General features: G+C 63.9%; 61 protein-coding genes and 1 pseudogene. 23 read left to right on the top strand and 39 right to left on the bottom strand.

Annotation, left to right across the window (positions count from 1 at the left end):
• Positions 1-110 precede the first annotated feature (110 nt).
• From F3H96_RS23345 to F3H96_RS23320, 6 genes and pseudogenes are all read right to left on the bottom strand, one after another.
• Positions 111-2,390 (bottom strand): PAS domain-containing hybrid sensor histidine kinase/response regulator, encoded by a 2,280-nt coding sequence (locus F3H96_RS23345; RefSeq protein ID WP_149804049.1) that lies wholly within the window; start codon positions 2,388-2,390, stop codon positions 111-113.
• 122 nt (positions 2,391-2,512) lie between these two features.
• Positions 2,513-3,502, bottom strand: a complete 990-nt coding sequence (locus F3H96_RS23340) for an MDR family oxidoreductase (RefSeq protein ID WP_149804048.1) — start codon at positions 3,500-3,502, stop codon at positions 2,513-2,515.
• Positions 3,503-3,614: 112 nt separating this feature from the next.
• Positions 3,615-4,103 (bottom strand): signal peptidase II, encoded by a 489-nt coding sequence (gene lspA / locus F3H96_RS23335; protein ID WP_149804047.1) that lies wholly within the window; start codon positions 4,101-4,103, stop codon positions 3,615-3,617.
• A 22-nt stretch (positions 4,104-4,125) separates the two neighbouring features.
• On the bottom strand, positions 4,126-4,986 hold the full coding sequence (locus tag F3H96_RS23330; RefSeq protein WP_149804046.1) for an RNA methyltransferase: 861 nt from the start codon (positions 4,984-4,986) through the stop codon (positions 4,126-4,128).
• Entirely contained in the window at positions 4,987-6,069 is a 1,083-nt protein-coding gene (locus F3H96_RS23325) for a class I SAM-dependent rRNA methyltransferase (RefSeq protein ID WP_149804045.1), read from the bottom strand.
• 88 nt (positions 6,070-6,157) lie between these two features.
• Positions 6,158-6,643, bottom strand: a pseudogene (locus F3H96_RS23320) (DUF1772 domain-containing protein).
• Between the two features lie 99 nt (positions 6,644-6,742).
• Between F3H96_RS23320 and F3H96_RS23315 the strand changes: the two are divergent.
• The 3 genes from F3H96_RS23315 to F3H96_RS23305 all read left to right on the top strand — a co-directional run bounded on the left by F3H96_RS23315 (position 6,743) and on the right by F3H96_RS23305 (position 8,338).
• Positions 6,743-7,453: a YafY family protein gene (locus tag F3H96_RS23315; RefSeq protein WP_149804044.1), complete on the top strand. Its 711-nt coding sequence runs from the start codon at positions 6,743-6,745 to the stop codon at positions 7,451-7,453.
• A 70-nt stretch (positions 7,454-7,523) separates the two neighbouring features.
• Positions 7,524-7,904 carry a VOC family protein gene (locus F3H96_RS23310; protein ID WP_149804043.1) on the top strand — a complete coding sequence of 127 codons (381 nt, stop codon included), beginning with the start codon at positions 7,524-7,526 and terminating at the stop codon, positions 7,902-7,904.
• The gene (locus F3H96_RS23305; RefSeq protein WP_149804042.1) at positions 7,901-8,338 is read left to right on the top strand and encodes an EVE domain-containing protein; all 438 of its coding nucleotides are present in this window, start codon (positions 7,901-7,903) and stop codon (positions 8,336-8,338) included. The genes F3H96_RS23310 and F3H96_RS23305 overlap by 4 nt, the downstream gene beginning before the upstream one ends.
• Here F3H96_RS23305 and F3H96_RS23300 read toward each other — a convergent pair.
• The 4 genes from F3H96_RS23300 to sppA form a co-directional block, all read right to left on the bottom strand.
• Positions 8,331-9,293 (bottom strand): ornithine cyclodeaminase family protein, encoded by a 963-nt coding sequence (locus F3H96_RS23300; protein WP_149804041.1) that lies wholly within the window; start codon positions 9,291-9,293, stop codon positions 8,331-8,333. The two genes, F3H96_RS23305 and F3H96_RS23300, sit on opposite strands and share 8 nt — an antisense overlap.
• Before the next feature lie 88 nt (positions 9,294-9,381).
• Positions 9,382-9,714 carry a DUF1049 domain-containing protein gene (locus F3H96_RS23295; RefSeq protein WP_149804040.1) on the bottom strand — a complete coding sequence of 111 codons (333 nt, stop codon included), beginning with the start codon at positions 9,712-9,714 and terminating at the stop codon, positions 9,382-9,384.
• A 117-nt stretch (positions 9,715-9,831) separates the two neighbouring features.
• Entirely contained in the window at positions 9,832-10,116 is a 285-nt protein-coding gene (locus F3H96_RS23290; RefSeq protein ID WP_027165368.1) for an integration host factor subunit beta, read from the bottom strand.
• A gap of 76 nt (positions 10,117-10,192) precedes the next feature.
• Positions 10,193-11,149: a signal peptide peptidase SppA gene (sppA, locus tag F3H96_RS23285; protein ID WP_149804039.1), complete on the bottom strand. Its 957-nt coding sequence runs from the start codon at positions 11,147-11,149 to the stop codon at positions 10,193-10,195.
• 293 nt (positions 11,150-11,442) lie between these two features.
• On the opposite strand from sppA, the gene lptC reads away from it, so the two are divergent.
• The 6 genes from lptC (at position 11,443) to ptsN (ending at position 16,715) form a co-directional block, all read left to right on the top strand.
• Positions 11,443-12,156 (top strand): LPS export ABC transporter periplasmic protein LptC, encoded by a 714-nt coding sequence (lptC, locus tag F3H96_RS23280; RefSeq protein ID WP_149804038.1) that lies wholly within the window; start codon positions 11,443-11,445, stop codon positions 12,154-12,156.
• The gene (locus F3H96_RS23275; RefSeq protein ID WP_149804037.1) at positions 12,143-12,736 is read left to right on the top strand and encodes an LptA/OstA family protein; all 594 of its coding nucleotides are present in this window, start codon (positions 12,143-12,145) and stop codon (positions 12,734-12,736) included. The genes lptC and F3H96_RS23275 overlap by 14 nt, the downstream gene beginning before the upstream one ends.
• Entirely contained in the window at positions 12,736-13,554 is an 819-nt protein-coding gene (gene lptB, locus F3H96_RS23270; protein ID WP_149804036.1) for an LPS export ABC transporter ATP-binding protein, read from the top strand. Before F3H96_RS23275 ends, lptB begins: the two co-directional genes overlap by 1 nt.
• A gap of 200 nt (positions 13,555-13,754) precedes the next feature.
• On the top strand, positions 13,755-15,281 hold the full coding sequence (gene rpoN, locus F3H96_RS23265) for an RNA polymerase factor sigma-54 (RefSeq protein WP_149804035.1): 1,527 nt from the start codon (positions 13,755-13,757) through the stop codon (positions 15,279-15,281).
• A gap of 320 nt (positions 15,282-15,601) precedes the next feature.
• On the top strand, positions 15,602-16,189 hold the full coding sequence (raiA, locus tag F3H96_RS23260) for a ribosome-associated translation inhibitor RaiA (protein WP_149804034.1): 588 nt from the start codon (positions 15,602-15,604) through the stop codon (positions 16,187-16,189).
• A gap of 61 nt (positions 16,190-16,250) precedes the next feature.
• The gene (gene ptsN / locus F3H96_RS23255; protein WP_042641064.1) at positions 16,251-16,715 is read left to right on the top strand and encodes a PTS IIA-like nitrogen regulatory protein PtsN; all 465 of its coding nucleotides are present in this window, start codon (positions 16,251-16,253) and stop codon (positions 16,713-16,715) included.
• A gap of 131 nt (positions 16,716-16,846) precedes the next feature.
• Here the strand turns inward: ptsN and F3H96_RS23250 are convergent, their stop codons facing one another.
• The gene (locus F3H96_RS23250) at positions 16,847-17,104 is read right to left on the bottom strand and encodes a DUF1150 family protein (RefSeq protein ID WP_149804033.1); all 258 of its coding nucleotides are present in this window, start codon (positions 17,102-17,104) and stop codon (positions 16,847-16,849) included.
• Between the two features lie 63 nt (positions 17,105-17,167).
• Positions 17,168-17,593 carry an Hsp20 family protein gene (locus F3H96_RS23245; RefSeq protein ID WP_149804032.1) on the bottom strand — a complete coding sequence of 142 codons (426 nt, stop codon included), beginning with the start codon at positions 17,591-17,593 and terminating at the stop codon, positions 17,168-17,170.
• Between the two features lie 140 nt (positions 17,594-17,733).
• Here F3H96_RS23245 and F3H96_RS23240 point away from each other — a divergent pair, with 140 nt between their 5' ends.
• Positions 17,734-18,678, top strand: coding sequence for a nucleoside hydrolase (locus tag F3H96_RS23240; RefSeq protein ID WP_149804031.1), 945 nt, complete (start codon positions 17,734-17,736; stop codon positions 18,676-18,678).
• A 55-nt stretch (positions 18,679-18,733) separates the two neighbouring features.
• Here F3H96_RS23240 and F3H96_RS23235 read toward each other — a convergent pair whose 3' ends face one another.
• From F3H96_RS23235 to F3H96_RS23220, 4 genes are all read right to left on the bottom strand, one after another.
• Positions 18,734-19,054 (bottom strand): hypothetical protein, encoded by a 321-nt coding sequence (locus F3H96_RS23235; protein ID WP_149804030.1) that lies wholly within the window; start codon positions 19,052-19,054, stop codon positions 18,734-18,736.
• 66 nt (positions 19,055-19,120) lie between these two features.
• The gene (locus F3H96_RS23230) at positions 19,121-19,735 is read right to left on the bottom strand and encodes a LysE family translocator (protein WP_149804029.1); all 615 of its coding nucleotides are present in this window, start codon (positions 19,733-19,735) and stop codon (positions 19,121-19,123) included.
• A 109-nt stretch (positions 19,736-19,844) separates the two neighbouring features.
• The gene (locus tag F3H96_RS23225) at positions 19,845-21,296 is read right to left on the bottom strand and encodes an amidase (RefSeq protein WP_149804028.1); all 1,452 of its coding nucleotides are present in this window, start codon (positions 21,294-21,296) and stop codon (positions 19,845-19,847) included.
• Positions 21,297-21,302: 6 nt separating this feature from the next.
• Positions 21,303-22,208: a ribokinase gene (locus F3H96_RS23220; protein WP_149804027.1), complete on the bottom strand. Its 906-nt coding sequence runs from the start codon at positions 22,206-22,208 to the stop codon at positions 21,303-21,305.
• 181 nt (positions 22,209-22,389) lie between these two features.
• Between F3H96_RS23220 and F3H96_RS31275 the strand changes: the two genes are divergently transcribed.
• Positions 22,390-23,718 (top strand): sensor domain-containing diguanylate cyclase, encoded by a 1,329-nt coding sequence (locus F3H96_RS31275; protein ID WP_244620123.1) that lies wholly within the window; start codon positions 22,390-22,392, stop codon positions 23,716-23,718.
• Positions 23,654-24,850: a bifunctional diguanylate cyclase/phosphodiesterase gene (locus tag F3H96_RS31270; protein WP_244620122.1), complete on the top strand. Its 1,197-nt coding sequence runs from the start codon at positions 23,654-23,656 to the stop codon at positions 24,848-24,850. Before F3H96_RS31275 ends, F3H96_RS31270 begins: the two co-directional genes overlap by 65 nt.
• An 18-nt stretch (positions 24,851-24,868) precedes the next feature.
• Here F3H96_RS31270 and F3H96_RS23210 read toward each other — a convergent pair whose 3' ends face one another.
• Positions 24,869-25,774 (bottom strand): methylated-DNA--[protein]-cysteine S-methyltransferase, encoded by a 906-nt coding sequence (locus F3H96_RS23210; protein WP_188131506.1) that lies wholly within the window; start codon positions 25,772-25,774, stop codon positions 24,869-24,871.
• Between the two features lie 115 nt (positions 25,775-25,889).
• On the opposite strand from F3H96_RS23210, the gene F3H96_RS23205 reads away from it, so the two are divergent.
• The gene (locus F3H96_RS23205) at positions 25,890-26,705 is read left to right on the top strand and encodes a class I SAM-dependent methyltransferase (protein WP_149804026.1); all 816 of its coding nucleotides are present in this window, start codon (positions 25,890-25,892) and stop codon (positions 26,703-26,705) included.
• A gap of 105 nt (positions 26,706-26,810) precedes the next feature.
• On the opposite strand, the gene F3H96_RS23200 is transcribed toward F3H96_RS23205, so the two are convergent.
• Positions 26,811-27,305 (bottom strand): DUF2244 domain-containing protein, encoded by a 495-nt coding sequence (locus tag F3H96_RS23200; RefSeq protein ID WP_140644552.1) that lies wholly within the window; start codon positions 27,303-27,305, stop codon positions 26,811-26,813.
• A 22-nt stretch (positions 27,306-27,327) separates the two neighbouring features.
• On the opposite strand from F3H96_RS23200, the gene nth reads away from it, so the two are divergent.
• Entirely contained in the window at positions 27,328-28,134 is an 807-nt protein-coding gene (nth, locus tag F3H96_RS23195; RefSeq protein ID WP_149804025.1) for an endonuclease III, read from the top strand.
• A gap of 56 nt (positions 28,135-28,190) precedes the next feature.
• Here the strand turns inward: nth and F3H96_RS23190 are convergent, their stop codons facing one another.
• Entirely contained in the window at positions 28,191-28,646 is a 456-nt protein-coding gene (locus tag F3H96_RS23190; RefSeq protein WP_149804024.1) for a DUF2214 family protein, read from the bottom strand.
• 212 nt (positions 28,647-28,858) lie between these two features.
• On the opposite strand from F3H96_RS23190, the gene F3H96_RS23185 reads away from it, so the two are divergent.
• Positions 28,859-29,413, top strand: a complete 555-nt coding sequence (locus F3H96_RS23185; RefSeq protein ID WP_149804023.1) for a GNAT family N-acetyltransferase — start codon at positions 28,859-28,861, stop codon at positions 29,411-29,413.
• On the opposite strand, the gene F3H96_RS23180 is transcribed toward F3H96_RS23185, so the two are convergent.
• From F3H96_RS23180 to F3H96_RS23140, 9 genes are all read right to left on the bottom strand, one after another.
• Positions 29,414-29,812 carry a DUF1801 domain-containing protein gene (locus tag F3H96_RS23180; RefSeq protein ID WP_149804022.1) on the bottom strand — a complete coding sequence of 133 codons (399 nt, stop codon included), beginning with the start codon at positions 29,810-29,812 and terminating at the stop codon, positions 29,414-29,416. It lies immediately after the preceding gene.
• A 79-nt stretch (positions 29,813-29,891) separates the two neighbouring features.
• The gene (locus tag F3H96_RS23175) at positions 29,892-30,335 is read right to left on the bottom strand and encodes a DUF1801 domain-containing protein (protein ID WP_244620121.1); all 444 of its coding nucleotides are present in this window, start codon (positions 30,333-30,335) and stop codon (positions 29,892-29,894) included.
• Positions 30,335-30,568: a hypothetical protein gene (locus F3H96_RS31265; RefSeq protein ID WP_244620120.1), complete on the bottom strand. Its 234-nt coding sequence runs from the start codon at positions 30,566-30,568 to the stop codon at positions 30,335-30,337. The genes F3H96_RS23175 and F3H96_RS31265 overlap by 1 nt, the downstream gene beginning before the upstream one ends.
• A gap of 32 nt (positions 30,569-30,600) precedes the next feature.
• Positions 30,601-30,999, bottom strand: a complete 399-nt coding sequence (locus F3H96_RS23170) for a VOC family protein (RefSeq protein WP_149804020.1) — start codon at positions 30,997-30,999, stop codon at positions 30,601-30,603.
• A 78-nt stretch (positions 31,000-31,077) separates the two neighbouring features.
• Positions 31,078-31,488 (bottom strand): SRPBCC domain-containing protein, encoded by a 411-nt coding sequence (locus F3H96_RS23165; RefSeq protein ID WP_149804019.1) that lies wholly within the window; start codon positions 31,486-31,488, stop codon positions 31,078-31,080.
• Positions 31,485-31,808, bottom strand: a complete 324-nt coding sequence (locus F3H96_RS23160; protein ID WP_149804018.1) for a metalloregulator ArsR/SmtB family transcription factor — start codon at positions 31,806-31,808, stop codon at positions 31,485-31,487. The genes F3H96_RS23165 and F3H96_RS23160 overlap by 4 nt, the downstream gene beginning before the upstream one ends.
• 315 nt (positions 31,809-32,123) lie before the next feature.
• Complete coding sequence (locus F3H96_RS23150; RefSeq protein ID WP_149804145.1) at positions 32,124-32,591, bottom strand: NUDIX hydrolase; 468 nt, start codon at positions 32,589-32,591, stop codon at positions 32,124-32,126.
• Positions 32,592-32,739: 148 nt separating this feature from the next.
• Positions 32,740-33,114 carry a hypothetical protein gene (locus F3H96_RS23145; protein WP_244620119.1) on the bottom strand — a complete coding sequence of 125 codons (375 nt, stop codon included), beginning with the start codon at positions 33,112-33,114 and terminating at the stop codon, positions 32,740-32,742.
• Between the two features lie 85 nt (positions 33,115-33,199).
• Positions 33,200-33,478 (bottom strand): hypothetical protein, encoded by a 279-nt coding sequence (locus F3H96_RS23140; protein WP_149804017.1) that lies wholly within the window; start codon positions 33,476-33,478, stop codon positions 33,200-33,202.
• Between F3H96_RS23140 and F3H96_RS23135 the strand changes: the two genes are divergently transcribed.
• Entirely contained in the window at positions 33,477-34,058 is a 582-nt protein-coding gene (locus F3H96_RS23135; RefSeq protein ID WP_149804016.1) for an invasion associated locus B family protein, read from the top strand. The genes F3H96_RS23140 and F3H96_RS23135 overlap by 2 nt on opposite strands.
• Before the next feature lie 285 nt (positions 34,059-34,343).
• On the opposite strand, the gene F3H96_RS23130 is transcribed toward F3H96_RS23135, so the two are convergent.
• The 7 genes from F3H96_RS23130 to F3H96_RS23100 are packed head-to-tail and all read right to left on the bottom strand — an operon-like array spanning position 34,344 to position 42,535.
• Entirely contained in the window at positions 34,344-35,036 is a 693-nt protein-coding gene (locus F3H96_RS23130) for a response regulator transcription factor (RefSeq protein ID WP_149804015.1), read from the bottom strand.
• Positions 35,033-37,756 carry a sensor histidine kinase KdpD gene (locus F3H96_RS23125; protein WP_149804014.1) on the bottom strand — a complete coding sequence of 908 codons (2,724 nt, stop codon included), beginning with the start codon at positions 37,754-37,756 and terminating at the stop codon, positions 35,033-35,035. The genes F3H96_RS23130 and F3H96_RS23125 overlap by 4 nt, the downstream gene beginning before the upstream one ends.
• Positions 37,757-37,812: 56 nt before the next feature.
• Positions 37,813-38,376 (bottom strand): potassium-transporting ATPase subunit KdpC, encoded by a 564-nt coding sequence (kdpC, locus tag F3H96_RS23120; protein WP_149804013.1) that lies wholly within the window; start codon positions 38,374-38,376, stop codon positions 37,813-37,815.
• A gap of 12 nt (positions 38,377-38,388) precedes the next feature.
• Positions 38,389-40,485, bottom strand: a complete 2,097-nt coding sequence (kdpB, locus tag F3H96_RS23115; RefSeq protein WP_149804012.1) for a potassium-transporting ATPase subunit KdpB — start codon at positions 40,483-40,485, stop codon at positions 38,389-38,391.
• The gene (locus F3H96_RS23110) at positions 40,482-40,718 is read right to left on the bottom strand and encodes a hypothetical protein (RefSeq protein ID WP_244620118.1); all 237 of its coding nucleotides are present in this window, start codon (positions 40,716-40,718) and stop codon (positions 40,482-40,484) included. The genes kdpB and F3H96_RS23110 overlap by 4 nt, the downstream gene beginning before the upstream one ends.
• Before the next feature lies 1 nt (position 40,719).
• Entirely contained in the window at positions 40,720-42,423 is a 1,704-nt protein-coding gene (kdpA, locus tag F3H96_RS23105) for a potassium-transporting ATPase subunit KdpA (protein WP_149804011.1), read from the bottom strand.
• A gap of 22 nt (positions 42,424-42,445) precedes the next feature.
• Positions 42,446-42,535 carry a K(+)-transporting ATPase subunit F gene (locus F3H96_RS23100; protein WP_036257910.1) on the bottom strand — a complete coding sequence of 30 codons (90 nt, stop codon included), beginning with the start codon at positions 42,533-42,535 and terminating at the stop codon, positions 42,446-42,448.
• Between the two features lie 495 nt (positions 42,536-43,030).
• On the opposite strand from F3H96_RS23100, the gene F3H96_RS23090 reads away from it, so the two are divergent.
• A complete protein-coding gene (locus tag F3H96_RS23090) occupies positions 43,031-43,366 on the top strand; it encodes a hypothetical protein (RefSeq protein WP_149804009.1) in 336 nt (111 codons plus the stop codon).
• Positions 43,367-43,530: 164 nt separating this feature from the next.
• Complete coding sequence (locus F3H96_RS23085; RefSeq protein ID WP_149804008.1) at positions 43,531-45,321, top strand: NAD(P)/FAD-dependent oxidoreductase; 1,791 nt, start codon at positions 43,531-43,533, stop codon at positions 45,319-45,321.
• A gap of 166 nt (positions 45,322-45,487) precedes the next feature.
• Here F3H96_RS23085 and F3H96_RS23080 read toward each other — a convergent pair whose 3' ends face one another.
• Entirely contained in the window at positions 45,488-46,714 is a 1,227-nt protein-coding gene (locus F3H96_RS23080; protein ID WP_149804007.1) for an amidohydrolase/deacetylase family metallohydrolase, read from the bottom strand.
• 28 nt (positions 46,715-46,742) lie between these two features.
• Entirely contained in the window at positions 46,743-47,108 is a 366-nt protein-coding gene (locus tag F3H96_RS23075) for a RidA family protein (protein ID WP_149804006.1), read from the bottom strand.
• A gap of 191 nt (positions 47,109-47,299) precedes the next feature.
• On the opposite strand from F3H96_RS23075, the gene F3H96_RS23070 reads away from it, so the two are divergent.
• Positions 47,300-47,785, top strand: coding sequence for a hypothetical protein (locus F3H96_RS23070; RefSeq protein ID WP_149804005.1), 486 nt, complete (start codon positions 47,300-47,302; stop codon positions 47,783-47,785).
• Between the two features lie 17 nt (positions 47,786-47,802).
• On the opposite strand, the gene F3H96_RS23065 is transcribed toward F3H96_RS23070, so the two are convergent.
• Together F3H96_RS23065 and F3H96_RS23060 are read right to left on the bottom strand one after the other, a co-directional pair.
• Positions 47,803-48,057, bottom strand: a complete 255-nt coding sequence (locus tag F3H96_RS23065) for a hypothetical protein (RefSeq protein WP_149804004.1) — start codon at positions 48,055-48,057, stop codon at positions 47,803-47,805.
• 227 nt (positions 48,058-48,284) lie between these two features.
• On the bottom strand, positions 48,285-49,178 hold the full coding sequence (locus F3H96_RS23060; RefSeq protein ID WP_149804003.1) for a LysR family transcriptional regulator: 894 nt from the start codon (positions 49,176-49,178) through the stop codon (positions 48,285-48,287).
• Positions 49,179-49,189: 11 nt separating this feature from the next.
• Between F3H96_RS23060 and F3H96_RS31260 the strand changes: the two genes are divergently transcribed.
• The 4 genes from F3H96_RS31260 to F3H96_RS23045 form a co-directional block, all read left to right on the top strand.
• Positions 49,190-50,140 carry a lactonase family protein gene (locus F3H96_RS31260; RefSeq protein ID WP_244620117.1) on the top strand — a complete coding sequence of 317 codons (951 nt, stop codon included), beginning with the start codon at positions 49,190-49,192 and terminating at the stop codon, positions 50,138-50,140.
• A 66-nt stretch (positions 50,141-50,206) separates the two neighbouring features.
• On the top strand, positions 50,207-50,653 hold the full coding sequence (locus tag F3H96_RS31255; protein ID WP_244620116.1) for a hypothetical protein: 447 nt from the start codon (positions 50,207-50,209) through the stop codon (positions 50,651-50,653).
• Positions 50,654-50,781: 128 nt separating this feature from the next.
• Positions 50,782-52,275 (top strand): ATP-binding protein, encoded by a 1,494-nt coding sequence (locus F3H96_RS23050; protein WP_149804002.1) that lies wholly within the window; start codon positions 50,782-50,784, stop codon positions 52,273-52,275.
• A gap of 466 nt (positions 52,276-52,741) precedes the next feature.
• Positions 52,742-54,130: immunoglobulin-like domain-containing protein (locus F3H96_RS23045; protein ID WP_280177788.1), on the top strand; the 1,389-nt coding region annotated here is incomplete at its 3' end.

The following is a 54,130-nucleotide window of genomic DNA, read 5'->3' as shown; positions in this document are numbered from 1 at the left end:
GTGATACGGCGTGGCGGGCAATACTTTGTCGGCTGGGCAATACCCTCAACCGGCTATCTTGTGGCCGCGAAAGCCAAGCGCTCCAAGGCTCGCAAGGGTTAAAAATTTCCTCAGGCGGCAACCTGGCCCTCGACTGCCTGGACGAGCGCATCGGGGTCGAGCGGCTTGGTGACGAAGCCGCTGGCGCCGTGGGCAAGCACGGCATGACGGGTCTTTTCCTGGCTGTCGGCCGAAAGCACCATGATCGGGATCGGCGGCATGGCCAAGGACTCTTCATGGCGACGGATGGCGGCGATCGCATCCAGCCCATCCATGACAGGCATGTGCAGATCCATCAGCACGACGTCGAAGCGGAATTTGAGGCCGGCTTCGGTAACGGCATCGACGGCGGCCTTGCCGTTGCCGACGATCTTGACGCGATGCCCCGCCTTGAGCAGCGTGGCGCGGGCGAGCATGGCGTTGATGTCGTTGTCCTCGGCTATCAGCACCGACAGGCCCTGATCGCGCCTGCGCGCCATGGAGGCGCCGCGTGGCTGCGGCCGCGGCTGGGCGAGCGCGGAGCCATGGCTGGTCAACAGCACCCGCAAGAGGGTCTCGCCGCGCACCGGCCTGGCGAGGAAGGTGGCATAGCCGCTGGCGCGGAATTCGCCGAGCATGCCGCGGTCCGTCGGCGCAATCAGGGTAATTGCTTCGCAATCCGCAAAGCCTGAGTCGCGCAACCGCTTGAGCAGCCTGCCGTCGCCGTTTTCGAGCGCGGCGTCGATCAGGAGCACGTTGCAGCCGGCGGCGAACGGAGCGGCCTGGGCAGGTGTCGCCGCAATCTCTACAGTCCCGCCATGGGCTCTGATCGCGCGGGCGATGGCGTCGGCCTCGATGGCGTTTTTCGACACGATCGTCGCCCGTCGGTCGGCGAGGATGTTGTGGCGGTGCGGCGGCGGTTCGGTTGGCGCGACCGCCGGGATCTCGAGGACGAATTCGGACCCTTCGCCGAGCCGGCTGGAAACCGAGATCGTGCCGCCCATGGCCGCCACCAGCCGCTTCGAGATGGCAAGACCCAGGCCGGCGCCGCCATGCACCCTGGTCGAGGTGCCGTCGGACTGCTCGAACTCCTCGAAGATGCGCTCCATGTCCTCTTCACGCAGTCCCGGGCCGGTGTCGGCGACAGTGAAGCAGATACGGTCGGTGGTTTCGGTGCGGGCGCGCGCCACGGTCAGCAGAACGCCGCCGGTATCGGTGAATTTCACCGCATTGCCGATGAGGTTGAGCAGCACCTGGCGCACGCGGCCTGGATCAGCGGTGATCATCTGCGGCACGTCGGGCTCGACGTGGCAGCCGAGGCCGATGTTCTTGGCGAAGGCCTTTGCAGCGAGAAGCTCGATGATGTTGTCGGCGATTTCACGCAGCGACGTCGGCTGCGGCTCGGGCTCGAAGCGGCCGGCCTCGATCTTGGAATAGTCGAGCAGATCTTCGATGAGCGCGAGGAGTGCGCTGGCCGAGGTGGAAACAGCGCCGACATAGGTGCGCTGTTCGGGTGAGAGGTCGGTATCGGCAAGCAGCTTCGCCATGCCCATGATGCCATTCATCGGCGTGCGGATCTCATGGCTGACGGTGGCGAGGAAGCGCGACTTGGCCTGGCTGGCATATTCGGCGCGCTCGCGCGCGGTGATCAGCGAGGATTCGGCGCGCTTGCGGGCGGTGATGTCGCGGGCGATCGCCCGGTGCGAGACCGCGCCGGTGTCCTTGTCGCGCACCGACAGTTCGATCCAGGAGAACCAGCGCGCTCCGTTCGGCGTGCGGATCGCGACATCGGTGGAGCTCAGGCATTCATGGTCTGAGAAGGCGGCGTCGGGAACGATGCCGACATCGATGCCAAGCTCGGACAAGGTCTTGCCGGCAAGATAGCGCGGGTCGATCTCGACAAGCGAGGCAAAGACGCTGTTGGCATAAACGATATGGCCGTCGCGATCGCGATGGACGACGAGGTCGCCCAGGGCGTCGATCAGGCCGCGGAAGCGCTCCTCGCTCTCCTGCATCTCCCACATGCGGTCGGCGAGAGTCTCGATCTCGGCGCGGCTGCGGGCGGCTGTCTCGTCGAGCAGCACGGCAGTGCGCCGCTCGTCGCGGCGGTTGCGCAGATGCATGGCAAGACCGGCAAAGGCCGCGGCGGCGAGGCCGACGGTGACGATGAGCGGCGCCCCGGTGAGATGCGCCAGTCCGGCCAGAACGGCGATGGCGACGATCGTCAGGAACGGCAGGCCTTCGCGGCTGCGAGTGGGCAATTCCGGCGCCAGCGGCGGCGCGACAAGCACCTGCCGCTTCGGCGCGTCGAGGACGAGCCCGTCAGCGCCAGCGGTCTTGCCGTCCTGCCTGATGTCGGAATCCGCGACCATGCGCAAACCATGCCAGACAGAGATTATGGAAGACTGGGGCGGATCGTTCGAATTTTAGCGATTGCGCCGATTGCGGTTGCCCGCGTTCACGGACAAACCGGTGTTTTCCGACATGCTTCCAGCTACATATCGACGACGACGCGGCCCCTGATCCTGCCTTCGACGATGTCGTGCGCGGCATCGATGATGCCGTCGAAACCGATCGTGCGCGACAGGGTCGACAGTTTCTCGAGATCGAGATCGGCGCTAACACGGCGCCATGCCTCCAGGCGGACTTGCTTCGGCGCCATCACGGAATCGATGCCGAGCAGCGAGACGCCGCGCAAGATGAAAGGCGCGACGCTCGACGGCAGGTCCATGCCGCCGGCCAGGCCGCAAGCGGCGATCGCGCCACCATAGGAGGTCATCGACAGCACATTGGCCAAGGTATGGCTGCCGACCGAGTCGACGCCGCCTGCCCAGCGCTCCTTGGCGAGCGGCTTTGCCGGCTGGCTGAGCTCCTCGCGCGAGATGACTTCGGCCGCGCCGAGGTCGATCAGATAGGGGCTTTCGGCGTTGCGGCCGGTCGAGGCGATGACATGGTAGCCGAGGCTGGAGAGGATCGAGATGGCGACCGAGCCGACGCCGCCGGCGGCGCCCGTCACTACAACCGGGCCGCGGTCGGGCACGATGCCATGCCGCTCCAGCGCCATGACGGAGAGCATTGCCGTATAGCCCGCAGTGCCGACGGCCATGGCATCGTGCGCGCTCATGCCCTCAGGCAACGGCACCAGCCAGTCGCCCTTGACGCGGGCGCGTCCGGCATAGGCGCCATGGTGCGTCTCGCCGACACCCCAGCCGTTGAGGATGACATGATCGCCCTTGCGCCAATCGGGATGCGCGGAGGAGATCACCGTGCCGGCAAAATCGATGCCCGGAACCAGCGGCCAGCGGCGGACGACCGGCGCCTTGCCGGTGATGGCGAGCCCATCCTTGTAGTTCACCGTCGTCGCCTCCACGGCGACGGTGACATCGCCTTCCATCAGGTCGGCCTCGGTCAGGTCGACGACATCGACCGACTGCTTCTTCTCCGCATCGCGCGAAACGAGGATGGCTTTGAAGGTATCGGGCATGGTTTTCTCCTCGCGATGACGATTTGTTTTCACGCAACTCCGGACAGAAAACCGCGGCACACTCTTCCCGGAATTGCTTCACAAAAGAGTTTGCGGCGGTCGCCGGCCGCGGTCAATTGCCTGGATCCTGGGGCTTGGCTTCGCGCCGCCAGCCGATCAGCTCGTCGAAGACGACGAGCGCCGCGCCGACCGAAATGAAGGCGTCGGCGAGATTGAACACCGCGAAGGACCAGACGGGCGTGTGGAACAGGATATAGTCGATGACGTGGCCGTAGACGGCGCGGTCAATGAGGTTGCCCAGCGCGCCGCCGATGATCAGGGCAAAGCCGATGCGCGCGATGACATGGGCGACCGGCGTGCGCGCGGCGAGATAGAGGACAAAGGCGACGACGAGCACGGCAATGATCACTAGGCCGGTGTCGCCGAAGGACTGGAACATCGAAAAGGCGACGCCGGTGTTGTAGGTGCGAAACAGCGCCAGGAACGGCAGGAGATCGACTTTCTCCTGAAAGGCGAGACCGTTCTCGACCAGCTGCTTGATCCACTGGTCGAGCCCGATGGCAACGACGACCAGCACGGCGTAAGGGGACCAGGATTTCACTCAACAGCCCTCATCGGCGTCCTCATCGCGTGTCGTTGGCGGACTCGAGCTTCAACGCGCCGCGCCGGATTTCAAACAGCATCACGCCGGTGGCGACGGCCAGATTGAGCGAGTCGGCACGACCTGCCTGGGGGATTCTCAGCAGCCGGTCGCAGCTGTCGGCGAGGCTGTCGGGCAGGCCCTTCTGTTCGTTGCCCATCAGCAGCAAAACCGGGCCCCTGGAGAAATCGACCGAACGATAGTCGACCGCGCCCTTGAGATGCGTTCCAGCGACAAGACCTGAAAAATCGCGCCGCCAGCCGAGGAAGGCCTGCTCAGTCGCCTTGGCGACCGGCACAGCGAAGATCGAGCCCATCGAGGCGCGGACCGTTTCCAGCGAAAACGGGTCGGTGGTGTCCCCGACCAGGATGACGCCCTTGGCGCCGACGGCGTCGACGGTGCGGATGACGGTACCGAGGTTGCCTGGATCGCGCACCCGGTCGAGCGCGACCCAGACATCGCCATCCCTGGCGCGGATGTCCTTCAACGGCACGGTCTGCTGTGCAAAGACGCCGACCACCATCTGAGGATTTTCACGGCGGGTGATGGCCGCAAGCACTTTTTCGGAGACCTCCAAAACCGTGCCGCCGGTGGCAACAGTCCGCGCCGCGACCTTTTCGACGGCCGCATTGCCGCGTCCCGCCTTGGCGAAGACCAGAGTCCGGATCGACCAGCCGAGGTCGAGGGCATCGATGACCAGCTTCAGGCCTTCGGCCATGAAGGCGTTCTGCTGGTCGCGGAACTTCTTCAAGGCGAGTGCCTTGATGTCCTTGACCAGCGGATTGGCAAGGCTGGTGACCTCCTTGACCTGCCCGACAGGGCGAGCGCCATCATGTACAGTCATTCAAGCCACCCAGCGCGAGAACAGCGAGGTCGACAGCGCGCGGCCGGCGGATTTCTCGCGAATGATCAGTTCGCCCGATTCGACCGTGCCGCCCATGCCGGCGAAGGTATCGCGCATCAGCGCATGGATGGCGAAGAAGGACGCGCGGATCGAATAGGCGGTGAGGACGACGGCCAGCGGTTTCGGCGTCAGGATCGAGCGGCAAAGGTCGGTGAGGCCCGGCAGGTCTTCGAACAATTGCCAGACCTCGCCTTTGGGGCCGCGGCCATAGGCCGGCGGGTCGAACAGCACGATGTCGTAGCGGCTGCCTCGCCGTTCCTCGCGCTCGGCGAACTTCACCGCGTCCTCGACGATCCAGCGAATCGGCTTGTCGGCAAGGCCGGCCATCTCCTGGTTCTCGCGCGCCCAGCCAATCGCCTTCTTCGAGGCATCGACATGGGTGACCTCGGCGCCCGCGCGGGCCGCCACCAGCGAGGCCAACCCAGTATAGCCGAACAGGTTCAGCACTTTCACCGGGCGCTTCGCCGACGCGATCAGCCCCGCCATATGATCCCAATGCGAAGCCTGCTCCGGAAAGACGCCGACATGGCGGAACGAGGTGAAGCGGCCGAGATAGTCGATGCCGTCATGCTTCATCGGCCAGGTTTCGCCAAGCGGCGCCTTCGGAAAGCGCCAGCGGCCGATGCCTTCCTCGTCGGTGTCGCCGGTGAAGATGGCGTCGGCGCGCTCCCATTCCCTTGCCGGCAGCGCCCGCTGCCAGATCGCCTGGCCCTCGGGGCGCACGATCCTGTAGGGGCCGTACTGCTCGAGCTTCTCGCCGGCGCCGCTGTCCAGCAACGTGTAATCGGCATTGGGCGCGACTTCGAGGATGAGCGGCAGGCGCTCGGCGGGCAACGCGCCCTCGCGACGCGCAAGCGCGCGCGGCGCCGGTTTGGCTTCCTGCCGATCCATCGGCTTGGCTTCGCGGCGCTCGGCAGGCGCTGCCTGCTGCCGTCCAGCCGCAAACGCATCACGCGGGCGGGCCTGTTCCGACCTCGTGGGGTGCGGGCGGCCATCGCGGCGTTTGTCGCGAAAAGATTTCAAGAAGGATCATCTCCGGCGGTTCGGCCCGCTTCTGCCACAGCTCGGCCCACCGGCGCAACAAACCGTGGCTCATTCAATGGCGAGGCCATCATCCGGACCGGACCCTGAGCAGGCCAAAACAAAGCGAAATGAAGCCGAGCGCCTTGGCTGCGGTCACCGCCATGTGGCCGGTTTCCCAGCGCAACCGGACGGCCTCGAAAATTATCCGGGATCGGTCCTCGCCCCCAGGTCGCAAGAATGTCGTTGGCCGGTTTGACAAGCCCGAACCAAAGCGCCAGCGAGACAGCATAGAGCAAGGTGGCAGCGAGCACGAACCGGAAGGCAGAGGGTTCCGGCGCAGCATCCGGGCCAACAGCGCTGGACAGAGGATCGCTGCGATGTCGAGCGGTGCTCCGATCACGGCAAAAAGCTGGAATTGGGTGTTGAAGACCGTCGCGTCGCCCCAGAGCGCCTGCGACCATTTCGTCAGCCTGGGCAGCGATTCCAGCACATGGGCAAAGGACGGTCCGAGGGTGAGTGCCGCGATTGTGGTGGTCAGTACCGACCGGAACAGCAGGAATCCGCGCATCTCCATTGCGGAGACAACGAGCCCGGCGAGTGTTCCACATTGTTGAGTTGCTTGCCGTGATGCACACCGCAGTCCTATCGTCCATGGCCTACAAACAGAAAATCGATGTCCCGTTCCGAACGCCTGCTCGACCTGATCCAAATCCTGCGCCGTCATCGCCGGCCGGTGAGCGGCCACACGCTTGCGGACGAGGTCGGCGTCTCGATCCGCACGCTCTACCGCGACATCGCGACGCTGCAGGGACAGGGCGCGCCGATCGAGGGCGAGGCAGGGCTCGGCTACGTGCTGAAGCCCGGCTTCATGCTGCCGCCGCTGATGTTCAGCGACGAGGAAATCGAGGCCATCGTGCTTGGCTCGCGCTGGGTGGCGAAGCAGCCGGACAAGCGGCTGGCGGCGGCCGCGACGGATGCGCTGGCCAAGATCGCGGCGGTGCTGCCGGATGATCTGCGCGAGGATCTCGACGCGACGACGCTGCTCGTCGGGCCGCGCGCGCAAAATGCCGAGGCCATTGACCTTGGCGTCGTGCGGCAGGCGATCCGCGAAGAGCGCAAGCTCGCCTTCCTGTATCGCGACGCCGAAGGAGCGGCATCCGAACGGCTGGTCTGGCCATTCGCGCTCGGCTTCTTCGACAAGGTGCGCGTGATGGCGGCGTGGTGCGAAATGCGCCAGGATTTCCGCCATTTCCGCGCCGACCGGATGTCAAATCTCGCAGCCACGGAAATCCGCTACCCGCGCCGCCGCCAGGCCATGCTGAAAGAGTGGCGAGCGACGCTCGATAAGCCCCGCCGGGATGTCCGGAGGGACCCCGCCGGCTGATTGCTGCTGCCAGAATCTGACAGTGGTATCGCGTACGCTCTTCACGGTTCAAACAGCTTGGAGACCAGACATGGCCACGCCGAATTTCGTTATCCTCTATGTCGACAGCCCCGAGCGGAGCGGTGCGTTCTACGCCTCGCTGCTTGGACACAAGCCGGTCGAATCCTCGCCGACCTTCGTCATGTTCGTGCTCGACAAGGGCTTCAAGCTTGGCCTTTGGTCGCGTCACACGGTGCAGCCGGCGGCCGCGGCGGCAGGCGGTGGCGGCGAGATCGTGCTTGCCGTCGAAAACGCGGCGGCGGTCGACGCCACGCATGTCGATTGGGCGCGTCGCGGCCTGAACATCCTGCAGACGCCGACCGACATGGATTTCGGCCGCACCTTCGTCGCGCTCGATCCCGACAATCATCGCCTGCGCGTCTACTGGCCTTTCGAGGGGGCGCAAGGATGAGCGCCTTCTGGGTCGCCGTCGCATCGGCCGAACATGTGAGGATCGGCCGCAAAAGCGGATTCATGCAGGTCAACCACGGCAAGGCGGCGCCCTTGCGCCGTATCAAGCCGGGCGACGGCATCGTCTACTATTCGCCAAGCACCGTGTTCGGCGAGAAGGACGGACTGCAATCCTTCACGGCCGTCGGCACGGTGCGGCAAGGCGAGGTGTATGAGGGCGTCATGGGCGGCGGTTTCACGCCCGCGCGGCGCGACGTCGACTGGTGCGACGCCAAGGAAGCGCCGATCAAGCCGCTGCTGGACAGGCTCGACTTTGCCGCAAACCGGCCGAACTGGGGCTACCAGCTGCGCTTCGGCCTGTTTGAGATCAGCCAACGCGACTTTCACCTTATTGGCGCGGCAATGGGCGCCACGCTGCCGGAGCTCGCTACCTGAGCGCCTTGTAGACGGCGATGCCGGCGGCGAGATCTTCAAGTGCTGCACCAACCGACTTGAACAGCGTGATCTCGCCGTCGCTCTGGCGGCCTTGCTTCTCGCCGCGCGCCAGTTCGTGCAGGTCGGCAATGATTGCTTCGGGCTTCAATATGCCCGACGCCAGGGGCTGGACGATGTCGCCGGCCTCCTTGGTGGCGCCGGCGCGGGTATCGACAAAGACGCGGGCGCGGGAAATGGCGTCGTCATCGCTTTCGCGCATCGCCGGCGTGAAGCCGCCGACCAGATCGACATGGGCGCCCGGTTTCAGCAGCGCGCCCTTGACCAGCGGCGTGTTCGAGATCGTCGCCGAGGCGACGATGTCGGCCTCGCCAAGTTCTGCGTCGAGATCGCCGGCGACATTCGCCGGCAAGCCTTCGGCGCGCAATGCGGCCGCCACCTTCTCGGCATTGGCTTGCGTGCGGTTCCAGATGCGGATGGACTTGATCGGCCGAACCGCCGAATGCGCCTTGGCAAGGAACGGTGATAGCGCGCCGGCGCCGATCACCAAAAGGCTCGAAGCGTCCTGGCGGGCTAGATAAGAGGCAGCGAGCGCGGAGGCGCAAGCCGTGCGCCACTGCGTCAGCCGCTGGCCGTCGATCAATGCTTCCGGCTCGCCGGTGACGCCGTCGAGCAGAAGATAGAGGCCCATCACCGCCGGCTTGCCGATGGCGTTATTGTCCGGCGACACGGTGACGATCTTGACGCCGATATGGCCTCCCGCAGAAGTCCCCGCCGCGTTGAAGTCGGTCCAGGCCGGCATCAAGAGCAGGGTCGAGGCGGCACCATCCGGCCGCTCCACGCCGTGATGGTGACGAACCGGCTGCACCGCGCCATCGCGGAAGGCGGTGCGCAGCGTTTCGACGAGGCCGGGAAAGGTCAGCGCACTGTCGACCTCGGCGGCCGAAATGGTCAGCATTGCAAGCTCCGTACTATCGAACTGACGCTCGATGATCTTTTACGCAGTTGCGAATCGAAACCGCGACACATTTCTCCCGGAATTGCTTTTAGTTCGTCGGTTTGGGCAGCGCCGGTCCCTTCGGCGCAGCCGGTGCGCGGCCCACCGCCTGGCGCAGGTTTTCCGCCTCGAGACCGCGCTGGCGCGCGAGCTTGCGATAGCGGCCCTGCTTCACCCAGGTCGCCATGCTGCCGACGACCATGCCGATGGCCAAAGCCAGGAAAAGGAAGATGAAAAGCGGCAGGTTCAGCGTCAATGCGGGATTGCCGGGATGGAATGGATCGAGCGTGAAGGCGACGGAGCCGCGGTTGGCGACGGCGAGCGCGATCAGGACGACGGCCAGCGGCACGAAGACCACGACGAGAATGAAGCGATTGAACATCAGATCTCCATGGAGAGGCTTCTCGAAGCGCGCATGTCTTGGCCCGAAACCGGTCTCCATTTTCGGAAGACATGCTTTAAGCGCCAAGATGCCGTTTCAGCCCCGCCGGCGCGGCGGCTATTTGCCGCCGTTCAGCCTTTCGCGCAACTCCTTGCCGGTCTTGAAGAACGGCACCCACTTTTCCTCGACCTCGACGGATTCGCCGGTGCGCGGATTGCGGCCGGTGCGGGCAGGGCGATTCTTCACCGAAAAGGCGCCGAAACCGCGCAACTCGACCCGATTGCCCTCGGCCAGCGCATCGGTAATCTCGTCAAAGATCGCGCCGACGATGTTTTCGACATCGCGCAGGAAAAGGTGCGGGTTGCGTGCAGCAATGATCTGCACAAGTTCGGATTTGATCATAGAACGTTCCCCGTAAAACCACTGCGGTCGATATCAGGATGATTTTATTGCTTTTTTGGCTCGTCCCAACGACATCTTAAGGGTGCCAGACCGAAACGAGACCGTCAAGAAACAAGCGGTCGGCGCCCAATTCATGAATGACGTCGCCGCCGGCATCCGGCAGGCCGAGCGCCTTGGCCGCCACTTTTGCCATCGACTGCGAGAAGAAGAAACGGCCGCGCCCGTCCTTGTCCTTCCACTCGACGACCTTGAGCTTGCCGTCCACGCCCTTGGTCGCCAGCCAGTCGATCGCCTCCTGCTCACCGCCGACGGCATCGACCAGATGATTGGCTAAAGCCTGTCGGCCGGTGAAGATCGAACCGTCGGCCAGCGCCTGCGCCTGGTCATGCGTCATCTTGCGGCGGTCGGCGACGATGCCGACGAACCAGTCATAGCTGTCGAGGATCAGCTTTCGCACCATGGCCCGCTCGTCGTCATTGGTTGGCTTGAAGGGCGAGGGCGAAGCCTTGAGCGGCGATGATTTCACTTCTTCCAGCTTGATTCCCAGCTTGTCCATGAGGCCGCTGACATCAGGATACTGGATCAGCACGCCGATCGAGCCGACGATCGAAGTCTTGCGGGCGACGATATGGTCGGCCGCGCTTGCGATCATATAGCCGGCCGATGCTGCCAGCGTGCCGACTTCCGCCACCACCGGCTTGTCGCCGGCGAGCTTGCGCACCGCCTCGAAGGTGGATTCGCCACCGACCGTGGTGCCTCCGGGCGAATCGATCGACAGGATGACGCCCTTTACCTCCGGCGACTTGCGGATCGCCTCAAGCCTCTTGAGCAGTTCCTCGTCCTCGGTGATGGTGCCTTCAATCTTGACCTTGGCGATGTGGGGGAGCGCGCGGCCGGTAAAATCTTCGTCATAGACCCAGACCGAGAAAGCAATGATGGCTGCCGCCAGAACCAGAAACGCAGCCACGCGCCAGAACGTCAGCTTGCGGCGCAAGCGGCGGCGGTCGATCAGGTCGTCGGCTCTCGTTGCCATTGTCAGCCTCATGGGTCGGTGGGAAAGCACGCTTTTAAAGCAAGCCTCGGCAGACGGCTACCGTTTCCTGAGAAGCGGGGTTCGAGCTTGCACCTTGGCGTAGACCTCACGAAAAATTAACGCAACCAGTCCGTATCTGCTATGAAGTACGGGCTGCGCCGCCGAATTGCCCTCGATTTTGCGGGCGGCAGGCGTCACATTTTTGCAGTTTTCCTCCGCTTGTGCTTGCTTGTAGGTGCCGGCATACCACCTATAGGCGGTGTTTGGGCGGGCAAAGGTCCATTAGAAAAGTCATGTTGGCGCGATCTGACGAAACGAGCGATGCCGCTGCGGCATCGGCTCCCGTGACCCACGGCGGCACGCGTGGCGATGCTTTCAACCGCGCGCAGCGGCATTCGCGGCGCGTGCGCGTGCTGAAATTCGCGGTGCCGCTGCTCGCGGTCGCGATAGCCGTCGCCTTTCCGGTCTATTCCTATCTCAAAGCGCCGGTGTCCATCTCCGTGCAGGCCGACGGCACGGCGTTTTCGAACGGCAAGCTGGTGATGGCCAATCCGAAGCTCAACGGCTTCACCAAGCAGAAGCTGCCATATTCGCTGACGGCGATCAGGGCAACGCAGGATGTCGGCCAGCAGGCCGTCATCGACCTCGAAGGCATCAACGCCAAACTGCCCGTCGCCACCGACAATGTCGTATCGGTCGATGCCGCGCACGGCATCTACAACCGCGACGCCAACACGATGGACCTAACCAGCGACGTCAGCGTGACGACGACAGACGGCCTTGTGGCGACTTTCAAATCGATCTTCCTAGACATGGGCAAAGGCTCTATGAAGACGAGCAATCCGGTCGACGTCAGCCGTGGCGGGTCGCGCATCACCGCGGACTCGATGTCGGTCGAGGACAATGGCAGGCTCGTGGTCTTCGAGAACCGGGTTCGCGTCAACATCGATCCGGCCGGCCTGAAGGCGGCAGGGGTAAACAGTGGAGAACAGAATGCGTCGCAGTAAATCCGCATGGCTTCCGGGCGCTGCTTTCGCACTGCTGTTGCTGGGAACGGCGCATTCGTTGGCGCAATCGAGCGCGACCAGCCAGATCCCGGGGCTGAAACTGTCGGGTGACCAGCCGATCCAGATCGAAAGCGACAAGCTGGAGGTCCGCCAGGCCGACAGCATGGCCGTGTTCAGCGGCAACGTGACCGTCAATCAGGGGCCGACCCTGCTCAAGGCCGGCAAGATGACGGTCTACTATGTCAAGGACGCCAATGCCGGCAAAAGTGCCGCGGCCGGCGCGTCGGCGATGACGGGCGCGGCCAATATCGACCACCTCTTGGTCGAGAACAAAGTCTACATCAAATCGAACGACCAGATCGCCACCGGCGACACCGGCAAGTTCGACATGAAGACGCAGGTGCTGGTGCTCGAGGGCAAGGAAGTGGTGCTGTCGCAGGGCGACAATGTGCTCAAGGGTTGCAAGCTCACAGTGCAGATGAAGAGCGGCCTCGGCAATGTCGAAGGCTGTCCTCGCGTCATCATGTCGTTCACACCGCAGAAACAGGGCACGCAGCAGCAGGGAGCGTCGAGCAACTGATGGCCGGCGTATCCTCGCTGCTTGCCCGTCTTCCCGGACGGGCGGCCGCAGCGCCGGCTGCGCCGGCGATGGTCGGCACCGACAAGGCGAAGTTCAAAGGCACCCTGATCGCCAAGGGCCTGACCAAAAGCTACAAGGGCCGCAAGGTGGTGAGCGGGGTAACGCTCGGCGTGCGCGCCGGCGAGGCCGTCGGCCTGCTTGGCCCCAACGGTGCCGGCAAGACCACCTGTTTTTACATGGTCACCGGCCTCGTGCCCGTCGATGAAGGCTCGATCGAGATCGACGGCTTCGACGTCACCTCGATGCCGATGTACCGGCGTGCCCGCCTCGGTATCGGCTATCTGCCGCAGGAAGCGTCGATCTTCCGCGGCCTGAACGTCGAGCAGAACATTCGCGCGGTCCTGGAGGTGGTGGAAAAGAGCCGCAAGGAACGCGAACGCACGCTCGACGAGCTGCTCGAGGAGTTTCACATCAGCCATCTGCGCAAGGCGCCGTCGATGTCGCTGTCGGGCGGCGAACGGCGGCGCCTCGAAATCGCGCGGGCGCTGGCGACGCGGCCGGCCTATATGCTGCTCGACGAGCCCTTCGCCGGCATCGACCCGATCGCCGTCGCCGACATCCAGCAGCTGGTGCGCCACCTCACGGCGCGCGGCATCGGCGTTTTGATCACCGACCACAATGTGCGCGAGACGCTTGGCCTGATCGACCGCGCCTACATCATCCATGCCGGCCAGGTGCTGACGCACGGCCGGGCCGACGAAATCGTCGCCAACGCCGATGTGCGGCGTCTCTATCTCGGCGAGGGCTTTACGCTCTGACCTCGGGTTTTCGCGGCTCGTGGCGCGGTTTTCGATGGGCGCGTCACGACTTTCGGCCGTTTCACCGCTCGATAACGCTCCGGTAAGCCGCAACTGCTAGCGTTTTCCTTGACAAGCAAAAGCCGGGCCAGTTTCTATGCCTGGCCGGAAAATTTGCTTCGGCACAGTCCGACGCGTAGACGAGGCGTTTGAATCACACCATGGCGCTGGCAGCCAAACTGCAGCTCAGACAATCCCAGTCGCTGGTGATGACGCCGCAGCTGATGCAGTCGATCCGGCTGCTGCAGCTGACCCATATCGAGCTCGAGCGTTTCATCGACGACGAGATCGAGCGCAACCCGCTGTTGGAGCGGGCCGAACCGCAAGACGACGCTGCCGGCGATCAATCCCAGAAAAGCGAGGCGGCGCCAGAGCGGGATGGCGAGGGCGACTGGTTCGAGGGCGAGACCGAATGGAGCGCGGAAGCGATTTCGCAAAAGCTCGATTCATCCCTGGAGAACCTGTTTCCCGACGATCCCGGCACCAGCGAGAGGCTTGGGCCGGATCTCACGGCGCAATGGAAGTCGGCTGCCGGCGGCGCCGGCGGAGCGTCATCCGAAGGGTTCGATGTGGGCGACATGGCCGCGGCCATGATCACGCTGCGCGAACATGTCGGCGAGCAGATCGCGCTTGCTTTCCTGAGCCCGGGCGAACGCCTGATCGCGCGGGAGCTCGCCGATGGGCTCGACGAAGCCGGCTATTTGCGCACCGACCTCGGTGAGATCGCGACCCGGCTCGGCACGGATCGTGCGGCGGTGGCGCGTGTGCTCGGCGCCTGCCAGACCTTCGAGCCGACAGGACTTTTCGCGCGCGATCTTGCCGAATGCCTGTCGCTGCAGCTGGCGATGCGTGATCGGCTCGATCCGGCGATGAAAGCGCTGGTGGCCAACCTCGAGCTTTTGGCGCGGCGGGACTTCCAGACGCTGAAACGCATCTGCGGCGTCGACGAGGAGGACCTGCTGGACATGCTGGCCGAGATCCGCGCGCTCGATCCGCGACCCGGCCTGGCGTTTTCGGGCGGCGCAAGCGACGCGATTGTCGCCGATGTCGAGGTCCGCGCCGCCAACGACGGCAGCTGGGCGGTGGAGCTCAACGCCGAGACGCTGCCGCGCGTGCTGGTGGACAATGTTTATTTTGCCCGCATTTCCAGCCACACCAAGGATCAGGCGGAAAAGGACTTTCTCGCCGAATGCCTGCAGAACGCCAACTGGCTGACGCGCAGCCTCGACCAGCGGGCCAAGACCATTCTCAAGGTGGCCTCGGAAATCGTGCGTCAGCAGGACGCCTTCCTCGTCCATGGCGTGCGGCACCTCAAGCCGCTCAACCTGCGCACGGTGGCCGATGCCATCGGCATGCATGAATCGACCGTCAGCCGCGTCACCGCCAACAAATACATGCTGACGCCGCGCGGCGTCTTCGAATTGCGCTATTTCTTCACCGCCTCCATCGCCTCGGCGGCGGGTGGCGAAGCGCATTCATCGGAAGCCGTGCGCGACCGTATCAAGCAGATGATCGACGAGGAAAAGCCTGCCGACGTGCTTTCCGACGATGCCATCGTCGATATGCTGAAGGAAAGCGGGGTCGATATCGCCCGTCGCACCGTCGCCAAATACCGGGAAGGCATGAACATTCCGTCGTCGGTGCAGCGTCGGCGGGAGAAGCGGGCGCTTGCCAATGCCGGCCGCTAGGCCATTCTCGACAACGCTTGGTCCGAATCCCCGCAGGCCTTGGCTGGCGCGAGAACATGCGGATTTTCCACAATTTCCGAGCTTCATTGACAAGCCGCAATGAAGTGTCTAGAAGCCCGCCCGCATGAGCAGGGCGGTAATGCCGGCTCGCGAATGGGTCCGTCAGACAAGGCCACGGACGGCCAAGAAGGCGACTTGTGATCAACCAGAAAGTTCGGGTCTAAAATCGGCGCGCATGCCGCTGCAAAGCTTGTGCGCGCGCACCACGGGTATAAACTCGGGAACAGTTTGAAGCCTGAGCAAGGAAGGTCAGTTTTCAGATGAATCTGCGCATATCGGGAAAACACATGGACATCGGCGATGCGTTCCGCACGCGCATCAACGACCGGGTCGGCGAGGCGATCGAGAAATATTTCGATCGGGGTTTTTCAGGACATGTCACGGTCATCAAATCGGGGTCGCGTTTCTCCGCCGACTGCATGGTCCGGCTCGATTCCGGCGCTTCGCTGCAGGCGACCGGCGACGCCCAGGATCCGACGCTTGCCTTCGAGGCGGCAGCCGATCGCCTGGAAACACGGCTGCGGCGCTACAAGCGCCGGCTGAAGTCGCGCAACGTTGGCAACGGCAACGGCGAAGAGCCGACCGACATCGCCTATACCGTGATGGCTCCTCTCACCGACGATGAGGAAGACATGCCGGAAGACTTCGCTCCGGTCATCGTCGCCGAATCAAGCATGACGCTGCGGACCATGTCGGTGGCCTCGGCTGTCATAGAGCTTGATACCAGCGACAGCCCGGTTTTCGTCTTCCGCAATGCCGGAAACGACCATCTCAACATCGTCTACCGCCGGCCGGACGGCAATATCGGCTGGATCGATCCGTCGACGACCAAAGTCGCGCAGGGATAAAAAGCCAGCCGCGCGAGGGGGCGACGACTGGCGCGGCAGGCGAGCAAGGGATTTTTCAAGCATGGATCTCAGTGATCTCATCAGCGTCCCGGCGATCATGCCGGCGTTGAAGGCGAACTCCAAAAAGCAGCTTCTGCAATTGCTGTCGGAGAGGGCAGCGGCGATTTCGGGGATTCCGGAACGGGAGGTGTTCGACACCATCCTGCAGCGCGAACGGCTGGGCTCGACCGGCGTCGGCAACGGCATCGCCATCCCGCACGGCAAGCTTGCCGGCGTGAAGCGGATCGCGGGCGTCTTCGCCCGGCTGGAAACACCGGTCGATTTCGAGGCGCTGGACGATCAGCCGGTCGACCTGGTTTTTTTGCTGCTTGCACCCGAAGGCGCCGGCGCCGACCATCTCAAGGCGCTGTCGCGCATCGCGCGCGTGCTGCGCGATGCCGATACGGTGGCCAAGATCAGGGGTACGCGGGACGCGGTGGCGATCCACGCGTTGCTGTCCGATACGCAGGCCTCGCACGCAGCCTGAGTCTCTTTAAGCGCAATTCCGGACGGAAAACCGTTTTGGATTAAATCTTCCAAGGGCCGCCGCGGGCGGCCCTTTCCATTCCAGACGTCGCGACCATGATCCTGCCCGAAAACAGGTTCCGCTTTTCGAGCCTAGTGGATCGCGACCGTGGTCAGATCGTTCTCCATCGCACCGGCCAGCGCCCGGTCCCGGGCATCCGAAAGCAGGATCGGCTGACCGTTGGCGGCAAACAGCGCCCACAGTTCCAGGCCGGGCGCGATTTCCTGAAGGCCGGGGAAGCGGCCGCGCAGGTCGTCGCTCGACACTTTCCTGAGGTAAGCGACCGAGCCTTCGCCGAGATGGGCGAATTCGCCGCTGGTCATGGTGATCGTTTCGTCAGTTCTGGTCATTTCAAGCCTCCTTGGCGCGAGGACGCCAGGATTGGCCGCCTCGCATAGAGCCATCGGCGAAGATCAGTCTTTCACCGATATGTTTATTTTCCGTACCAGCCGCTCGGCCTCCGGCCGGTCGAGATCGATCGACAGCAGGCCATTCTTCAGTTCCGCCGCTATTACCCGCATGCCGTCGGCCAGCACGAAACAGCGCTGGAACTGGCGCGCGGCGATGCCGCGGTGGAGGAATTCGCGCTCGGTGTCGTCGGTCTGGCGGCCGCGCACGATCAGCTGATTTTCCTCCGTGGTGACATCGAGGTCGCTCTCGGCAAAGCCGGCAACGGCCAATGTGATGCGCAGCCGCTCGGCCTTACCGTCGGTGGGGCTGAGGCGCTCGATGTTGTACGGGGGATAGCCGTCGCCCGACTTCGCCAGACGCTCGAGCGTCTTTTCCATGGCATCGAAGCCCAGAAGCAGCGGGCTGGAGAAGGGCGTCATTCGACTCATTGTTACACTGTCCTCTGAAGAGCGACACAAACTGGAAAAACCCGGATGGCATTTTTCCCGATGGTGTTGATATGGTCCGCCGCGCGATCAAGTTCAAGCCACCAAAACCCCGCCCAAAAAGACTCCCAAAAGGAATTGAAATGCCCCAACCCAGAAAGATCATCATCGACACGGATCCCGGCCAGGACGACGCCGTCGCCATATTGCTGGCGCTCGGCAGTTCCGAGCTGGAAATCGTCGGCATAACCGCTGTTGCCGGCAACGTGCCGCTGAAGCTGACCCAGAAGAATGCCCGCAAGATCTGCGAGCTGGCCGGCAGGCCGGACATCAGGGTCTATGCCGGCGCCATCCGGCCGCTGGCGCGCCAACTCGTCACCGCCGAGGAAGTGCACGGCAAGACCGGCCTGAACGGCCCGCAACTGCCTGAGCCCACCATGCCGCTTCAAGAGCAATATGCCGTCGATTTCATCGTCGAGACGCTAATGCGCGAGGAAGCCGGCACGGTCACGCTCTGCCCGCTTGGGCCGCTCACCAACATCGCGCTGGCGCTGATCCGCGAGCCCAGTATCGCGCCACGCATCAAGGAAATCGTTTTGATGGGCGGCGGCTTCTTCGAAGGTGGCAATGTCACGCCAACGGCCGAATTCAATATCTATGTCGACCCGCAGGCCGCCGACGTGGTGTTCAAGTCCGGCATTCCGATCGTGATGATGCCGCTCGACGTCACCCACAAGGCGCTGACCACGGCCAAGCGCATCCAGGCCTTCCGTCAGCTCGGCACCAAGGTCGGCACCGCCACCGCCGAAATGCTGGAGTTCTTCGAGCGGTACGACGAGGAGAAATACGGCACCGACGGCGGGCCGCTGCACGATCCGTGCGTGATCGCCTATCTCATCAAGCCGGAGCTGTTCGAGGGTCGCCGCTGCAACGTCAGCGTCGAGACTTCGTCGGAGCTGACCATGGGCATGACGGTGATCGACTGGTGGGGTGTCACCAAGCGGGAAAAGAACGCCATGGTGATGCGCGACATCGACCATGACGGCTTCTTCGCGCTCTTGGTGGAGCGGCTCGGGCGGTTGAACTGACTTCTATGGCAGGCGCGTCTTCAACAGGCGCATCTGCCCGCTTGGCCGAATAGACTCATTGCGCAAACCGGTAGGAAACGAAGCCGGTGTCACGGGTAACGCGCTCGACGCTTGCACGGGACCCGATTAGGTGCGGCCGATCGTCGTTGACGAGAACCGTTGCGCCGCCATCAAGGAATAGCACATAGGTGGTCGGAGAGTTCCTGCCACCCCACTGAACACTCTTGATCGTCGCATTTATCATGTCGACGGCCTGGATCGGGCTGACATCATTGGTAAGGTTCCGAACAAAGACATATCCACCAAGCACAAATACGGCGCCCACCAGCAGAATGGCGAGCGCATTCTTACGCAATTCGGTATAGCTGTTGAACACCTACTTGACCCCCAGCAGCAGTGATGTGGGGAGCAGAAGTGTTGTTGTAAAGGTCTATGCGTTGTTTCACTTCGCCTTCGAGAAGGCCAGCCACAGCCCGCCGCCGACAAGGAAGCTGCCGCTGATCCGGGACATCAGCCTGACGCGGCTGGCCGACAGCAGGCGTCCGGCGCGGCCCGCGGCAAGGGCATAGGTCGAGTCCGACATGGCGGCGAAGATCATGGCGGTGAGGCCCATGACGGCGATCTGCAGCGTGTAGTTGCCCTGCGGAGCGATGAACTGAGGAAAGAAGGCGCCGAAGAAGACCAGCGTCTTCGGGTTGCTGATCGCTACCAGGAAGCCCTGCAGGAAGAAGCCGCCGCGCGGCTTTCTCGCCGACCCGTCGGGGTTGAGCGTGCCCTTGGCGCGGAACATCTGCACGCCCATCCAGATCAGATAGGCGGCGCCGATCAGCCTGACCCATTCGAACCAATGGCCCATGCCCGCGATCAGCGTGTTGAGGCCGATGCCGACGATGGCGATCATGATGGCCAGGCCGGCCTGCGTGCCGGCAACATTGGCAAGCCCGGCGCGCGAGCCATGGCGGATGCTGTTGGCGATGATCAGCGTCACCGTCGGCCCAGGCACCAGGATAATGACGATGCAGGCGACGACATAGGTTGCGTAGAGTTCCAGCGACATGATCTTCCTCGAACGGGACAGCGGTGGTGCGGCGGTGGCTGCCGATCAATGCACGGCACCCGCTGCCTGGGCAAGCGTTCCGCCTTGCCAACCACCTGGCTCAGATCGCTCAGGCCGCGCCTGGCTGCCACGGCAGCGTCGCCTCGTAGGCGGCGCCGGCCTTGAGCACGCCCAGGTCGCCGCGCGGGGGGCCGATCAACTGCATGCCCATCGGCCGGCCCTTCTCGTCGAACCCGGCCGGCACGTTGAGCGCCGGGCAGCCGCCAAGCGTGGCAAAGGCCGAAACCTGCATCCAGCGATGATAGCTGTCCATGGCGCGGCCCGCGACCTCGCGCGGCCAATGGATCGAGACGTCGAAGGGAAAGACCTGCGCGCTGGGCAGGGCAATGAGGTCGAAGCGTTCGAACAGCGTGAGCAGCGTCCGATACCACGCGGTGCGCCGGACGGTCGCCGCATGGACCTGCGGGGCGGTGAGGCGCATCGCCTGCTCCACCTCCCAAACTGCCTCCGGTTTCAGAAGCCGGCGTTTTGCCGGGTCGTCGTAGTGCGCCTTCAGCCCGCAGCCGCTGCTCGCCTGGCGCAAGGTGACAAAGGCGTGCCAAAGCGCCTCGAAGTCGATATCCGGCACCAGCGCTTCGCTGTCGAACGACGCATCGGCGAAGCGTGCAAGGGCGGCTTCGCAAAGGTCGAGCACGCCCGGTTCCGTCGGCAGATGGCCACCGAGGTCGCCCAGCCAGGCGATGCGGCCGCCGGACGCCATCGCCCGCAGGCCGTCGAGGAACGGGCCCTCCTTGGCATGCGACAGCGGCGCTTGCGGGTGGTAGCCGGCCTGCTCGTCGAGCAACAGCGCGACATCGCGCACGCTGCGGCCCATCGGCCCTTCGACGCCCATCTGGGCGTGGAAGACATCGATGTCGGGGCCGGCCGGCACGAGCCCCTGCGAGGGGCGGAAGCCATAGACGTTGTTGTAGGCCGCCGGATTGCGCAGCGAGCCGCCGAAGTCGCTGCCGTCGGCGACCGGCACCATGTCGAGCGCCAGCGCCACCGCGGCGCCGCCGCTGGAGCCGCCGGCGGTCAGCGCCGGGTCGAAGGCGTTGAGCGTCGGCCCGAAGACCGGGTTGTAGGTGTTGGAGCCCAGCCCGAATTCCGGAACATTGGTCTTGCCGATGACGATGGCGCCGGCCTTGCGGAGGCGCTCGACGAAGAAGTCATCCTCCTGCGGGACGAAATCGGCGAAGATCGGCGAGCCGAAGGTTGTCCGGAGCCCCTTGGTCAGGGCGAGATCCTTGATGGCGATCGGCAGGCCGAACAGCGATCCGGTCTCGCCGCCTCGCGCCAGATGTTCGTCGGCCGTGTCGGCCTCGGCCAGGACATCGGCACGATCGCGCAGCGATACGATGGCATTGACCAGCGGATTCACGGCCTCGATGCGGTCCAGAAAGGCGCCGACCACCTCGCGCACCGACAAATGGCGCTGCCTGATCTTGTCGGCGAGCTCGACGGCGGACAGGCGGCAGATATCGCCGGCTGGCGGCGCGGGATGCTTCGTGACTGGACGCATGACCCGTTACCGCGCCTCCGCCAAGGCGGCGTCGACGTCCTTTGCGAGCGGAATTGCCGGCTGCGCGCCGGGCTTCAAGCAGGCGAGCGAGCCGGCCGCGGCGGCGCGCGTGAGCGCTTCCTGAAGCGACAGGCCGGACGACAGGCCGGCGCCGAAATAGCCGCAGAAGGTGTCGCCGGCGCCGACGGTGTCGACCGGCGTGATCTTCAGCGCAGGAACGGTCAGGAAACCATCTGGCGTGGCCGCCAGCACGCCGTCGCCGCCGAGCGTGACGACGATGGCGCGGCCCGTCTTGCCGGCATAGTCGCGCATGCGGGCAGGGCGGTCGCGTCCGGAAAGCGCGAGCGCCTCGCCATAGAGATCAAATTCGGTTTCGTTGGCGACGGCATAGTCGGCCTTGCCGAGGAATCCGGCGGCTTCAGCCCGGAATGGGGCGGTGTTGAGCACGCTGGCGGCACCCGCCGCGCGCGCCGCGTCGAGCGAGGCCTCGACCGTCTGCAGCGGGATCTCGTGCTGCAAGAGCACGACGTCGCCCTTTTTGAGGAAGGCCTTGGCAACATCGCCCGGCACCACCGAATCATTGGCGCCCGGCACGACGGCGATGACGTTCTCGCCGTCGGCGCCGACCAGGATCACGGCCGTGCCGGTCGAGGCGTAGCTTTGGCCGACACCCGAGAGATCGACATTGCCGGTCTTGAGCAGGGCGAGCGCTTCGGCGGCAAAACCATCCTTGCCGACCGCGCCCACCATGCGCACCTGGGCTCCTGCCCGCGCGGCTGCCAGGGCCTGGTTGGCGCCCTTGCCGCCGGGCGCTGTGGCGAAGCTGGAGCCGCGCACCGTCTCGCCGGGTTCCGGCAAGCGGTCGACATTGGCGATGAGGTCGAGGTTGATCGAACCGACAACGATAATCAAGAAGGGCCTCCTGCTGATGCGCGGGAAGCTACCCCGGAAGGCGCGCGGTTACCAGAGTTCGGATGACGGTCCGTACGAGGTCTCAATTTCAGTTACGACTTGTGATTTGATCGTTACTGATAGGTAAGAGTTGTGGATGTAAACGTTTCCGCTGGGTTTCTGGCAACAATGCGAGACAAGAATGTCGAGCTCAGGGTATCCGGTCGACCAGCTCGCAAAGTCATTTTCCTCCGACGATGCCGACGCCGTGCGGCTGGTGCTGGATGCGGTCCCGCACCCCATATTCGTGAAGGACAGCCAATCACGCTTCCTCGTGGTGAACCGAAGCATGTGCGATTTCATGGGTCGGTCCTTCGAGGAACTGGCCGGCCGCACCGATTACGATTTCGTCCCCAAGGAACATGCGGACGTGTTCCGGCGGATCGACCAGCTGGTGCTGGACACCGGCGAAGTCAACGAGAATGAGGAGATCATTCAGGGCCCCGACGGCGAGGTCCGCACGTTGATGACACGCAAGGCCCGGGCATTGCTGCCGAACGGCGCTCGCTTCGTGGTTGGTTGCATTTCGGACATCACGACGCTCAAGCAGCACGAGGCCTCGCTTCGGATGCTGTTCGAGGAGAACCCGGTTCCGATGTGGGTGTTCGACCGGGGCAGCCTGCGCTTTCTGGCCGTCAATCATGCCGCCGTCGAATGTTACGGCTATTCGCGCGAACAGTTCCTTGCGAAATCGATACTCGACATCAGGCCTCCGGAAGACGTCGAGGCGATGCGCGAGATCGTGGCTGACGGCCAAGGCTCGGACAGATGCGGACGCACCTGGCGCCACATCAAGGCGGACGGCAGCGTGATCCACATCGTCGCCTACTCCAAGCCGATCGAATATGATGGCCGTGCGGCCTTTATGGTTGCCATCATAGACGTGACGGAGCGGAAGCTCGCGGAAGACGGCATGCGCCGCGCGAGGGAATTCCTGGACACAGTAATCGAGAACATTCCGGTCATGCTCTTCGCAAAGGAGGCCGGGCAGCACCGCTACGTTTTGATGAACCGAGCGGGCGAGGAACTGCTCGGCATCCCGCGGGAGGAACTGATCGGAAGGACCGACTCCGACCTGTTTCCGCCAGAAGAAGCGGAGTCCTTTCTCATTCGTGATCAGGAGGCCTTGGGTTCCGATACCGTGCAGATCGCTGCGGAGGAGAAGATCCCCACGCGGTACAAGGGGGTCCGCGATCTCGTAACCCGACGCCTAGCCGTAGACAGCCATGACGGCAAATCGAAATACGTGCTCGCAGTTGCCGAGGACATCACAGAGCGCAAGCGAGATGCCGCGCGGATCGCTTATATGGCCACGCACGATGCGTTGACCGATCTTCCCAACCGAACGATGCTTGTCGAGCGCCTCGAATTCACGCTTGAGCGGGCGACGGGAGTCCTTCGCTGTCATGCGCATCGACATCGACGGCTTCAAGGAGGTCAACGACGTCTACGGCCCGGGAGTTGCGGATAGTCTGCTTGGCAAGGCAGCGAAGCGCCTTGCTGAAGCTGCCGACAAGCACTTCCTCGCACGGACGGGCGGCGGTGGATTCACAATAATCGTCAGCGAGGGGCCGCATCCTGCGACAGCCGTGGAATTGGCCGACCGCCTGCTCGCGACAATTGCCGATGCTTTCGATGTCGAGGGCCGTGCGCTGAGGGTTGGGCTCAGCATCGGCATCACCTTCTTCCCCGATGATGCGACAGACGTTGCGGCCCTCTTGAGCAACGCACGTGCCGCGCTCGATCGAGCAAGAGCCGACGGCCGCGGCGTTTTCCGGATGTTTGAGGCCAACATGGATCGCAAGCTCCGCGAACGCCGCGCCCTCGAGCAGGACTTGCGCTCGGCGCTGGCAAGCGGCGAGTTGCGCCTGCATTACCAGCCGCAGGTGAACGTATCCGGCGAGATTGTCGGCTTCGAAGCTTTGATCCGCTGGTGCCACAAGGAACGAGGAACAATTCCGCCCGCCGAATTCATTCCGGTGGCCGAAGAAAGCGGACTGATCGTATCCTTGGGAGAATGGGTGCTGCGGCAGGCATGCCGCGAGGCAGCTTCGTGGGCCAAGTCGGTTCAGATCGGCGTCAATCTGTCTCCCGTCCAGTTTCGCCAGGGCGATCTCCCGAGTCTGGTGCACCAGATCCTGCTTGAAACTGGGCTCAATCCGAACCGGCTCGAACTTGAAATAACGGAGAGCGTGCTGTTCGACGACCTTTCGCGGGCAAGCTCGATCCTTAGGCGGCTGAAATCGCTCGGGGTGAAGATCGCTCTGGACGATTTCGGGACTGGCTATTCGTCGCTTTCCTATCTTCAGTCCTTTCCTTTCGACAAGATCAAGATCGACAAGTCCTTTGTCGGAATGATTCAGAAGAATCCGCAAACGGTTGCTATAATCCGCGCCATCGTCGGACTAGGCCGGGGCTTGTCGATGGATATCATCGCTGAGGGCGTCGAGACACTTGAGCAGTTGACCTTTCTCAGCGAGGAGGGCTGCCACGCACTGCAGGGATATCTGATCGGACGACCTCACCCGATCGAGGCATACGCGGACGAGGTCGGCAGACCAGCAGCCATGGCAGGAATCGCGGCCCGTCGTCGCACGCGATAGCTCTGCAGCCGCGCGACTTCAGGACGCCACCTGTCCCGCCTCCCAGCCGAGGATGGCGCGCTTGCGCGTCAGCCCCCAGTGGTAGCCGGTGAGGGCGCCCGACTTGCCGAGCGCGCGATGGCAGGGCACCACGAACGACATCGGGTTGGCGCCTACCGCCGCACCCACGGCTCTGCTGGCGCTGGGGGCGCCGATGCTTGCCGCGATCGAGGAATAGGTGCAGGCCCTGCCCATCGGGATGCGCAGCAATGCTTCCCAGACGCGAAGCTGGAAATCGGTGCCGATCATGACCACGCGCAGCGGCTGGTCGGCGCGCCATTTTGACGGGTCGAAGACCCGCGCGGCATAAGGCTGGGTGGCAGCCATGTCCTCGACATAAGTCGCGTTCGGCCAGCGGCCGGACATGTCGGCGAAGGCAGCCCGCTCGCCGCCGGCGTCACAGAAGGCCAAGCCGGCGAGACCCCGGTCGGTGACCATGATGAGCGCAATGCCGAAAGGCGAGATGTGGTAGCCATAGCGCATGGTCAGGCCGGCGCCGCGGGTCTTGTAGTCGCCGGGCGACATCGCCTCGTGGGTGACGAACAGGTCGTGCAGCCGGCCGGGACCGGACATGCCGAGCTCCAACGAGGTCTCCAGGAGCGGCATGCCGGAATCGAGCAGCCTGCGCGCATGGTCGAGCGTCACGGCCTGCAGGAAGGCTTTGGGCGACAGGCCGGCCCAGCGGGTGAAGAGTTTCTGCAGGCCGGTCGGCGTCTCGCCGACTTCCTCGGCCAGGACCTCGAGCGAGGGCTGGTCGCGGTAGTCGAGGCTGATCTTCTCGATGGCGCGGCGCACGACTTCATAGTCGCTGCCTTCGGGGGTGACGTCGTTGTGAAGGATCGCGGTCGGTCTCATCCGCGTATTCATGGTCATCTGAGCGTTCATGGCAATATCTCCTTGACCGCGAATATCGGTCTTCCAGAGCCTTGCCACCACCCGAAACTTGCCTTCCCGCCAGCTGCACCCAGATAGAATCAGCTTCGTGCTGAAAAGGACAATCATGGCCGGTGAAAAGGTTGATCTGAGCGGGGCAAAGGAAACCTTGCTGATGACGCTTTACGGCAAGGCGTTGGAGAGCCGGCGGCCGCATTCGCTGCTCCAGGACCGCTTCGCCGACGAGGCGGTGCGCAAGATCGACTATGATTTCTCGAGGCTCAAGGTCGACGGCAATCTTGGACTGGGGTTTGCTATCCGGGCGAAAACACTGGACGTTTGCGTTGCGGATTTCCTTGCAAGATATCCGGACGCGATCGCTCTGCATCTGGGGTGCGGGCTCGACTCGCGGATCTTTCGCGTCGACCCGCCGCAAGGCGTCGACTGGTTCGATGTCGACTATCCGGATGTCATCGAGCTAAGGCGCAGGCTCTATCCGTCCAGGGATCGTTACCATCTGATCGCTTCGTCGGTGACCGAACCGGACTGGCTGGTCGAAGTGCCCCGCAATCGCCCCGCGATGGTGGTGGCCGAGGGGCTGACGCCGTATCTCGCGGCCGACGAGGGGCCGCGACTGTTTGCGCGGCTTGTCTCGCATCTTGCCGGCGGCGAGTTGACGTTCGACGCCTATAGCCGTTTCGGCCTGAGGCTGATGCGCCTCAACCCGGCCATCAAGGCAACCGGCTCCGAAGTCCATTGGGCCATCGAGGATCCGCGCGAATTGGAACTGGCCGTGCCGAAACTTCGCTTCATCGGCGAGATCCCGTCTTACATGCCGGAGCAGGGGGCGCGTCTCGGCTGGTCGGCGCGCCTGTTCATCGGTCTGTGGAGGCTTATCCCTGCGATGCGCAAGGTCGGCAGGCTGCTGCGCTACCGGTTCTGAGGCGCCTGGTTTTGCCTCGAGCCTGATCTTGTCCGAACCGCGGCGCGGCGAAAGCAAAGACCGGCCCCCATTTTTCGCCGACGCAGACCTCGGTTGGGATCGTGCTCAACGTGTCTTGGCGGTCGCCAGCGCGCGCGAAAAGGCGGTGGCAAAACTTTCGCGGTCATCGGGATTGAGGAAGCCGCCGATCGCCACGCTCTTGCCTTGCGCCTCCACCGCCATTTTGGTGATGCCGATTTCACTGTGGCGGGCGATCGAAAACCTGGTCCAGAACGGATTGAAATGATGCGCTTCCGAACGGCCGGATGGCGCGGTCTTGCGGATGTCGAGGCTGGTTCGCGAGACCGAGATTTCCTCGCGGGCGCGCGCGGCCCGGTAATTGGCGCGGAAGGCGATGTAGACGGCGATCACATCGAGGCCGAAGAAGCCGAACACCGGCCAGGCGCCGTGCGCCAGGAAGAACGCGCCGGTGACGGCCCAGCCGAACAGAAGCGCTCCCATCAGGATCAGGAAGCCGGTGCGGCCTAGCGAACGATGCGGAGTGAGCAGAGCCTGGAAGAATGGCTCGTCGGCCTGGAACGAGGCGTTTGTGTCGCTCATGGGGGAATATTATAGGAGGGAAATGGCGCCTCCCAAGTCCAAAAAATCGGCAGCAGTCAAAAAGCCTCAGTCCGCCATTGCGGGTGGCGGCCCGCCGGCGGGTGGACGGCCGCGAAAAGCAGCTTCGCGCTCGCTCTACACCCCTGCCGAGGTGCATGAGATATTCCGGCGCTTTTCAGTGCAGCGGCCGGAGCCGAAAGGCGAGCTCGACTACATCAATGCCTTCACCCTGCTGGTTGCGGTGGTGCTGTCGGCGCAAGCGACCGACGCCGGCGTCAACAAGGCGACGAAGGCGTTGTTTTCGGTGGCCGACACGCCGCAGAAGATGCTGGCGCTGGGCGAGGCCAAGGTCGGCGATTACATCCGCATCGTCGGGCTCTGGCGCAACAAGGCCAAGAACGTGATCGCTTTGTCGAAGGCGCTGATCGACGACTATGGCGGCAAGGTGCCGGAGGACCGAGACGAACTGGTGAAGCTGCCGGGCGTCGGGCGCAAGACCGCCAATGTGGTGCTCAACGTCGCCTTCGGCCAGCACACCATGGCGGTCGACACGCATATCTTGCGCATCGGCAACCGGATCGGGCTCGCTCCAGGCAAGACGCCGGAACAGGTCGAACAAGGGCTGCTCAAGGTCATTCCGGCCGAATATATGCGCCATGCGCATCATTGGCTGATCCTGCATGGCCGCTATGTCTGCAAGGCGCGCAAGCCCGATTGTCCGGCCTGCGTCATCGCCGATATCTGCAAGTCGAAGGAAAAGACCACCGACATACCAGCGCCGTTGGTGCCGATCGCGCCGCTTGATGAGATGGTTCCGGTCGAGGCCTAGGTCTTTTTTGCGCGATTCCGGACGGAAAGCCGCAACGCACTTTTCCTGGAATTGCTCTAATAACCGTAGCCGCGCGCCATGGCCGCGGCAAAAACCGGAATGAGCAGGAAGATGAAGCCCTCGGCGCGGACATAGTTCTTCACCGAAGCCAATTCCGCCGCCGGCACCGTGAAAGAGGGACTGCCGCTCGCCTGCCTGCTCCATGCGATGAAACGAACAGTCGGGATGATCGACAGCAGGCCGACGATGATGAAGGCCACCATCTTTGCCCAGAACACCCAGTTGTAGACGTAGAATTCCCAGCCCTTCAGGCCGAAGTACACCCGGCAGATGCCGACGATGACGATCAGCGCGGCGATGATGCCGTAATGGCGATCGATGCCGACAAGGCGCTTCAGCGTCGCCGCCCCCAAATCGCCGCGCACCAGCACGAACTCGGCGCCGATGATGCCGGCCAGCGAAAACACCAGCAGGTGATGGGCGATCGCCAGCAGAAGGTCGGTGGTATCCATGGGTTCTCCCGCAGTTGAACCGCGTATCTGAATCACGGGTTCGCGGTAGAGTAGCATCGTCGGACGAAAATCCCATGCCGTCGCCGGCCATCCGCGCTGTCCCGGTGCCGGGTGACGATCGTTCGCAGTTGGAGGGTCCTCCTTGCCGTGCTGGCCCTTGCCTGGGCGGGTGCATTTGCTAAGGGCTGCCGGGTCAACCAGAGGCGAGACCTATGAGCATCGAAACGGAAGCCGGCGTACCGATCCTGGAGACGGCGCGCACCATATTGCGGCCGCACCGGCTGGACGATTTCGAAACCTACGCCGCCATGTGGGCAGAGCCCGCGGTCACCCGTTTCATCGGCGGCAAGCCGCGCACGCGTGAGGAGAGCTGGATGCGGTTCCTGCGTCATGCCGGGCTCTGGTCGCTGCTTGGCTACGGCTTCTGGGCGATCGAGGACAAAACGACAGGTCGCTTCATCGGCGAGGCCGGATTCCATGACCTGAAGCGCGAGATCGAACCCTCGATCGAGGGTGTCCCGGAGGCGGGCTGGGCACTGGCCTCGATTGCGCATGGCCGGGGGCTTGCCAGCGAGGTCGTCGGACGGGTCGTCACCTGGGGCGACGACGTGTTCGGGGGGCAGAGGACCGTCTGCATCATCGATCCGGAAAACGATGCTTCGCTCAAGGTGGCCGAAAAGAACGGCTATCGCGAAATCTTGCGCACCACCTATCACGACAAACCGACGATCCTTCTGGAAAGGCGGGCCGGAGGCAGTCTCGGTTGATCAGCGTTTGGCTTTGAGCTTGTTCAGCGCCACTGCGGCGCGAACGAGCCCCTTCAGCGCCTCTTCGTCGATCTCCTCGCCCTCGCGAAAGTCGATGGCGCGCCTGGTGTTGCCTTCGAGGCTGGAGTTGAAGAGCTTCGCCGGATCGGGCAGCGCCGCGCCCTTGGCGAAGGTCAGCTTGACGACGGCCTTGTAGGTCTCGCCGGTGCAGATCATGCCGGCATCCTCCCAAACCGGCACGCCGCGCCATTTCCAGGTCTCGATGACGTCCGGCGCGGCCTCCTTGATAACAGCGCGGAGCCGGGCAAGCGTCTCGCCGCGCCAGTCGCCCAGTTCCTTGATCCTTCCGTCGATCAGCTCGGACGGAGACTTGCCGTCCTGCGCGCCGCCTGTTTGCATGCCCGGTTCTCCTTCGAGGCTGGATAAGAGATTGCCACCGCGGCCCTTTCAGGGAAACGGTGTTGGATCATTCCTGCGCTTACATTCGCTCGCCAGGCAGTTGGCTCGCCTGCTTGACCCAGGAAACGAACTGCTCTTCATCGAGCCGGTCGTCCTCATGGATGTGGAAATAGCGCGTGTCCCTGCTCTTGGATTCGACGGGAGGCACGGGCTTCAGCGACAGACCACGGAAGAACGCCACCTTGATGTATTTGGCAAAGCAATGGATGCCGAGAAACCAGCCCTCGCCCTCCATCCCGTAGAATGGAGAGTTCCATTTGACGGCCTTTTGTGCGTTGGGAACGGCCTCAATGATGAGTTGGTCGAGCCGGCGTCCGACCTCGCTCTTCCAGCCCGGCAGCGCCGCGATATAGGCCTGCACGGGAGCGTCGCCGTAGCCCTTGGCAATCTGCGGGTTGCCGCCTGAAAGCAGGACAGGTTTCGCGTCCGCGGATACGGCAGCCTTCGATTTCGCCCTCGCCATCAGGCCGATCCTGTGCGCTCGCCCGCCGGCTCGCCGCGCCACCTGGCGGCATGGGGCAGCACGAACATGTAGAGCCCGCTGAACAGCAGCAGGAAGAGCGGGATCAACGGCGAATAGACGATCCAGGCGGGCGGTTGGCCCCATGCCATGGCGGCGAAATTGGCGATGACGGTGACGGTGAAGATGATCGACAGCCAGCGGTGAAACTGCCTTATCCATTTGCTCCAGTCCAATGGTACCTCCTCTTTTGAAACCGAATGAAAGATCAGCCCTGCCAGCGCGCCAATTGGGTGATCCGAATGAGATTGCCGCAGGTGTCGTTGAGCTGCGCGATGGTAGAGCCGGTCACCGCGGTCGGCGCCATGGCAAAGTTGCCGCCATTGGCCTTGATGCGCTCATGGTCGCTCTCGATGTCGTCGGTGAACAGCATCAGCGCCGGCTGGCCCTGTTTGAAGACGGCCTGTTGATAGGTCCTTGCCGCCGGATTGTCATTGAGCGCCAATTGCAGCTCGGTGCCATCCGGATCGTCGGGCGAGGTAACGGTCAGCCAGCGAAACGGTCCATTGGTGAAGTCGGCCTTCTTGGTGAAGCCCAAGACGTCGGTATAGAAACCGAGAGCCTTGTCCTGGTCGTCGACATAGATGCTGGTCAGCTTGATCTTCATTTTGGTGTCTCCATTGCTTGCGCCGGCGGTTTGCCGCCCCGCCAGAACCGTGCCTGTCTTGTGACGCTTCGGCGGACTTCAATCGATCCGCGACAGCAACTGCTCCAGGGCCGTGAAGTTGCGCTTCCAGCCCACCGTGGCGCCGCGGTAATACGGCTCCTGGTCCGCGCGGAAGCCGACTTGCTCCATGCGCAGATGCGTGCCCGTGTTCGTCGCGGTGAGCGTCCAGGTGACGACGCTCTCGAGGTCCTTGGTGTCCCACGTGTAGGACAGGGTCCTGTAGGGCTCGACCGTCTGCACCTGGCAGTCGACGCCGCCCCAATCCGCGCTCATAGTGAAGCGATGATCGACTACAGGCTTGAAGTTGTTCTTCATCAGCCACTCCTCGATGAGATGCGGTTGCGTGAGGGCGCGCCAGATCTTTTCCGGCGGATAGGGAATCTCGCGCTCGACGACAACGGAGCGCGTTCCGGCCGACACTTCATTCATTGATCCATCCTTTTGAGCAGATCTTCCAAATCGTCGAACCGGCTTTCCCAAAACCCCGCCATTTCGCGCGTCCAGTCCATCAGCGGCGCCAGCGCGCCCAGCTGCGCGCTGTAGTGGGTCTGGCGGCCCTCGTGGCGGTCGCGCACCAGCCCGGCGTCCTTGAGCAGGCCGAGATGCTTCGACACCGCCGGCTGCGAGACACCAGCCTCAGCCGTAAGCGCGCCGACCGTCTGCTCGCCTTGGCGGCACAGACGCTCAAAAATGGCGCGCCTTGTCGGATCGGCAAGCGTCCGGAAGATCATATCATGCAGGTTCGACATCGGGATCAATAACCCATTGGCTATTGATTAACGTATAACCACCGAGATATATGTGAGTCAAGCGGAGAAAATTACGTCCGGCCGGAACGGCAAGGACTTGCTAGGACTCGTCCGCGTCGAGACTAGCCGCGTTCAGCATGAATGCATCTTCGCCGAACGCGCGCGTGGAGGAATCCCATGCTGAACAGACGCCGATTTTTGACGGGTACGGCCGCGGCTGGCGCCGCCGGTTTCGCCGCTGCCGAGGGAATGGCTGTGGGCCTATGGCGGCACACCGGTACGACCCTTCCCGGAAGACACGAAATAGCTGATTGCTTACGCCGGGTCGGCCACGGAAATGGTCAAATCCCTAAGCAGCGTCGAAAGCTCCGGCTCATCGATCAACAACGCCGCGTCCGCCGCGGGGAGCCATGCGCGCTGCCGGCTCGCGGCTTCCTGCCAATCGGCAAGTTCCTCGGTGACCTCAAGCAGATAGACCACCACGTCGACGCGAACGAAGCCGTCGGTTATGCGTTTCCAATAGGAATAGGTGCCGGCAGGCTGCTTCAGCGCGTTGCCCCGGACACCAGCTTCTTCCTGCGCTTCGATCGTTGCGGCCTTGCGTCCGCTTTTGCCCTTCATCGGCCAGCCCTTGGGCACGATGAAGCGCCGCGTGGTGCGCGAGGTGACCAGCAACACGTCGAGCCGGCCGTCCTCGCGCAACCGAAACGGAATGGCCGCCACCTGACGGATCCGTTGCCCCTTCTTGGCTTTGCGAACTGTTTTCTTCTTGGTTGTTGGCATCCCAAATTCCGGCGAGGGCAGCATCCCTGCCGTACGCTGTCCACGCGCAGGCAAAACCCTGTCCCTTGCAAACCCTAAAACCACCGCCCTTGCAATCCGGCATTTTGCCAGCAAGTAAGTCGGCTAATAAACCGAAAAAAACAAAATGTCAGCGGCAAACCCGCGAAATCGTGTTGCCGACAGCTTCCATTCGGCATGTCTGGTCATAGACTGGCACATTTGGCTGGGGCTTGGGCGCGGTCTGCCGGTCGAGCTCGCGATACAATTGCTGCTGCTGCTGATATTGCTGCCGCTGCAACCTGTTCTGCAACTGCAGCAGCTGATTTTGCTGCACCAATGCATTGCGGTTCGTCGGGACGACGACCTGCGCGGAAGACGGCTCAAGCCCGGAAATCGTGGCCGCCAGCAAGGCACCTGCAAGAACGGTCAGACGAAGCATCCGGTTGGCTCGCGTGCGAAAAACCATCCGCCAAATATAGTGCAGCCGGCGAATGGCGCCATGGCGAAACGTGATGCTGGTCACGGAAGCAGCATGTTTATCTACCGCGGCTCCGGCGCCCGAGGTCGGCGCCGGCAGTTCCGGTCAGCGACATCGCCAGTTTCCGCATTCACGGGAGGGCCGGCGTCGAGTTCTCTACCGGGAGATCGAACGGCGCTTCGCCGCTGCCGAGAATCTGCCCGGCAACCCGGCATTGCACTTGACGGAAGCCATCGATTCGCCGCTCTATCGGGCCGGCGCCGGGCTCGAGCTCGATGGCGTCAACGGCGGCGACCTGGCGATCAGGTACAACGGCGTCTTCGGCGAAACGGTCAAGCAGAATGCGGTCAGCGCGTCCCTGAAGCTCAGCTTCCAGCTGACGCGGGGCGACGGCGAGAAGGAATATCATGAGGACAAAGTACGCGTATTTCGCGGCGATGCTGGCGGCCGCCTGCATTACCGGTGTGCCGGCGACGGGACTTGCCGCGCAGAACAAGGTTGCCGCTCAGCCCGCCGGCGCGGCAGCCAAGCCGCAACTGCCGGGCGGCGCCTCGGCGCTGTCGGAAACGCATGGCGACTGGACGGTTAACTGCCAGGTCACCGGCACCAACAAGGTCTGCAGCCTGTCGCATCAGCAGTTCAACAAGCAGAGCGGCCAGCGGCTTTTGGCGATCGAACTGACGACGAAGACCGGCCAGGACGCCGGGGGCACGCTGGCGCTGCCCTTCGGGTTGGCCCTGGCGAACGGCATCTCGCTCGAGATCGACGACAAGAAGCTGGATGGCACGCTGCAATTCAACACCTGCCAGGCGGTCGGTTGCCTGGTGCCGGTGACGTTCGATGCCGATATTACGCCGCTCCTGCAGAACGGCACCACGCTGAAGATCAACGCGACGGCGGCGGACACGATCCAGCCGATCTCCTTCACCATCTCGCTCAACGGCTTCGGCAGCGCGCTGACCCGGACGGCGGATTTGTCGGCGGATTAAGTTCGTCGGGATCGCTGGTGTGCGAGCGTGCGCGCATGCAGGGATTTCACTCAAACGCCCATCGCGATCGTCATCCTATGGCGGAGCAAGGAGCGAAGCGACGCGCGCAGACCATAGGATCCATGCCGTGACCTCGAAGCGCTGTAACGGTGCAGGTTCTGCTCCGCAGCGCTCCTTGGCCGGCGTAACGGCATGATCCTCGGGTCTACGCGTCCGCTTCGCTCCCGCTCCGCCCGTGGATGACGACCTTGAGATGCCTCGGCCAATCGCTATGGTTTGCGTTGGTTAATCGACCTCGCGCAAACGGTAACCGACGCCCGTCTCGGTGATGATATAGCGCGGCTGGTCCGGGGTCTTTTCGATCTTCTGCCTCAGCTGGCGCACGTAGACCCGGAGATACTGGACGTCGGTCGAGTCGTTCCAAATGTGCTTCATCAGGAACTGGTGGGTGAGCACCTTGCCGGCATGCTGCACCAGCATGCGCAGGATGTCGTATTCCTTGGGCGACAGTTTTACCTCCGTGTCCTCGACCTTGACGATGCGCTTCACCAGGTCGACGGAGAGATCGCCGGTATGGAACACCGGCTTCTCGCCCTGCTGCTGGAATTTGTGGCGCAGCGCCACGCGGATGCGGGCGACGAGCTCGTTCATGCCGAAGGGCTTTGTCACATAATCGTCGGCGCCGAGCTCGAGCGCCGCGACGATGCCGCCCTCGTCGGTACGGCTGGAAAGGATGACGACCGGAACGTCTAAGCCGTCGGCCCGCCATTTGCCGAGCAGCTCGAGGCCGGTCATGCCGGGCAGGCCGAGATCGAGCAGGATCAGGTCGGGTCGCTGGGTCTGCATGAGTTCGATCGCCGCCTTGGCGTTCGGCGCCTCGGAGACCGCGTAGCCCTGGCTGCCGAGGCCGACGCGCAGCAATTTGCGGATCGGCGGTTCGTCGTCGACCACGAGGATGGAGACGGTCTGGTTTGTCATGCCGCATCGTCCGTAAGCGGTGTGCCCAGCGCAGGCAACTCTGCCGGCACCGGCATGCGGATGGTGAAGATCGCGCCAGGCCGGTCGCTGCGGTTGGCGGCGGAGATCGTCCCGCCCATCGCCTCGATGAAGCCGCGGCTGATCGACAGGCCGAGACCGGTGCCGGCACGTACCTGGTCGCGTTTGCGCACGCGGTAGAAGGTGTCGAAGATCCGCTCCAGATCATCGGGCGGGATGCCGGGCCCCTCATCCATCACCTGCAGGATGACGGCGCCGTTGTCGACCCAGGCCTGCAGCCGGATTGTCGAGCCGGGCGAAGCATATTTGGCGGCGTTGTCGAGGAGGTTGAACAAGGCCTGCTCGAACAGCACCGGGTCGAGCCGCAGCATCGGTAGGTCGGCCGGAATGTCGGTCTCTATCCTGTGCTCGGCAGTGATCTTCTGGGCCCGGTTCAGCGCCGAGCCGACAACGTCGCCGAGATAGTGGAATGCGTGGTTCGGTTCCATCGCGCCGGACTCGATCCTGGTCATGTCGAGGAGATTGGCGATGAAGCGGTTGAGCCGCTCCGACTCGCCGACGACCGTCGACAGAAGCTCCGTGCGATCCTGCTCCGGCAGCGCCGGCGCGAATTCCTTCAGCGTGCCGGCCGCGCCCATGATCGCGGCAAGCGGTGTCTTGAGATCATGCGAGATGGAGGTGAGCAGCGCCGAGCGCAACCGGTCCGCCTCGGCCGCCAGACGGGCACGGTCGACATCGGCGACGAGCTGGACGCGCTCGATGGCGACCGCCGCCTGGTCGGCCAATGCGTCGAGCAGGCGTTGCTGCTCGGGTGTCAATAGCGGCCCCTGCTTGTCGTTGTCGAGGCCGACGACGCCGATCGCGGTTCGCCCTGTGCGCAAGGGCAGATAGAGACGTTTTGCGCCAGGCAAGGTGTCGGCGCCGCGGCCAGCGGCGCGGTTGTGCTCCCAGGCCCAGCCAGCGGCCGCGATGTCGGCCTCGGCCAGGGTATCGTCCGGCGGATAGCCGGCCTTGACGGTGATGGTGCCGTTTTCAGGCAGCAGCAGCACCACGCGCACTTTCAGCATCGACGCGATCTGGAAGGCGGTGGCCCACAGCACGTCGTCGAGCGTGCCGGCACCGGCGAGCTTCTTGGAGAACGAATAGATGTCCTCGGTCGCGCGCGCCCGCGAGCGCGCGGCGACGGCCTGACGCTGCACGCGCGCCGTCAGATTGCTGGCGATGACTGCGACGACGAGGAAGACCGCGAAGGCAACGATGCTTTCCGGGTCCCTGATCGTCAGCGTGTAGCGCGGCTCGAGGAAGAAGAAGTTGAAGGCAAGGGCGCTGAGGAAACAGGCATAGAGCGCCGGCCAGAGACCGAACGTCACCGCCGCTGTCAATACCGACAGCAGCAGCACGATCGCGAGATTTCGGACATCGAGGAACTGATCGAGGATCGAGCCGACGGCCAGCGCGCCGGCGACGTAGGCCGTCGAGAACAGATAGGGCCAGATCTGGAAAGGCTTTTGCTCGGGCGCGGCCTTCACCCGTGCCGACGGCGCGTCGGCATCGCGCTCGGCGGCCGAAATGACGTGCACGCTGATGTCGCCGGCATTGCGGATCAGATCGTAAGTAAGCGAGCCCTCGATCAGCTCGCGCCAGCGTGAACGGGTCGGCCTGCCGATGACGATATGGGTGAAGTTGTTTGCCGTCGCGTGGCGCACGATGTCCTGGGCGACGTTCTGGCCGGGAATGGTGGTGATCTCGGCGCCGAGCTGTTCGGCCAGGCGCAGGTTCCTGGCCAGGCGGTCCTTGTCCTCCTCGGACAGGCCGGCCAGGCGAGGCGTGTCGACATGCAGCGCCGTCCAGGGGGCGCGCAGCCGGTCGGCAAGCCGGCGCGCGTAGCGAATGCGGGCCGCCCCGCCAGGCTGCGAGTCGACGCACACGAGAACCCGCTCGCCCGCCGCCCACGGACCCTGAATGGCATGCGACTGCATGTGGTTGAGCAGCTGTTCGTCGACGCGCTGGGCGGTGCGCCTCAAGGCCAGCTCGCGGAGCGCCGTCAGATTGCCCGGCGAAAAATAATTCTCCATGGCGCGCTGCGCGGTGTTGGGGAAATAGACCTTGCCGTCCCGCAGCCGTTTGATGAGATCGTCGGGCGTGAGGTCGATGATCTCGATATCGTCGGCCTCGTCGATGATGGAATCGGGAACCGTCTCACGCACTCTGACGCGCGTGATCTGGGCGACGACGTCGTTCAGGCTTTCGACATGCTGGATGTTGAGCGTGGTGTAGACGTCGATGCCCTGGGCCAGGATCTCCTGGACATCGAGATAGCGCTTGGGATGCCGGCTGCCTGGCGCGTTGGTGTGGGCGAGCTCGTCGACCAGTACGAGGGCCGGACGCCGTTTCAGGATGGCGTCGATGTCCATCTCGTCGAGGGTCTGGCCGCGATACTCGACAAGGCGGCGCGGGATCACCTCATAGCCGTCGACCAGGGCCTGGGTTTCCTTGCGGCCGTGCGTCTCGATCACGCCGATCACGACATCGATGCCGTCGGCGCGGCGGACGCGGCCCGCCATCAGCATCTCGTAGGTCTTGCCAACGCCGGGCGCCGCGCCGAGAAATATGCGCAGGCGGCCGCGCCCCTGACGCTCGGCATGCTCGAGAAGCGCGTCGGGGGATGGTCGGTTTTCGGGGTCGATCCTGTCGTCGGGCATCAGGTCCAATCATGAATTGCGCCGGGGATCGTGTCGATCCCCGGCGCGCTACGTGGTTATTTCAGGCCGTCCAGCGCAAGGTTGAGCGCCAACAGGTTGACCACCGGCTCGCCGAGGACACCGAGCTCGCGGTCTTCGACATGGCTGTCGACCAGCGCCTTTACCTTGGCTTCGTCCAGGCCGCGGGCGTTTGCCACCCTCGGCACCTGGAAATAGGCAGCCTCGGGGCTGATGTCGGGGTCGAGGCCGCTGCCGGACGTGGTGACCAGGTTCATCGGCACCGGCTGTCCGGGGTTTTGCGCCTTCAGCTTTTCGGCATCGCCCTTGATACGGTCGATCAACTTCGCATTGGTGGGCCCGAGATTCGAGCCGCCTGAGGAGCTCGCGTCATAGCCGTTGCCGGCGGCCGAGGGGCGGCCGTGGAAGTAACCGTCACCGGCAAAGGCCTGGCCGATCAGCTCGGAGCCGATGACCTTGCCGTCCTTGGTGACCAGGCTGCCATTGGCCTGGTTGGGAAACAGCACCTGGGCAATGCCGGTCATACCGATCGGATAGATGAGGCCGGTCAGCACCGTGAAGAAGACGATCATGACAAAAGCGGGTCGCATTTGCTTGAGCAACGGAGTGGTTCCTTATGCGAGGCCGAGGGTGGTGACGATCAGGTCGATCGCCTTGATGCCGGCGAACGGGACGATGATGCCGCCGAGCCCGTAGACGAGAAGATTGCGGCTGAGCAGCGCGCCGGCGCCGATGGCCCGGTATTTGACGCCTTTCAGCGACAACGGGATCAGCGCGATGATGATCAGCGCGTTGAAGATGATGGCCGACAGGATGGCGCTTTGCGGCGTCGCCAGGTGCATGACGTTGAGCGCCTGCAGCGGACCGGTGGACTGACCGGGCGCAACATAAAAGACCGCGAACATCGCTGGGATGATGGCGAAGTACTTGGCCACGTCGTTGGCGATCGAGAAGGTCGTCAGCGAGCCGCGCGTCATCAGAAGCGCCTTGCCGATCTCGACGATTTCGATCAGCTTGGTCGGGTCGCTGTCGAGGTCGACCATGTTGCCGGCCTCGCGCGCGGCCACCGTGCCGGTGTTCATGGCGACGCCGACATCGGCCTGGGCGAGCGCCGGGGCGTCGTTGGTGCCGTCGCCGCACATGGCGACGAGCTTGCCCTTCGCCTGCTCCTCGCGGATCAGCGACAGCTTGTTCTCGGGCGTCGCCTGCGCGAGGAAATCGTCGACGCCGGCTTCCGCCGCGATGGCAGCCGCCGTCAGCGGATTGTCGCCGGTGATCATCACCGTGCGGATGCCCATCTTGCGCAGCTCGGCGAAACGCTCGCTGATGCCGCCCTTGACGATGTCCTTGAGGTGGACGATGCCGAGCAGGCGGCCGTCGCGCTCGACCGCGAGCGGCGTGCCACCGGCCTTGGCGATCTCGTCGGCTATGGCTTGCAGGTCCCGGATCGTCTCGCTGGCCGGGCGCGCGCCATGAGCGGCGGTCGTCGCCTGGTTGACATGGGCGAGCACCGCATCGACAGCGCCCTTGCGCACCGACGAGCCGTCGATGTCGACGCCGCTCATGCGGGTTTGCGCGGTGAAGGGCACGAAGGTAGCGTGCAGCGTTGCCATGTCGCGGGCGCGGATGCCGTATTTCTCCTTGGCGAGCACGACAATCGAGCGGCCTTCCGGCGTCTCGTCGGCCAGTGAAGCGAGCTGAGCCGCGTCTGCCAGTTCCTGCTCGGCTACGCCTTTGACGGGGCGGAACTCGGTCGCTTGGCGATTGCCGAGGGTGATGGTGCCGGTCTTGTCGAGCAGAAGCGTGTCGACGTCGCCGGCGGCCTCGACGGCGCGGCCGGACATGGCAAGCACATTGAAGCGCACCAGGCGGTCCATGCCGGCGATGCCGATGGCCGAAAGCAGCGCGCCGATCGTGGTCGGGATCAGCGTCACGAACAGCGCGACGAGGATCGTCACCGGGATATAGCCGCCGGAGTAGGAGGCGAAGCTCGGGATGGTTGCGGTCGCCAGCACGAAGATCAGCGTCATGCCGACCAGCAGGATGTTGAGCGCGATCTCATTTGGGGTCTTCTGGCGTTCCGCGCCCTCGACCAGCGAGATCATGCGATCGAGGAAGGTGTGGCCGGAGGCGGCGCTGATACGCACGCGGATCCAGTCGGACAGCACCTGCGTGCCGCCGGTCACGGCCGAGCGGTCGCCGCCGGATTCGCGGATGACGGGCGCGGATTCGCCGGTGATCGCGGCTTCGTTGACGGAGGCCACGCCTTCGATCACCTCGCCGTCCGAGGGGATGATGTCGCCGGCCTCGACCAGCACGACATCGCCGACCTTCAGGCTGGTGCCGGGGACCAGCTTGAACTTGGTGCGATCCTCGCCGTTGGTGAGCAACTTGGCCTGGGTCTCGGTGCGTGCCTTGCGCAGCGAGTCGGCCTGCGCCTTGCCGCGGCCCTCGGCCACGGCCTCGGCGAAGTTCGCGAACAAAACGGTGAACCACAGCCAGATGATGATCTGCAGGGTGAAGCCGAGATCGCCGCCGCCGGTGATCAGGTCCTTGACGAACAGAACGGTGGTGAGCGCCGAGACGACCGCGACGACGAACATCACCGGATTCTTGACCAGCGTACGCGGATCAAGCTTGCGCAAAGCGCCGCCAATGGCGGGCATCAGGATACGGGCGTCCATAATAACAGCGGATTTGGACTGGCTCATTTTTGGGCTCCGGTATCGGTTAGGTTGGATGGCGCCGGGTGCTCGGTCTTCGGGAACAGGCGCGGAAGGGCGGAGGCCAGCAGCCACAGCACGAGCAGCACGGCAGCCATGCCGAGAAAGGTTGAAAGCGTCGGGAAAGGACGAGGTTTTTCGTCCCCTTCGTCGTCCGGGGTCCCGCCACCAGGCTGGTGGCGATCGTGCCGGCGTATGTCGTTGAAGCGTGGCATGGTCATCTCAGAAGGTCTGTCCATCGATCATCGCCTGGTGCTCGACGATCGGCCCGACGGCGAGCGCCGGGAAGAAAGTGAGGCCTCCGACGATGATGATGACGCCGACGAGCAGGCCGACGAACAGCGTGCTGTCGGTCGCGAAGGTTCCGGCCGAGGCGGGCACCGTCTTCTTGGCGGCGAGCGAGCCGGCGATGGCCAAAGCCGGGACGATCACCAGGAAACGGCCCATCAGCATGCAGATGCCGATGGTTATGTTGTACCAGGGCGTGTTGCCGGAGAGACCGGCGAAGGCCGAGCCGTTGTTGGCCGCCGCGGAGGTGTAGGCATAAAGCATCTCGGAGAAGCCGTGCGGGCCGTCATTGGCGATCGAGGCCACGGCGCTCGGCAGGACCACGGCGATAGCCGTGAAGATCAGCATGGCCAGCGGCAGGCACAGGATCGCCAGCATCGCCATCTTGACCTCCTTGGCCTCGATCTTCTTGCCGAGATATTCGGGCGTGCGGCCGACCATCAGACCGGCGACGAAGACGGCAATCACGATGAACATCAGGATGCCGTAGAAGCCGGCGCCGACGCCGCCGACAATGACCTCGCCGAGTTGCATGTTGATGAGCGGGATCATACCGCCGAGCGCGGTGAAGCTATCATGCATGGCGTTGACGGCGCCGCAGGAGGCCGCGGTGGTGACGACGGCGAACAGCGCGGACGCTGCGATGCCGAAGCGGGTTTCCTTGCCTTCCATGTTGCCGCCATCGATGCCGAGTGCATGGACGAGCGGATTGCCCGCGGCCTCGGCCCAGTAGCAGACGACGACGCCGGCGACGAACAGCACGCCCATCGCGGCGAGGATCGCCCAGCCCTGGCGCTGGTTGCCGACCATGCGGCCGAAGACGTTGGTGAGGCCGGCGCCGAGCGCGAAGATGGTCAGCATCTGGATGAAGTTGGAGATCGCGTCGGGATTCTCGAACGGATGCGCGGCGTTGGCGTTGAAGAAGCCGCCGCCATTGGTGCCGAGCATCTTGATGGCGACCTGCGACGCGACAGGGCCAAGCGCGATGGTCTGCTTGGCGCCTTCCAGCGTCGTTGCGTCGACATAGGGGCCAAGCGTCTGCGGGATGCCGAGCCAGACATAGACCAGCGTCAGCACGATGCAGAGCGGCAGGAGCACATAGAGGGTGCAGCGGGTCAGATCGACCCAGAAATTGCCGATCGATCTGCCCGAAGCACGCGCGAAGCCGCGGATCAACGCGATCGCGATAGCAATGCCGGTGGCTGCCGAGACGAAGTTCTGGACGGTGAGGCCGGCCATCTGCACGAGATAGGACATCGTGCTTTCGCCGCCGTAGTTCTGCCAGTTGGTGTTGGTGACGAAGCTGGCCGCGGTGTTGAAGGCAAGCCCGGGCTCGACCGCCGGCATGCCGGCGGGATTGTAGGGCAGCGCGCCCTGCAGCCGCTGCAGTGCGTAAAGAACCAGGAAGCCGGCGAGGTTGAAAAGCAGCAAGGCAACCGCGTAGGCAGCCCAATGCTGTTCCTCCCGATCGCTTGTTCCGGCAAGGCGATAGAGGCCCCGCTCGAAGGGGACCAGCACCGGCGAGAGCCAGGTGCGCTTACCGTTGAAGACGCGGTACATGTAGCCGCCAAGCGGCATCACGAGCAAAAGCAGGATCCCGCAATAGAGCAGGATCTGTATCCAGCCGTTGATTGTCATGGTGTGACCTTCCGTGCGCCGGTCAGAAGCGTTCTGGGCGGATGAGGGCGTAAGTGAGATAGGCAAGCAGGAACAAGGTCACCGCGCCGCCGAGGATATAATCGAAAAGCATGATCCGGCCCTCCGCTCAAATTCCGTCGCAGGCTCTGACGTATGCCAAGGATAGGACAAAGAACAAAATCCAGATCCCAAGTACTATGAGGTCCATTGTAGGCGTTCCTTGTTTTTCACTCGTGTTTTCGGCTCGCATTGGCGAGGTCGAAACTGCACGCGAACGCATGTCACCTTGGCGGCAACGGCGATCAAAAGCGTTTTCGAATGGAAATATGGACCCGATCGCCATAAAGGTTCGAGACGGGGCGGATAGGAAAGATATAGGAATTTTATAGTGGTTTTGGGCGATATCTCGGTCGTGCAGGTGTTTCCAAAGAATGAGTCAGCTGCCGCTGCTCTTTCCTGAGAACGACGACTCAACTAAGTATTATCCCCGCAATTATCCACAGTTTGTCCTTGTTGTGCCGCAGCCGAATTGTCGGAGATGGCATCTTGGAGTGAGATTGAGCGTATCCGCAAAGACGCTGCCGCTGCGCGATCAATTGCGAGATCGTTGCTAGCATCCGAACGTGAAGCGCTGACCGAATGGGAAACGGGGTTCGTCGAAAGCATAATTGGCTACGTCGACGACGAACTGACCACGCGGCAGGTCGAAAAACTGCTCGAGGTGCGAGACAGCCTTGTCCTGGTTGCTGAACACCGTGGTTGTAACGTCAGCCGGTTGGTGCGCAATTGTTATGAATCGCGATTGGACCTGAACGAGGACGACGAAGATTGGATCGTCGAACTTTACGCGAATGGGCACCGCTCGATCCGACGGGGGCAGGTGGGCAGGCTCATGCGTTGTGCCAGGCAGCTGGGATTGATCGAAGAGAATTCCGCTGCGTAGCCGTGTCACGGCTTAGATTGTCAAATGTCACACGTCGGCGCCGTCCCTCCTTGCCCTACCGGGCATTTCTCCCTGTATAGTGACGGGGAGAAGGTCGATGAGGTGACGCCAGCCTCGATAAAGGCATTCGACGCCGCCTTCGGCGACCGAAAGAGGAAGGATAAATGCTCGACATCGCACCATCGCAACAGGCGGCGACCTGGCTCGGCGCTCTCGGCCGCGCGCTCGAGGCCGGCGACATCGAGGCCGCGACCGGCCTGTTCGTGGAGGATTGCTATTGGCGCGATCTGCTGACCTTCACATGGAACATCAAGACCATGGAGGGGCAGGCTGCGATCCGCGAAATGCTGAAGGCGACACTCCACCTGGTGCAGCCGTCGCACTGGCGGCTGTCCGGGGAGGCGAGCGTCGACGACGGCATCATCGAAGCCTGGTTCACGTTCGAGACGGCGGTCGCGTGCGGCGAAGGGATCCTGCGGCTCAAGGACGGCCGCTGCCGCACGCTGTTCACGGCAATGAGCGAGCTCAAGGGTTTCGAGGAGCGGAAAGGCCCGGCCCGGCCGCTCGGCATCCGCCACAAGGCCGACCCCGAGCGCGAGACCTGGGCGGAGGCCAGGGCACGCGAGGCGCGCGATCTCGGCGCGCACGAGCAGCCCTATTGCCTGGTGATCGGCGGAGGCCAGGGCGGCATCATGCTGGGCGCCCGTCTGCGGCAGCTCGGCGTTCCGACACTGGTCATCGAGAAGAATGCGCGCGCGGGCGATTCCTGGCGCAACCGCTACCGCTCGCTCGTGTTGCACGACCCGGTCTGGTACGACCATCTGCCCTACATTCCATTTCCGGAAAACTGGCCGGTCTTCACGCCCAAGGACAAGATGGGCGACTGGTTGGAAATGTATACCCGCGTCATGGAGCTGAACTATTGGGTCGCCACCAAATGCATCAGCGCCGCCTATGACGAGGCCGAAAAGGTCTGGACGGTGGCGGTCGACCGCGTCGGCCAGCGCATCACGCTGAAGCCCAGGCACATCGTCTTTGCCACCGGTGCCTACGGGCCGCCGCGGCAGATCGAGTTGCCGGGCGCGGATATCTTCAAGGGCGAGCTTTCGCACTCCAGCCAGTATTCCACCGGCGAGAAATTCCGCGGCAAGCGCGTCGCGGTGATCGGCGCGGCAAGTTCGGGACACGATGTCAGCGTCGATCTGTGGGAAGCGGGCGCGAAGGTCACCATGGTCCAGCGCTCGCCGACGACCGTGGTGAAATCAGACACGCTGATGGATGTCGGCTTCGAAATCTTCTCCGAGAAGGCGCTGGCGCGCGGCATCACCACCGACAAGGCCGACATCATCGTCGCCTCGACACCGTTCGCCCTTGTGCCGAAGGGCCAGCGCGCGCTCTACGACGTCATCCGCGCGCGCGACGCGGATTTCTACAAGCGCCTGAGCGCCACGGGCTTCGCCATCGACTTCGGCGAGGACGAAACCGGGCTATTGATGAAGGCCTACCGCACCGGCTCCGGCTACTACATCGATGTCGGTGCCTGCGAGCTGATCCTGAACGGCGAGATCAAGGTCAAGAGCGGTGCCGGCATCAAGTCGCTGACGCCGACCGGCATCCTGTTCGAGGACGGCGATGAACTCGCCGTCGACGCGATCGTCTGCTGCACCGGGTACCAGTCGATGAGCGAGACCGTGGCGGAGATCGTCTCGCGCGAGGTCGCCGACAAGGTCGGCCCGTGCTGGGGTCTCGGCTCCGGCGTGAAGGGCGACCCGGGTCCGTGGCAGGGCGAGTTGCGCAATATGTGGAAGCCGACGGCGCAGGAGGCGCTGTGGTTCCATGGCGGCAACCTGGCGCTGTCGCGCTTCTATTCGAAGTTCGTGGCGCTGCAGCTCAAGGCGCGGATGGAGGGGATTGCCACGCCGGTCTATGGCGAGCCGAGTAACGCGGGGCGGTGAAGTGGGTAATCTCCCCCCTCGAGGGGGAGATGGCCGGCAGGCCAGAGGGGGTCGTCTCACGCAGAACGCCGAATTCCTCTCTTGTCTGTCGCGGACGGCGTTGGCGCTTCACGCGCGGCGACCCCCTCTGTCGCCTTCGGCGACAGCTCTCCCTCGAGGGGGGAGATCACCCCCGCCCAAAATGCCTGGCCGCGACATCCACATGCGTGTGATGCGCATGCGCCTCGAAGCGCTCAGTCTCGTTATGATCGGGCGCGTCGTTCGGCCACCATTTGCCGCCGATGACGATACCGTTGGAGACCAATCGCTGATCCGACACCAATGAGGCTCCAACCGCATCGACGAAAGTGAAGCGACCCGGCTGCTGCCGCAATACCGCGACGTCGCCGATGCCGCCTACCTTCAACACGCCGAGCTCGGGCCTGGCGATCGCCTTGGCCGGCGCTTGCGTGGCGGCGCGCAGCACCTCGACCAGCGGCATGCCGAGGGCGATCAGCTTCGACATGCAGACCAGGATGTCGAAGGCCGGACCGTCGACGCAGTAGAGATGCACGTCGCTCGAGATGACGTCGGGCGCCAGCCCTTCGGCCAGCATCGCCCTCGCCACCTCGAAGTCGAAGGAGCCCATCCCATGGCCGATGTCGAAGATGACGCCGCGCTCGCGCGCCAGCCGCATGTCCGGCCGCACCGCGCCGGAGGCGAAGACCGGCGCGTTGGGGAACGGGCGGAAGCAGTGCGTGAGGATATCGCCACGGCGCAGCCGTGGCAGCACTTCCGAGCGGCCCGGCGGCGGTTCGTCGATATGCGCCATCAACGGCAGGCCGACCTTGTCGGCGGCGTCGAGCGCAAGGTCGACCGGCGCGATGCCGCTGGTGCCGCCGGCATGCTTGCCGGAGCGGACTTTGACGCCGACGACGACATCGGCGTGCTCGCGCACCGCCGCCACCGTCTCACGCGGCTCGCAAAGCCTGAGATCGCTGCATTCGCCGACGGATACGGTGTTGGAGAAGCCGAATATGCCGGCGAAGGAGATGTTGACGTAAGCGAGGATGCGAACCTTCGAGCGTTCGATGACGTGGCACCGGAAGCCCAAAAAGTTGCCGGCGCCGGCGCTGCCGGCATCGATAAAGGTGGTGGTGCCGCTCTTGGCTGCGAGGCGTTCGGCATCGACACCGAGCGAGGTGCCGCCCCAATAGACGTGGCTGTGCAGGTCGACGAGGCCGGGCGTGACGATGCAGTCCCTGGCGTCGACGACTTGACCCGCCGCCTCGGCATCGATGGCGGCGTCGATTGCAGCGACGCGACCATCGGCTATGGCAACGTCGCGTTGCGCGTCGAGGCCCGACGCGGGATCGATGACGCGCCCGCCCTTGATCAGGAGATCGAACTGCATCGTTCCTTCCTTGCTTGCTTGGTCGCGGTCAGACCGGCCGGTAGGCGACCGCCTCGACTTCGATCTTGATGTCGATCATCAGGCGCGACTCGACGGTGGTGCGCGCTGGCGGGTCTTTCGGAAAATGCTTTGCATAGACGGTGTTGAAGGTCCCGAAATCGCGCGCGTCCTCCAGCCAGACAGTGGTCTTCACCACATCGTCCATGGTGCAATCGGCGAGCGCCAGCGCCGCCTTGACGTTCTGCAGCACCTGCTCGGCCTGCTCGGCGATGCCGCCCCTCACCACGAGCCCATCGCTGCCCACCGGCACCTGACCCGAGACATAGACGAAATCGCCGGCGCGGACAGCGGGCGACAGCGGAACATGCGATTTTCCAAAGCACTGCTTGGGCAAATGAGCCTCCTTTATCGGCCGATGGGAACCGGATCACATAGCCGTCTACGCCTGTCGGCATGATCCTCCTAGAGGCAATGTCGGAAAGCAACATTTTTTCGAAATCCATGTTGCTTTATTACAGAAGCCTGAGCATGTTGCGCTCGGCGCCGCTTCCGACCCGGCTGCGCATGCATGAGGGGAGATCCGGCATGACCTTCGACAAGAATCCGTTTCCGGAAGGCGATGCCGACCGCCACGCGCTTTGGGAAATGCTGGTGCGGCGCGACATCGACGCCTTCCTCGGACAGGACTGGTCGATGGTCGAGGACGATTTCATCGCGGAAAGCTTCTTCGGCATGCATGCGCATTTCCTCGGCAACGCCGATGCCTGGCGGCTGCAGTTCCCGAGGCTGGAGGTCTATCGCGACGAATGGTTGCGGCAGGCCAAGGAAACCGCCGCGACGAAATTCGCCGAACCGCTGCGCGAGGCGCTGTTCCGCGTCACCAACATGCGCGACATCGATGTCAACGGCGACCGCGCGGTGCTGCACAAGAAGTTCGATGGCTCTGTCGCCAAGGCGGATGGCGGCACGGACCGGCTCAAATGGCAGACGCTCTACTTCTGTCGCAAGGTCGGCGGCCGCTGGAAGATCACCGGCTTCGTCGGCTATATGCCCCACCCACTCGGAAGCTAGAACGCGACGCAAACCTTCTAACGGAGATGTGGCAACCGTTCGTCCGGGGAGCGGTGGTCGAACACGACCCCCATGGTCTTACCAACGGCCGCCATCACGATCAGCTCGACCAAGTGGTCGTCGCTGTCCTCGCAGGATGGGTCGGCATGACGTACGGCATCGAGCATGGCGCGCGTGGATACGGTATCGCCAGCGCGAAATTTCGAAAGAGCAGACGAAACAAGGTTTTGCACCGTCGGGTCCGGGACGGGCATTTCCGCAGCGACGTTCATCGGCCTCCTCCTGCCATGAACCCTCCCTCAAAAGATGATACGCCAATGGTTGGATAGTGCCAGCGAAATGGTGGTCCGACCAGTGCTCGAACGCAGGTCTCCAGCGGAGTGTTCAAGGGCTGGAGCCGGACGATTTCAGCGCGAGTCGACCCTGCAATCAGAATCCGTCCCTAAATCAAAGAAATAGGGCATGATGTGGCCCGAAAACCGCTTCACACTTTTCGGCATCATGCCCTGGAGGCTTCGATCAGCGTCTCGACCAATTCAAGGAAACGCCTGCCGCTGGCCGACAACGACGGCTCGCGCCAGGCGGCCGCCATCGGCAAGGCTGGCGGGCGCGGGACGACCTGGCGATAGACCACGCCCGGGCGCGCCGCCCGGGCGATGCCGGCAGTGACGAATCCCACGCCTGCGCCTGCCGCGACCAGACCCACCAGCGTCGTCATCGGCGTTACTTCCTGGACGACGCGCGGGCTGAGGCATTCAGCCTGGAACAGGGCGATCACACGGTCATAGATGCTTGGACCTATGGCGCGGGGCGCCAGCAGGAAAGGCTCATTGTCGAGATCCGTCACGCGGATCGTCGCCTGTCCGGCAAGGCGGTGTGCTGAAGGGAGTGCCAGCACCAACGGTTCGTCAGGTAAAGCGTGAACGACAAGATCCGGCGTCGATAACGGCGGGTGCAGCACACCGAGATCGATCTCTCCCGCTGCAAGCGCTGACTCCAGCAGCGGCGAATTCATTTCGATCAGGTCCACATCGACATCAGGATGGCGGCTTCGAAAGCTTCGCACCGCTTCCGGCAGCACGCCGTAGAAGGCGATGACGGTGAAGCCGAGCCGCAGGCGGCCGACTTCGCCGCGAACGGCCCTGAGCGCCTGGGTCGTGGCGGCATTGGCGTGCTCGACCGCCTTTCGGGCGGGGCCGAGAAAGGCAACTCCAGCCGACGTGAGCGCGACACCGCGGCGATCCCGTTCGAACAGCCGGGCGCCAACCTCGGTTTCCAAGGCACGGATGCGCTGACTGAGCGATGGCTGGGTCAGGTTCATTCGCTCGGCCGCGCGGCGAAAATGCAAGTCCTCCGCCAGGGTGACGAAGCAGGCAAGCGTGCGAATGTCCATGGCTTCTCCTGATGCGAATTGCCTATCACAGACGGCAGCATTCCAATTGGATCGCAATCAACCCTTGCCGCTATCTTCGGGAGGCGCAAGCAGTTTGGCCGTCAACTGACCGAAGGGAACCGATCATGATCAGACCTGTCCTCAGTTTCACCGCCCTCTCCATTGCACTGTCCGCGGCCGCGCCGTCGGTCACTGCGGCACAGCCGCTCGACCTTGCCGGGCGCATTTCAGCCTCCCGGATCGCAGTGATCTCCGACGGCGATTTCAGCGCCCAGACCTACGCGACGGGACGGCTTTCGCCGCGCGAATCGGGTTTTCGCGACATGTTGACGGTGCTGTCCATCGCCGACGGTAAGGTGGTGAAAGGCACGATTGCGGTCTCGAATTCCGTCACCGCGGCGCCGGAAATCCTGCAACTGACCAAGGACGGGCAAACCGCATTCGTCACCGAAAGGCTGGGGGAGCGAGAGGCGGCGGGCGACACGGTCAAAGACCTCCCGCCAGGGCGACACCTGTTCGCGGTCGACCTGTCGGACGGCGCCACGCCTCGCCTGGCGGACACGGCCGAGATCGCCGCCTTTCCCGAAGCTCTGTCGGTCAGCCCTGATGGACGCCGCGTCGCCGTGGTATCGAACACGCCGGAGGCAAGTCTCGTCCAGATCATCGGCTATGCCGACGGTCGCTTCGGCCCCGTCGCCCGGTTCGATCTCGCCGATCTCGGGATATCGGGGTCAGCTGCCACACCTCGCGGCGGTGTCACAGCGACCAACGTCCATTGGCATCCAGGCGGCCGGTTCATCGCCGTGAACATCAACACGCAGAACCGCGTCGCCTTCTTCGCTGTCGGCGAGGAGAATGGTGCGCCCCGCCTGCGCCCGTGGGGCAATATTGTGAATGTGGGCGCCGATCCTTTCGTCGGCCGTTTCACGCCGGACGGCCGCCATTACCTGACCTCCAACTGAGGACGCGACCTTGCCGCCGCCAACCTTGAAGGCCGCATCCCCGAGACGCCTTCGACCATCAGCGTCGTGCGTCTTGCCGATCCTGCGGCATCGACGGACCGCCATGAGGTTGTCGCCGCCATCGAGAGCGACCTGTCGGCCGAGGGAATCGCGGTGAGCCCCGATGGCCGGCTGGTGGCGACCGTCAACATGCGCGGCACCGCTCTCCCACCACAGTCCGCCCGCTTTCAGCGCGAGGCCTCCATCAGCCTGATGAGGCTCGATCCGGCGACCGGTGGCATCGCCAAGATTGCCGACTACCCTTTCGAGGGCTCGTTGCCGGAAGGCGGCACCTTCGACCGAACGGGGGATCATTTCCTCGCCACCGTGTTTCAGGGCCATGACGGCGCGGGACCGGAAGCCGGCGCGGGGCTTGAAATGTTCCGTGTCGTCAAGGGCGATCGGCCCGCCCTCGAACGGATCGGCCGAATCCCGCTGCCGCATGGCGCACATCACGTCGATCTCGCGGGATAGGCCGCAACATACCGAAGATAGCCCCGCACTCTTGTGCAGAATGCCGGGCGGCCAGCGATCGTATGCTCGACGCGCCGCGCTCAGGTTGGTAAGCCCGTCGCGCGCAGGGAGACCTTTTGAGTCGAGACATGACCGTTGCGATCGAGATGGGGCAGACGTCGGCGGGCGCGCCGGCGGCCCTCGACCTTGAGGAATTGCTGGCGACCCGCCTGCTGGTGCAGGGCAATTCGGGCTCCGGCAAGTCGCATCTCCTGCGCCGGCTGCTCGAGCAGAGCGCGCCCTGGGTCCAGCAGACCATCATCGACCCGGAAGGCGACTTCGTGTCGTTGGGCGAACGCTTTGGACATCTGGTGATCGACGCCGAGGACCATACCGAGCGCGGCCTGCAGGCGGCGGGCGAGCGGGCGCGTATCCACCGTGTCTCGACGGTGCTGAACCTCGAGGGCCTCGATGCCGAGAACCAGATGCGGCGCGCCGCGGCTTTTCTCGGCGGCCTGTTCGAGGTCGCGCGCGACCACTGGTATCCGATGCTGGTGGTGGTCGACGAGGCGCAGCTCTTCGCGCCGGCCGCCGCCGGCGAGGTTTCGGATGAGGCGCGCAAGCTTTCGCTGGGCGCCATGACCAATCTGATGTGCCGCGGCCGTAAGCGTGGGCTGGCCGGCATCATCGCCACCCAGCGGCTGGCCAAGCTCGCCAAGAACGTTGCGGCGGAAGCCTCCAATTTCTTGATGGGCCGCACATTCCTCGACATCGACATGGCGCGCGCCGCCGACCTGCTCGGCATGGAGCGGCGGCAGGCCGAGGCGTTTCGCGACCTGGAGCGCGGGCATTTCATGGCGCTCGGTCCCGCCTTGTCGCGCCGCCCGCTCGGCGTGCGCATCGGCCAGACCGAAACCAGCCCGCGCAACGGCACGCCGCGGCTGATGCCGATGCCGGGAGCCGCGCTTGAAGATGCGCGCGCGATCATTCTTGCCGCGCCGCCGCCGGAGACGGTGCGTCCGCAACGCCGGCCTTCGCCCGACCTGCTCGACCAGCTGATGGCGGCCAAGGCCGCGCCGCTGGACATTCGCCCCGAGCCGGCGGAGCCGCAGCCCAGCGCCGAGGACCTCGCCGAGCGGCGCGAGCGGATGGACCGCATCCTGCGCGCCATCCTGGCCGAGCCGGATGCCGGGTTCCGCGTCATCGGCGTGCTCTATCAGGAGTTCGTCGTCCGCTGCCGCATCGAAGGGCTCGCATCCGCGGTGCCCGACCTTTTGGAGTTTCGCCGCATGCTGACGCGAGCCCGCGCCGGCGTCGGCTCCGACATGGCCGAGGACGATGCGTGGCGGGACGTCTCGGTGCGCGCCTCGCTGCTGCCGGAGGATATGCAGGGCGTGTTCATGATGATCGCCAGGGCGGCCAAGGAAGGCTGGCCCTGTCCCAGCGACGCGGCCATCGCGCGAGCCTACGGATCGCATTCGCTGCGCCGCGCGCGCCGGCTGCTCGACTATATCGAGGAGCAAGGTCTCATCGTCTGCCAGGTCGACGGCGCCGGCCGGCGCACTGTGACGCTGGTCGAACTCGCCTGGGCAACGGCGCCGGGCGATCCGAACGGCGTGGAGCAAGACAGCTCAGCGGCGTGACGGGCGACCACCGAGATGCGCGACTGACCCGGCGAATTTTGCGCCATTGATCGGTGGGCTGCCGCTTTGTCGCTAAAGCACCTCGCGCTGAAACGGGATTCAGACGACGCACTTCAGGTCTTTGTTTTGATGCATGTCGCTGTCCCAGAACCGCTGCACACTCCTGAGCGATATGCACTTATGAGTCGTTGAGACGAACCATATCCAGATATGACAATGCCTGCGACCAAGCTACGGCGCGACGTCAACTCTACGCCGCCAATCGACCAACACCGATTCGTTAAACATCTAATAAGTCGTTAACATTAACCACTAGTTTATATGCCATTATGGTTTCCAAACCATAAAAAGCTAATATAAACGCCTATAGATAGGTTTGTCCCAAGGTCGCGGCGACAAGGGGGGGCATGCCAGCCAGGAATGTTGGGGAGCGAGCGCGCGAGCGCTCGCAAAGGGGGGTGTATTCATGTCTGTCGGCGATATCAAAGTCTTTACTATCAGTCAGAACGGCTTCGTGCTGTCGGTCCAGGCCGTCGATGTGGGCGGTGGTCAGACGGAGTTCGTCATCAAGTCGATTCAGGGCCAGGGAGACCTGAACGCGATCTGGTGGTCCGACGGCGATTCCACGGTCGACGGCAGCGTCACGCTTTCGAAGTCGGACAGTTCGCTCAACATGAACGGCACCGGCATCGTGTGGGATGGCTATGATTACCTTTCGAGCGCGGGCCTGGGAAAGCTCGGCGAGGCCAAGTCCACATTCATCACGCAGGGCGAGACGCTGACCTATATTGCCAATGTGAGCCTGGCCGAGGTCAGCACGCTTGGCATCCGCGCGACGAGCGTGAACGGCGGCGACAGCATCAAGGGCGTCGACACCAGCGCGGACCACACCTACACGGCGCCCACCGTCGCGATCGGCGACACTTCCGTCACGGAGGGCGGCAATGCCCAGTTCACCATCAGCCTGAGTAATGCCTACGCCTATGACATCAAGGTCTTTTATGGCACCGGCGACGGCACGGCAACCGCCGGTTCCGACTACACGGGCACCAGTGGCTATGTGATCATTCCGGCCGGCCAGACCACTGCCACGGTCTATGTGCAGACCCTCGACGACTACTACGAGGAGGCGAACGAGACGTTCAACGTCACGCTCAGCAGCGCGACGACGACCGTCCTCGGATCGAACATCAACCTGGGCGTTGCCGACGGCACCGGCGTCGGCACAATCACCGATGACAAGGACGCCACCACCATCACGCTGAGCGCCCCGGCTGCGGTCGACGAGGGCGGTTCGATCACGGTCACGGCCAATGTCGACCATGCGCCGCAGGGCGACCTCACCATCACGCTGTCGAACGGCCAGACCATCACCATCCTGAGCGGGCAGACCAGCGGCCAGGTGACCTTCGCGGCGCTGGGCGAGGACGTCTATAAGGACGCCAGCACGCTGAACCTCGGCATCAATTCGACAACCGGTGGCAATTACGAGGCCCTCGTTACGACCGCCACCGCCAGCGTCGCGGTGCACGACACCATCGACACCACGGCGATCACGCTGGACGACGTCAGCGTCAACGAAGGCGCCGGCACGGCGACGATCACCGCCCATGTCGCCAATGCCGTCACCGGCACGCCTCTGGTGATCAACCTCGACAATGGCGCCAGCGTCACCATCGCGGTCGGCGCCACCAGCGGCGTCTCGACCGCCTTCGCGGTGCAGGGCGACGATCCCTATGTCGACAGCCAGAGCTACCAGGTCGGCGTCAGCGGCACCAGCGGCGGCAACTTCGAGGCGCTCGACACCACCGACAAGGCGACGGTGACGGTGCACGACACCATCGACACCACGGCG

Origin of the sequence: Mesorhizobium sp. NFR06, assembly GCF_900115245.1 — a bacterium.
Lineage (GTDB): Bacteria > Pseudomonadota > Alphaproteobacteria > Rhizobiales > Rhizobiaceae > Mesorhizobium.
This window is presented reverse-complemented; position numbering and strand designations above follow the sequence as displayed.

What these genes read in the sequence shown, in the direction of transcription:
- F3H96_RS23345 (WP_149804049.1), bottom strand. Translation starts at nt 2,390, where the DNA reads ATGGTCGCGGATTCCGACATCAGGCAGGACGGCAAGACCGCTGGCGCT.
- F3H96_RS23340 (WP_149804048.1), bottom strand. Translation starts at nt 3,502, where the DNA reads ATGCCCGATACCTTCAAAGCCATCCTCGTTTCGCGCGATGCGGAGAAG.
- F3H96_RS23330 (WP_149804046.1), bottom strand. Translation starts at nt 4,986, where the DNA reads ATGACTGTACATGATGGCGCTCGCCCTGTCGGGCAGGTCAAGGAGGTC.
- F3H96_RS23315 (WP_149804044.1), top strand. Translation starts at nt 6,743, where the DNA reads ATGTCCCGTTCCGAACGCCTGCTCGACCTGATCCAAATCCTGCGCCGT.
- F3H96_RS23310 (WP_149804043.1), top strand. Translation starts at nt 7,524, where the DNA reads ATGGCCACGCCGAATTTCGTTATCCTCTATGTCGACAGCCCCGAGCGG.
- F3H96_RS23305 (WP_149804042.1), top strand. Translation starts at nt 7,901, where the DNA reads ATGAGCGCCTTCTGGGTCGCCGTCGCATCGGCCGAACATGTGAGGATC.
- F3H96_RS23300 (WP_149804041.1), bottom strand. Translation starts at nt 9,293, where the DNA reads ATGCTGACCATTTCGGCCGCCGAGGTCGACAGTGCGCTGACCTTTCCC.
- F3H96_RS23295 (WP_149804040.1), bottom strand. Translation starts at nt 9,714, where the DNA reads ATGTTCAATCGCTTCATTCTCGTCGTGGTCTTCGTGCCGCTGGCCGTC.
- F3H96_RS23290 (WP_027165368.1), bottom strand. Translation starts at nt 10,116, where the DNA reads ATGATCAAATCCGAACTTGTGCAGATCATTGCTGCACGCAACCCGCAC.
- sppA (WP_149804039.1), bottom strand. Translation starts at nt 11,149, where the DNA reads ATGGCAACGAGAGCCGACGACCTGATCGACCGCCGCCGCTTGCGCCGC.
- lptC (WP_149804038.1), top strand. Translation starts at nt 11,443, where the DNA reads ATGTTGGCGCGATCTGACGAAACGAGCGATGCCGCTGCGGCATCGGCT.
- F3H96_RS23275 (WP_149804037.1), top strand. Translation starts at nt 12,143, where the DNA reads ATGCGTCGCAGTAAATCCGCATGGCTTCCGGGCGCTGCTTTCGCACTG.
- lptB (WP_149804036.1), top strand. Translation starts at nt 12,736, where the DNA reads ATGGCCGGCGTATCCTCGCTGCTTGCCCGTCTTCCCGGACGGGCGGCC.
- rpoN (WP_149804035.1), top strand. Translation starts at nt 13,755, where the DNA reads ATGGCGCTGGCAGCCAAACTGCAGCTCAGACAATCCCAGTCGCTGGTG.
- raiA (WP_149804034.1), top strand. Translation starts at nt 15,602, where the DNA reads ATGAATCTGCGCATATCGGGAAAACACATGGACATCGGCGATGCGTTC.
- ptsN (WP_042641064.1), top strand. Translation starts at nt 16,251, where the DNA reads ATGGATCTCAGTGATCTCATCAGCGTCCCGGCGATCATGCCGGCGTTG.
- F3H96_RS23250 (WP_149804033.1), bottom strand. Translation starts at nt 17,104, where the DNA reads ATGACCAGAACTGACGAAACGATCACCATGACCAGCGGCGAATTCGCC.
- F3H96_RS23245 (WP_149804032.1), bottom strand. Translation starts at nt 17,593, where the DNA reads ATGAGTCGAATGACGCCCTTCTCCAGCCCGCTGCTTCTGGGCTTCGAT.
- F3H96_RS23240 (WP_149804031.1), top strand. Translation starts at nt 17,734, where the DNA reads ATGCCCCAACCCAGAAAGATCATCATCGACACGGATCCCGGCCAGGAC.
- F3H96_RS23230 (WP_149804029.1), bottom strand. Translation starts at nt 19,735, where the DNA reads ATGTCGCTGGAACTCTACGCAACCTATGTCGTCGCCTGCATCGTCATT.
- F3H96_RS23225 (WP_149804028.1), bottom strand. Translation starts at nt 21,296, where the DNA reads ATGCGTCCAGTCACGAAGCATCCCGCGCCGCCAGCCGGCGATATCTGC.
- F3H96_RS31275 (WP_244620123.1), top strand. Translation starts at nt 22,390, where the DNA reads ATGTCGAGCTCAGGGTATCCGGTCGACCAGCTCGCAAAGTCATTTTCC.
- F3H96_RS31270 (WP_244620122.1), top strand. Translation starts at nt 23,654, where the DNA reads ATGCGCATCGACATCGACGGCTTCAAGGAGGTCAACGACGTCTACGGC.
- F3H96_RS23210 (WP_188131506.1), bottom strand. Translation starts at nt 25,774, where the DNA reads ATGAACGCTCAGATGACCATGAATACGCGGATGAGACCGACCGCGATC.
- F3H96_RS23205 (WP_149804026.1), top strand. Translation starts at nt 25,890, where the DNA reads ATGGCCGGTGAAAAGGTTGATCTGAGCGGGGCAAAGGAAACCTTGCTG.
- F3H96_RS23200 (WP_140644552.1), bottom strand. Translation starts at nt 27,305, where the DNA reads ATGAGCGACACAAACGCCTCGTTCCAGGCCGACGAGCCATTCTTCCAG.
- nth (WP_149804025.1), top strand. Translation starts at nt 27,328, where the DNA reads ATGGCGCCTCCCAAGTCCAAAAAATCGGCAGCAGTCAAAAAGCCTCAG.
- F3H96_RS23190 (WP_149804024.1), bottom strand. Translation starts at nt 28,646, where the DNA reads ATGGATACCACCGACCTTCTGCTGGCGATCGCCCATCACCTGCTGGTG.
- F3H96_RS23185 (WP_149804023.1), top strand. Translation starts at nt 28,859, where the DNA reads ATGAGCATCGAAACGGAAGCCGGCGTACCGATCCTGGAGACGGCGCGC.
- F3H96_RS23180 (WP_149804022.1), bottom strand. Translation starts at nt 29,812, where the DNA reads ATGCAAACAGGCGGCGCGCAGGACGGCAAGTCTCCGTCCGAGCTGATC.
- F3H96_RS23175 (WP_244620121.1), bottom strand. Translation starts at nt 30,335, where the DNA reads ATGGCGAGGGCGAAATCGAAGGCTGCCGTATCCGCGGACGCGAAACCT.
- F3H96_RS23170 (WP_149804020.1), bottom strand. Translation starts at nt 30,999, where the DNA reads ATGAAGATCAAGCTGACCAGCATCTATGTCGACGACCAGGACAAGGCT.
- F3H96_RS23165 (WP_149804019.1), bottom strand. Translation starts at nt 31,488, where the DNA reads ATGAATGAAGTGTCGGCCGGAACGCGCTCCGTTGTCGTCGAGCGCGAG.
- F3H96_RS23160 (WP_149804018.1), bottom strand. Translation starts at nt 31,808, where the DNA reads ATGTCGAACCTGCATGATATGATCTTCCGGACGCTTGCCGATCCGACA.
- F3H96_RS23150 (WP_149804145.1), bottom strand. Translation starts at nt 32,591, where the DNA reads ATGCCAACAACCAAGAAGAAAACAGTTCGCAAAGCCAAGAAGGGGCAA.
- F3H96_RS23135 (WP_149804016.1), top strand. Translation starts at nt 33,477, where the DNA reads ATGAGGACAAAGTACGCGTATTTCGCGGCGATGCTGGCGGCCGCCTGC.
- F3H96_RS23140 (WP_149804017.1), bottom strand. Translation starts at nt 33,478, where the DNA reads ATGATATTCCTTCTCGCCGTCGCCCCGCGTCAGCTGGAAGCTGAGCTT.
- F3H96_RS23130 (WP_149804015.1), bottom strand. Translation starts at nt 35,036, where the DNA reads ATGACAAACCAGACCGTCTCCATCCTCGTGGTCGACGACGAACCGCCG.
- F3H96_RS23125 (WP_149804014.1), bottom strand. Translation starts at nt 37,756, where the DNA reads ATGCCCGACGACAGGATCGACCCCGAAAACCGACCATCCCCCGACGCG.
- kdpB (WP_149804012.1), bottom strand. Translation starts at nt 40,485, where the DNA reads ATGAGCCAGTCCAAATCCGCTGTTATTATGGACGCCCGTATCCTGATG.
- F3H96_RS23110 (WP_244620118.1), bottom strand. Translation starts at nt 40,718, where the DNA reads ATGACCATGCCACGCTTCAACGACATACGCCGGCACGATCGCCACCAG.
- kdpA (WP_149804011.1), bottom strand. Translation starts at nt 42,423, where the DNA reads ATGACAATCAACGGCTGGATACAGATCCTGCTCTATTGCGGGATCCTG.
- F3H96_RS23100 (WP_036257910.1), bottom strand. Translation starts at nt 42,535, where the DNA reads ATGCTTTTCGATTATATCCTCGGCGGCGCGGTGACCTTGTTCCTGCTT.
- F3H96_RS23085 (WP_149804008.1), top strand. Translation starts at nt 43,531, where the DNA reads ATGCTCGACATCGCACCATCGCAACAGGCGGCGACCTGGCTCGGCGCT.
- F3H96_RS23080 (WP_149804007.1), bottom strand. Translation starts at nt 46,714, where the DNA reads ATGCAGTTCGATCTCCTGATCAAGGGCGGGCGCGTCATCGATCCCGCG.
- F3H96_RS23070 (WP_149804005.1), top strand. Translation starts at nt 47,300, where the DNA reads ATGACCTTCGACAAGAATCCGTTTCCGGAAGGCGATGCCGACCGCCAC.
- F3H96_RS23065 (WP_149804004.1), bottom strand. Translation starts at nt 48,057, where the DNA reads ATGAACGTCGCTGCGGAAATGCCCGTCCCGGACCCGACGGTGCAAAAC.
- F3H96_RS23060 (WP_149804003.1), bottom strand. Translation starts at nt 49,178, where the DNA reads ATGGACATTCGCACGCTTGCCTGCTTCGTCACCCTGGCGGAGGACTTG.
- F3H96_RS31260 (WP_244620117.1), top strand. Translation starts at nt 49,190, where the DNA reads ATGCGAATTGCCTATCACAGACGGCAGCATTCCAATTGGATCGCAATC.
- F3H96_RS23050 (WP_149804002.1), top strand. Translation starts at nt 50,782, where the DNA reads ATGACCGTTGCGATCGAGATGGGGCAGACGTCGGCGGGCGCGCCGGCG.